Source organism: Floridaenema aerugineum BLCC-F46, assembly GCF_041929345.1.
Taxonomy (GTDB): Bacteria; Cyanobacteriota; Cyanobacteriia; order Cyanobacteriales; family Aerosakkonemataceae; genus Floridanema; species Floridanema aerugineum.
This window is the reverse complement of sequence record NZ_JBHFNQ010000194.1, coordinates 1-57395: the sequence shown is the minus strand read 5'-3', so window position 1 is coordinate 57395 and position 57395 is coordinate 1. Positions and strand designations below refer to the sequence as shown.

General features: G+C 40.9%; 53 protein-coding genes, 2 tRNA genes and 2 pseudogenes (1 of these 57 running past the window's edge). 29 read left to right on the top strand and 28 right to left on the bottom strand.

Features of this window, described 5'->3' with window-relative positions; translation table 11 throughout:
* From ACE1CC_RS24930 to ACE1CC_RS24920, 3 genes are all read left to right on the top strand, one after another.
* Nucleotides 1–102, top strand: partial view of an AAA-like domain-containing protein gene (locus tag ACE1CC_RS24930; RefSeq protein ID WP_413273133.1) — the 3' portion only. Its footprint begins 1503 nt before the window's first position; the window shows 102 of its 1605 coding nt (coding positions 1504–1605); the start codon falls outside the window, past its left edge; it ends in the stop codon at nt 100–102.
* A gap of 42 nt (nt 103–144) precedes the next feature.
* Nucleotides 145–3621 carry a WD40 domain-containing protein gene (locus ACE1CC_RS24925; RefSeq protein WP_413273132.1) on the top strand — a complete coding sequence of 1159 codons (3477 nt, stop codon included), beginning with the start codon at nt 145–147 and terminating at the stop codon, nt 3619–3621.
* Nucleotides 3622–3881: 260 nt separating this feature from the next.
* Entirely contained in the window at nt 3882–5207 is a 1326-nt protein-coding gene (locus ACE1CC_RS24920; protein ID WP_459563915.1) for a GTP-binding protein, read from the top strand.
* Here ACE1CC_RS24920 and ACE1CC_RS24915 read toward each other — a convergent pair.
* From ACE1CC_RS24915 to ACE1CC_RS24900, 4 genes are all read right to left on the bottom strand, one after another.
* Entirely contained in the window at nt 5197–5418 is a 222-nt protein-coding gene (locus tag ACE1CC_RS24915; RefSeq protein WP_413273130.1) for a hypothetical protein, read from the bottom strand. The genes ACE1CC_RS24920 and ACE1CC_RS24915 overlap by 11 nt on opposite strands.
* Before the next feature lie 91 nt (nt 5419–5509).
* Nucleotides 5510–6391, bottom strand: coding sequence for a polysaccharide deacetylase family protein (locus ACE1CC_RS24910; RefSeq protein WP_413273129.1), 882 nt, complete (start codon nt 6389–6391; stop codon nt 5510–5512).
* Nucleotides 6388–7239, bottom strand: a complete 852-nt coding sequence (locus tag ACE1CC_RS24905) for a hypothetical protein (protein WP_413273128.1) — start codon at nt 7237–7239, stop codon at nt 6388–6390. The genes ACE1CC_RS24910 and ACE1CC_RS24905 overlap by 4 nt, the downstream gene beginning before the upstream one ends.
* Nucleotides 7240–7271: 32 nt before the next feature.
* A complete protein-coding gene (locus tag ACE1CC_RS24900; RefSeq protein ID WP_413273127.1) occupies nt 7272–8096 on the bottom strand; it encodes a TlyA family RNA methyltransferase in 825 nt (274 codons plus the stop codon).
* Nucleotides 8097–8341: 245 nt separating this feature from the next.
* On the opposite strand from ACE1CC_RS24900, the gene ACE1CC_RS24895 reads away from it, so the two are divergent.
* Nucleotides 8342–8809 carry a hypothetical protein gene (locus ACE1CC_RS24895; protein WP_413273126.1) on the top strand — a complete coding sequence of 156 codons (468 nt, stop codon included), beginning with the start codon at nt 8342–8344 and terminating at the stop codon, nt 8807–8809.
* A 5-nt stretch (nt 8810–8814) separates the two neighbouring features.
* Here ACE1CC_RS24895 and ACE1CC_RS24890 read toward each other — a convergent pair whose 3' ends face one another.
* Nucleotides 8815–9123 carry a hypothetical protein gene (locus ACE1CC_RS24890; protein ID WP_413273125.1) on the bottom strand — a complete coding sequence of 103 codons (309 nt, stop codon included), beginning with the start codon at nt 9121–9123 and terminating at the stop codon, nt 8815–8817.
* A gap of 202 nt (nt 9124–9325) precedes the next feature.
* Nucleotides 9326–9398: transfer RNA gene (locus ACE1CC_RS24885), tRNA-Phe, on the bottom strand.
* A 164-nt stretch (nt 9399–9562) separates the two neighbouring features.
* Here ACE1CC_RS24885 and ACE1CC_RS24880 point away from each other — a divergent pair.
* Entirely contained in the window at nt 9563–9724 is a 162-nt protein-coding gene (locus ACE1CC_RS24880; RefSeq protein WP_413273124.1) for a metallothionein, read from the top strand.
* A 31-nt stretch (nt 9725–9755) separates the two neighbouring features.
* On the opposite strand, the gene ACE1CC_RS24875 is transcribed toward ACE1CC_RS24880, so the two are convergent.
* Nucleotides 9756–10541 carry a metal ABC transporter permease gene (locus ACE1CC_RS24875; protein WP_459563914.1) on the bottom strand — a complete coding sequence of 262 codons (786 nt, stop codon included), beginning with the start codon at nt 10539–10541 and terminating at the stop codon, nt 9756–9758.
* 157 nt (nt 10542–10698) lie between these two features.
* On the opposite strand from ACE1CC_RS24875, the gene ACE1CC_RS24870 reads away from it, so the two are divergent.
* Complete coding sequence (locus ACE1CC_RS24870; protein WP_413273122.1) at nt 10699–11115, top strand: ArsR/SmtB family transcription factor; 417 nt, start codon at nt 10699–10701, stop codon at nt 11113–11115.
* Nucleotides 11116–11170: 55 nt separating this feature from the next.
* Here the strand turns inward: ACE1CC_RS24870 and ACE1CC_RS24865 are convergent, their stop codons facing one another.
* Nucleotides 11171–11944 (bottom strand): metal ABC transporter ATP-binding protein, encoded by a 774-nt coding sequence (locus ACE1CC_RS24865; protein WP_413273121.1) that lies wholly within the window; start codon nt 11942–11944, stop codon nt 11171–11173.
* A gap of 71 nt (nt 11945–12015) precedes the next feature.
* On the bottom strand, nt 12016–12954 hold the full coding sequence (locus tag ACE1CC_RS24860; RefSeq protein ID WP_459563913.1) for a metal ABC transporter substrate-binding protein: 939 nt from the start codon (nt 12952–12954) through the stop codon (nt 12016–12018).
* Between the two features lie 260 nt (nt 12955–13214).
* On the opposite strand from ACE1CC_RS24860, the gene ACE1CC_RS24855 reads away from it, so the two are divergent.
* Nucleotides 13215–14936, top strand: coding sequence for an iron uptake porin (locus ACE1CC_RS24855; protein WP_459563912.1), 1722 nt, complete (start codon nt 13215–13217; stop codon nt 14934–14936).
* A 271-nt stretch (nt 14937–15207) separates the two neighbouring features.
* Here ACE1CC_RS24855 and ACE1CC_RS24850 read toward each other — a convergent pair whose 3' ends face one another.
* The gene (locus ACE1CC_RS24850; RefSeq protein WP_413273118.1) at nt 15208–16953 is read right to left on the bottom strand and encodes an Rqc2 family fibronectin-binding protein; all 1746 of its coding nucleotides are present in this window, start codon (nt 16951–16953) and stop codon (nt 15208–15210) included.
* A 237-nt stretch (nt 16954–17190) separates the two neighbouring features.
* On the bottom strand, nt 17191–17907 hold the full coding sequence (locus tag ACE1CC_RS24845; RefSeq protein ID WP_413273117.1) for a choice-of-anchor W domain-containing protein: 717 nt from the start codon (nt 17905–17907) through the stop codon (nt 17191–17193).
* Between the two features lie 438 nt (nt 17908–18345).
* Between ACE1CC_RS24845 and remA the strand changes: the two genes are divergently transcribed.
* Complete coding sequence (gene remA / locus ACE1CC_RS24840; RefSeq protein ID WP_073593291.1) at nt 18346–18612, top strand: extracellular matrix/biofilm regulator RemA; 267 nt, start codon at nt 18346–18348, stop codon at nt 18610–18612.
* 184 nt (nt 18613–18796) lie between these two features.
* Nucleotides 18797–19354, top strand: coding sequence for a guanylate kinase (gmk, locus tag ACE1CC_RS24835; RefSeq protein WP_413273116.1), 558 nt, complete (start codon nt 18797–18799; stop codon nt 19352–19354).
* Nucleotides 19355–19383: 29 nt separating this feature from the next.
* On the opposite strand, the gene ACE1CC_RS24830 is transcribed toward gmk, so the two are convergent.
* On the bottom strand, nt 19384–21057 hold the full coding sequence (locus tag ACE1CC_RS24830; protein WP_413273115.1) for an NB-ARC domain-containing protein: 1674 nt from the start codon (nt 21055–21057) through the stop codon (nt 19384–19386).
* Nucleotides 21058–21351: 294 nt separating this feature from the next.
* On the opposite strand from ACE1CC_RS24830, the gene ACE1CC_RS24825 reads away from it, so the two are divergent.
* The gene (locus ACE1CC_RS24825) at nt 21352–24720 is read left to right on the top strand and encodes a pre-peptidase C-terminal domain-containing protein (RefSeq protein WP_413273114.1); all 3369 of its coding nucleotides are present in this window, start codon (nt 21352–21354) and stop codon (nt 24718–24720) included.
* 211 nt (nt 24721–24931) lie between these two features.
* Here the strand turns inward: ACE1CC_RS24825 and ACE1CC_RS24820 are convergent, their stop codons facing one another.
* The 4 genes from ACE1CC_RS24820 to ACE1CC_RS24805 form a co-directional block, all read right to left on the bottom strand.
* On the bottom strand, nt 24932–25468 hold the full coding sequence (locus ACE1CC_RS24820; protein ID WP_413273113.1) for a photosystem I reaction center subunit XI: 537 nt from the start codon (nt 25466–25468) through the stop codon (nt 24932–24934).
* Nucleotides 25469–25690: 222 nt separating this feature from the next.
* Entirely contained in the window at nt 25691–25825 is a 135-nt protein-coding gene (locus tag ACE1CC_RS24815) for a photosystem I reaction center subunit IX (protein ID WP_413266305.1), read from the bottom strand.
* A gap of 299 nt (nt 25826–26124) precedes the next feature.
* Nucleotides 26125–26253, bottom strand: coding sequence for a photosystem I reaction center subunit IX (gene psaJ, locus ACE1CC_RS24810; protein ID WP_413266304.1), 129 nt, complete (start codon nt 26251–26253; stop codon nt 26125–26127).
* 38 nt (nt 26254–26291) lie between these two features.
* Entirely contained in the window at nt 26292–26789 is a 498-nt protein-coding gene (locus tag ACE1CC_RS24805) for a Photosystem I reaction center subunit III (protein WP_413273112.1), read from the bottom strand.
* A 183-nt stretch (nt 26790–26972) separates the two neighbouring features.
* Here ACE1CC_RS24805 and tsaD point away from each other — a divergent pair, with 183 nt between their 5' ends.
* Both tsaD and ACE1CC_RS24795 read left to right on the top strand, forming a co-directional pair.
* Nucleotides 26973–28016: a tRNA (adenosine(37)-N6)-threonylcarbamoyltransferase complex transferase subunit TsaD gene (gene tsaD, locus ACE1CC_RS24800; RefSeq protein WP_413273111.1), complete on the top strand. Its 1044-nt coding sequence runs from the start codon at nt 26973–26975 to the stop codon at nt 28014–28016.
* A gap of 55 nt (nt 28017–28071) precedes the next feature.
* On the top strand, nt 28072–28701 hold the full coding sequence (locus ACE1CC_RS24795; protein WP_413273110.1) for a Uma2 family endonuclease: 630 nt from the start codon (nt 28072–28074) through the stop codon (nt 28699–28701).
* A gap of 19 nt (nt 28702–28720) precedes the next feature.
* Here the strand turns inward: ACE1CC_RS24795 and ACE1CC_RS24790 are convergent, their stop codons facing one another.
* From ACE1CC_RS24790 to ACE1CC_RS24780, 3 genes are all read right to left on the bottom strand, one after another.
* A complete protein-coding gene (locus ACE1CC_RS24790) occupies nt 28721–29185 on the bottom strand; it encodes a DUF29 domain-containing protein (protein WP_413273109.1) in 465 nt (154 codons plus the stop codon).
* A 13-nt stretch (nt 29186–29198) separates the two neighbouring features.
* Nucleotides 29199–30101, bottom strand: coding sequence for an alpha/beta fold hydrolase (locus ACE1CC_RS24785; protein WP_413273108.1), 903 nt, complete (start codon nt 30099–30101; stop codon nt 29199–29201).
* Between the two features lie 178 nt (nt 30102–30279).
* A complete protein-coding gene (locus tag ACE1CC_RS24780; protein ID WP_413273143.1) occupies nt 30280–30999 on the bottom strand; it encodes a hypothetical protein in 720 nt (239 codons plus the stop codon).
* A gap of 400 nt (nt 31000–31399) precedes the next feature.
* Here ACE1CC_RS24780 and ACE1CC_RS24775 point away from each other — a divergent pair, with 400 nt between their 5' ends.
* Nucleotides 31400–31927 (top strand): GNAT family N-acetyltransferase, encoded by a 528-nt coding sequence (locus ACE1CC_RS24775; RefSeq protein WP_413273107.1) that lies wholly within the window; start codon nt 31400–31402, stop codon nt 31925–31927.
* Between the two features lie 161 nt (nt 31928–32088).
* Nucleotides 32089–32162: transfer RNA gene (locus ACE1CC_RS24770), tRNA-Pro, on the top strand.
* 18 nt (nt 32163–32180) lie between these two features.
* On the opposite strand, the gene ACE1CC_RS24765 is transcribed toward ACE1CC_RS24770, so the two are convergent.
* Nucleotides 32181–33479, bottom strand: a complete 1299-nt coding sequence (locus ACE1CC_RS24765) for an ABC transporter substrate-binding protein (RefSeq protein ID WP_413273106.1) — start codon at nt 33477–33479, stop codon at nt 32181–32183.
* 272 nt (nt 33480–33751) lie between these two features.
* Here ACE1CC_RS24765 and ACE1CC_RS24760 point away from each other — a divergent pair, with 272 nt between their 5' ends.
* The 4 genes and pseudogenes from ACE1CC_RS24760 (at nt 33752) to ACE1CC_RS24740 (ending at nt 37344) form a co-directional block, all read left to right on the top strand.
* Nucleotides 33752–34621: a Tic22 family protein gene (locus tag ACE1CC_RS24760; RefSeq protein ID WP_413273105.1), complete on the top strand. Its 870-nt coding sequence runs from the start codon at nt 33752–33754 to the stop codon at nt 34619–34621.
* 71 nt (nt 34622–34692) lie between these two features.
* Nucleotides 34693–35740 (top strand): annotated as a pseudogene (locus ACE1CC_RS36930) (N5-glutamine methyltransferase family protein).
* 38 nt (nt 35741–35778) lie between these two features.
* A complete protein-coding gene (locus tag ACE1CC_RS24745) occupies nt 35779–36360 on the top strand; it encodes an L-threonylcarbamoyladenylate synthase (protein WP_413273102.1) in 582 nt (193 codons plus the stop codon).
* 156 nt (nt 36361–36516) lie between these two features.
* Nucleotides 36517–37344, top strand: coding sequence for a sensor histidine kinase (locus ACE1CC_RS24740; RefSeq protein WP_413273101.1), 828 nt, complete (start codon nt 36517–36519; stop codon nt 37342–37344).
* Here ACE1CC_RS24740 and ACE1CC_RS24735 read toward each other — a convergent pair.
* The 4 genes from ACE1CC_RS24735 to rplU all read right to left on the bottom strand — a co-directional run bounded on the left by ACE1CC_RS24735 (nt 37341) and on the right by rplU (nt 40560).
* Nucleotides 37341–37814, bottom strand: a complete 474-nt coding sequence (locus ACE1CC_RS24735; RefSeq protein ID WP_413273100.1) for a GNAT family N-acetyltransferase — start codon at nt 37812–37814, stop codon at nt 37341–37343. The two genes, ACE1CC_RS24740 and ACE1CC_RS24735, sit on opposite strands and share 4 nt — an antisense overlap.
* A gap of 324 nt (nt 37815–38138) precedes the next feature.
* Nucleotides 38139–39122, bottom strand: coding sequence for a porphobilinogen synthase (gene hemB, locus ACE1CC_RS24730; RefSeq protein WP_413273099.1), 984 nt, complete (start codon nt 39120–39122; stop codon nt 38139–38141).
* Between the two features lie 377 nt (nt 39123–39499).
* Complete coding sequence (gene rpmA / locus ACE1CC_RS24725; protein ID WP_413273098.1) at nt 39500–39790, bottom strand: 50S ribosomal protein L27; 291 nt, start codon at nt 39788–39790, stop codon at nt 39500–39502.
* A 347-nt stretch (nt 39791–40137) separates the two neighbouring features.
* On the bottom strand, nt 40138–40560 hold the full coding sequence (gene rplU, locus ACE1CC_RS24720) for a 50S ribosomal protein L21 (RefSeq protein WP_413273097.1): 423 nt from the start codon (nt 40558–40560) through the stop codon (nt 40138–40140).
* A gap of 69 nt (nt 40561–40629) precedes the next feature.
* Between rplU and ACE1CC_RS24715 the strand changes: the two genes are divergently transcribed.
* Both ACE1CC_RS24715 and ACE1CC_RS24710 read left to right on the top strand, forming a co-directional pair.
* Nucleotides 40630–40857, top strand: coding sequence for a hypothetical protein (locus ACE1CC_RS24715; RefSeq protein WP_413273096.1), 228 nt, complete (start codon nt 40630–40632; stop codon nt 40855–40857).
* A 19-nt stretch (nt 40858–40876) separates the two neighbouring features.
* The gene (locus ACE1CC_RS24710) at nt 40877–43768 is read left to right on the top strand and encodes a pentapeptide repeat-containing protein (protein ID WP_413273095.1); all 2892 of its coding nucleotides are present in this window, start codon (nt 40877–40879) and stop codon (nt 43766–43768) included.
* A gap of 21 nt (nt 43769–43789) precedes the next feature.
* On the opposite strand, the gene ACE1CC_RS24705 is transcribed toward ACE1CC_RS24710, so the two are convergent.
* The 4 genes from ACE1CC_RS24705 to ACE1CC_RS24690 all read right to left on the bottom strand — a co-directional run bounded on the left by ACE1CC_RS24705 (nt 43790) and on the right by ACE1CC_RS24690 (nt 46709).
* The gene (locus ACE1CC_RS24705) at nt 43790–44122 is read right to left on the bottom strand and encodes a hypothetical protein (RefSeq protein WP_413273094.1); all 333 of its coding nucleotides are present in this window, start codon (nt 44120–44122) and stop codon (nt 43790–43792) included.
* Nucleotides 44123–44364: 242 nt separating this feature from the next.
* Nucleotides 44365–44805, bottom strand: a complete 441-nt coding sequence (psbU, locus tag ACE1CC_RS24700) for a photosystem II complex extrinsic protein PsbU (RefSeq protein WP_413273093.1) — start codon at nt 44803–44805, stop codon at nt 44365–44367.
* 96 nt (nt 44806–44901) lie between these two features.
* Nucleotides 44902–45894 carry an FHA domain-containing protein gene (locus ACE1CC_RS24695; protein ID WP_413273092.1) on the bottom strand — a complete coding sequence of 331 codons (993 nt, stop codon included), beginning with the start codon at nt 45892–45894 and terminating at the stop codon, nt 44902–44904.
* A 116-nt stretch (nt 45895–46010) separates the two neighbouring features.
* Entirely contained in the window at nt 46011–46709 is a 699-nt protein-coding gene (locus ACE1CC_RS24690; protein ID WP_413273091.1) for a DUF3120 domain-containing protein, read from the bottom strand.
* A gap of 438 nt (nt 46710–47147) precedes the next feature.
* On the opposite strand from ACE1CC_RS24690, the gene ACE1CC_RS24685 reads away from it, so the two are divergent.
* From ACE1CC_RS24685 to ACE1CC_RS24645, 9 genes and pseudogenes are all read left to right on the top strand, one after another.
* Nucleotides 47148–48110, top strand: a complete 963-nt coding sequence (locus tag ACE1CC_RS24685) for an undecaprenyl-diphosphate phosphatase (protein ID WP_413273090.1) — start codon at nt 47148–47150, stop codon at nt 48108–48110.
* Nucleotides 48111–48209: 99 nt separating this feature from the next.
* The gene (locus tag ACE1CC_RS24680) at nt 48210–49604 is read left to right on the top strand and encodes a TIGR03279 family radical SAM protein (RefSeq protein WP_413273089.1); all 1395 of its coding nucleotides are present in this window, start codon (nt 48210–48212) and stop codon (nt 49602–49604) included.
* A gap of 728 nt (nt 49605–50332) precedes the next feature.
* Nucleotides 50333–50803, top strand: coding sequence for an REP-associated tyrosine transposase (locus ACE1CC_RS24675; protein ID WP_413273088.1), 471 nt, complete (start codon nt 50333–50335; stop codon nt 50801–50803).
* 286 nt (nt 50804–51089) lie between these two features.
* A complete protein-coding gene (locus ACE1CC_RS24670; RefSeq protein WP_413273087.1) occupies nt 51090–52625 on the top strand; it encodes a COP23 domain-containing protein in 1536 nt (511 codons plus the stop codon).
* Between the two features lie 155 nt (nt 52626–52780).
* Nucleotides 52781–54058, top strand: a complete 1278-nt coding sequence (locus ACE1CC_RS24665; RefSeq protein WP_413273086.1) for an adenylate/guanylate cyclase domain-containing protein — start codon at nt 52781–52783, stop codon at nt 54056–54058.
* Nucleotides 54059–54164: 106 nt separating this feature from the next.
* Nucleotides 54165–54737 (top strand): COP23 domain-containing protein, encoded by a 573-nt coding sequence (locus tag ACE1CC_RS24660; RefSeq protein ID WP_413273085.1) that lies wholly within the window; start codon nt 54165–54167, stop codon nt 54735–54737.
* A 160-nt stretch (nt 54738–54897) separates the two neighbouring features.
* Nucleotides 54898–55812: a S1 family peptidase gene (locus ACE1CC_RS24655; protein WP_413273084.1), complete on the top strand. Its 915-nt coding sequence runs from the start codon at nt 54898–54900 to the stop codon at nt 55810–55812.
* Nucleotides 55813–55849: 37 nt separating this feature from the next.
* Nucleotides 55850–56998 (top strand): S1 family peptidase, encoded by a 1149-nt coding sequence (locus ACE1CC_RS24650; protein ID WP_413273083.1) that lies wholly within the window; start codon nt 55850–55852, stop codon nt 56996–56998.
* Between the two features lie 76 nt (nt 56999–57074).
* A pseudogene (locus ACE1CC_RS24645) lies at nt 57075–57284 on the top strand (transposase); the annotation flags it as partial.
* Nucleotides 57285–57395 lie beyond the last annotated feature (111 nt).

Sequence of the window (57395 nt, the reverse complement as noted above, 5' to 3'; positions counted from 1 at the left end):
AAAAGTGATGTGAGTCAAATAATTTATCAAGCTACTCAAGCTTTGCTTGCATCTAAGAGAAGGGAAGGGGATAGCGTTAGCAATTATTTGCTTGCAGAATGAAGTTTTAGATAAAATATTCTAATCACTAAAAAATTTATTCCAATGGACAATAGTCACTATCAAGTTGGCGGTAGTCTAGCCACAGAAGCACCTTGTTATGTAGTTAGAAAAGCAGACTCAGAATTATATGAAGCCTTAAAAAGTGGGGAATTTTGTTATGTTCTCAACTCCCGACAAATGGGGAAATCTTCGCTGTTAGTTCGGACTAGACATAAACTACAACAAGAAGATGTTTTATGTACTACTGTAGATATCACTCGGATTGGTAGCGAAACAATTACCCAAAGTCAGTGGTATAAAGGAATAATTACTGATTTGTGGCGCGGTTTCAATTTGTTGGGAAAAGTTAATTTAAAAACTTGGTGGAAAGAACAAGAAAATTTATCGTTAGTTCAGCAGTTAGGTAATTTTATTGAAGAGATTCTCTTAGAGCAATTTTCTCACTCTCAGCTAGTAATTTTTATTGATGAAATAGACAGTATTCTTAGCTTGGATTTTCCTATAGATGATTTTTTTGCTTTCATTCGTTTTTGTTATAACCAAAGGGCAATTAATCCTGCTTACAAAAACCTGACTTGGGCGATATTTGGTGTAGCGACTCCCAGCGATTTGATTAGCGATCGCAATCGGACTCCTTTTAATATTGGTAAAGCTATAGAACTTAGTGGATTTACATTAGAAGAAGCTCAACCTTTAGCTAAGGGATTAACCGAAAAATTTAGAAACTCAGGAAGTATCCTCAAAGAAATTTTAACTTGGACAAATGGACAGCCATTTTTAACTCATAAATTGTGTAATTTAGTCTGGAATTTAAGCAGAGATTCAGTAAGCGATTCTCTAGAAATTTTGCCGGGAACTGAGGGATTTTGGCTAGAGAGTTTGGTAAAAACTTGCATCATTCAAAATTGGCAGAGTCAAGATGAACCAGAACATTTAAAAACGGTACGCGATCGCCTACTTCGCAACGAACAACGCGCCGGAAGATTACTAGGAATTTACCAACAAATCCTCCAAGGTATTCAAATTCCTACTGATGACAGCCGGGAACAAGCGGAACTTGTACTATCAGGCTTAATCGTCAAAAAAAATGGATTCTTGCAAGTTAAAAACCCGATTTATCAGGGAGTTTTTAGTCAAGATTGGGTGAAAAAAGAATTAAGCAAAATGCGTCCTTATTCCCAAACATTTGATGCTTGGATAATTTCCCAAAAAACTGATACTTCGCGGTTATTAAGAGGACAAGCTTTAAAAGATGCTCAACTTTGGACACAGGGAAAAAGTTTAAGCGACTTAGATTATCAATTTCTCGCTGCATCTCTGGAAATCGATCGCCAAGAAACCCAGCAAAAAATAGAAGCAGAACGCACTAAAGCAATTAAAATTCAATTAATTGAAGAACAAAAAAATGCCAAATTACAAAGATTAGTTTTAATATTAGTAAGCGGAGCATTTTTTCTCGCTTCCAGTTTAGTATTAATCGCATTTTGGCAGTTTCGCCAAGCTAGAATTAGCGAAATCAAAGCCTTAGCTTCATCCTCGCAAGGTTTATTTGCCTCCAATAATCAATTAGATGCAATGATCGAAGCGATTAAAGCCAAACGCCGCCTCAAACAGTTAGGAAATGTTGCTCCTGAAACGGCTAAAAATGTAGAAATAGCCTTAAGAAAAACAGTTTATGGAAATAATGAATTTAACCGTTTAATCGGACATCAGGGTAGTGTTTTGAGTGTTGATATTAGTCCTAACAATCAGTTCATTGCTACAGCAAGTAATGATAAAACTGTTAAAGTTTGGCGGCGAGATGGCACACTTTTACATACTTTAAAACATAGCGCAACTGTTCATCGGGTGGCTTTCAGTCCTGACAGTCGCCTGATTGTTTCTGGTAGTTTAGATGGGAAGATTAAACTGTGGGGCATTGATGGTAGATTAATTTACACTATTCAAGGTCATCAAGTTCCTATTTGGGGAGTGGCGTTTAGTCCTAATGGTAAATTGATTGCTTCTGGTAGTAGCGATAAAACTATAAAATTATGGACAATTGATGGTAGATTGTGGAAAACCTTAAAAGGTCATGAAAAAAGTGTTTGGAATGTTGCCTTTAGCCCAAATAATCAGATTGTTGCTTCGGCAGGAGTCGATAACATAATTAATCTATGGACAATTGATGGTAAATTACTGAAAACCCTCAAAGGACATCAGAATTCTATTTGGGATTTGGCATTTTGTCAGCAAAATAACTTATTAGTTTCTGTTAGTTCCGATCGCACAGCTAAACTCTGGAAACTAGACGGCACTTTAGTAAGAACACTGAAAAGCAACGATACCATGATTGGGGTTGATTGTCAGGGTGAATTTATTGCTACTAGCGGTACAAATAACATCGTTACCATTTGGAAAACAGATGGAACTTTTAGAAGGAACTTACAAGGACATCGGGCTTTAGTTCGAGATTTAGCTTTGACTTCAGATAGTTTAATAGCTGCTTCTGCTAGTGATGATGGTACAGTAAAACTCTGGCGACAGAATCAATTTCTTTTAAGACCTCTCTATGGACATCAAGGTACAATTTGGGAGATTACGATCAGTTCAGATAGTACGTTAGTTGCTTCCGTAAGTACTGATGATACCCTTAAATTATGGCAGGTTGATGGCACAGTTTTGCAAACTATCCAATCAGAACAATTGAGTTTTCGCAGTGTGGTTTTTAGTCCAAATAATAAAATGTTAGTGACGGTAAACAATAATGGTAATGTTCAGATTTGGGATTTGAATAAGCAAAACAAATTGTCGATTAAACCGTTACAAACTTTTAGCGCACATCAGGCTAGTCTTTATGCAGTTGCTTTGACTGAAGACCAAAAAATTATTGCTTCTGCGGGAGACGATCGAACAATTAAACTGTGGAATATTGACGGGAAATTACTCCGCAGTTTTATTGCTCATTCTGAAAGGATTTGGAAGTTAGCATTTAATTTTGACGGGCAATTTCTCGCTTCCGCTAGTGAAGATGGAAAGGTGAAAATTTGGCGAATAAATGGTGATTTAGTATCAACTCTTTCTCATGAAGGTGCTGTTTGGGGAGTTGCTTGGAGTCCGCAAAAAAATATCATTGCCTCTGCTAGTCGGGATGACACTCTGAAAATTTGGACAGTGGATGGCAAGCTTTTAAAAACTATTCCGGCGCAAAGTCAAGGGTTAACCAGAGTTGCTTTTAGTCCTGATGGTCAAACTATTGCTACTGCGGGAGTTGATAATACAGTAAAATTATGGAATCTTCAGGGAGAATTGTTAAGAAGTTTGCCGGGACATCAAGGAATGGTAATTAGTTTAGCTTTTACTCCTGATGGTAAATTTTTAGTTTCTGGTGGAGATGATAGCACTGTGATTATTTGGGATTTAAAAAAGATTGAGAATCTCAATGAGTTGGAGTATGCTTGTAATTGGGTAGGGGATTATTTGCGAACGAATTTACAGGTGGAAGAGAGCGATCGCAATTTGTGCGACAATATCAAATAAACTTATTGCAAAAGTAATAAAACTAGGATTTTTTACCACAGATATCCACAGATGAACACAGATAAACACAGATAAAAGATAGAGATTTTCTATTTTTGCCAGAGATATAGTGTAAAATACCCAATTAATTAAATATTAGCCAAAATAGAACTGTAGACATTTTTCCCGATTTAACCTTGAGTAACACACCATTCCCCGAAACTGAACCTTCCCCTGCACGGAGTCGCCAAGAATCACACTTTAACCGTGCTCGATCGAGTATTCGTCGCGCCATTTCTGGACATTCGGCAAAAATGCGGGCAATTTTGCGCCCGGAAATTGAAGTTTTAAATAGCACTTTAGAAAAGTTAGATCAAGGCGTAATTTGTATTGCTGCTTTTGGTTTAGTTAGTCGGGGAAAATCAGCAGTTTTAAATGCTTTAATTGGGCAGAAAATATTACAAACTGGGCCACTTCACGGCGTTACTCAATACCCTCGTTCTGTACGTTGGACGATCCCCCCCCTACCCCCCCTTAATAAGGGGGGGAGTAGTCAGGTACAAGTGGAGTTAATTGATACTCCGGGATTAGATGAAATTGAAGGACAAGCTAGGGCGAAAATGGCGCAAGATGTGGCGCGTCAAGCTGATTTAATTTTATTTGTAGTTTCTGGAGATATTACTCGCACTGAGTATGAGGCACTTTGTCAATTAAGAAAGGCGCAAAAACCAATAATTTTAGTATTTAATAAAATCGACCTTTATCCCGAACAAGATCGACAAACAATTTACGCAAATTTGCAAAGATTAGGTGCTGCTACTGGTGATGATTCGATTTTACAAGAGTTACTTTCCCCTGATGAAATTGTGATGATAGCAGCGGAACCTGCACCTTTACAAGTTAGAGTAGAAATGCCTGATGGCAAGGTAAGTTATGAGTGGGAAAGTCCGCCAGCACAAATTAATGAGTTAAAGCAGAAAATTCTCAAGATTTTAAATCGGGAAGGTCGATCGCTACTTGCCCTAAATGCCTTAGTTCAAGCTAGAGATGTGGAAGAAAGAATTGCCCGCAAAAGTATAGAAATGCGAGAAAAGGAAGCGGAAGATTTAATTTGGCAGTTTACTAAGTATAAGGCGATCGCAATTGCCGTAAATCCCATTGCTTTCTTAGATATTGTCGGCGGAACTTTAACCGATTTAGCTTTAATTCGCGCTTTAGCTAAATTATATAATTTACCGATGACTAGTTATGAAGCAGGAAAGTTATTAAAAACAATTCTCTTAAGTTCTGGTGGGTTATTATTAGGAGAAATTGGTACTAGTTTTTTGTGGGGATTAGGGAAAAGTGCGGCGGCAATTTCTGCGGGAGAAAACCCTTCTAATATTACAGCTTTTGCGGGTGCTGCGATCGCCCAAGCGGGGATTGCAGGTTATGGGGCTTATGCGATCGGTCGCGCCGCTCAAGTATACTTAGAAAAAGGCTGTACTTGGGGACAATTAGGCTCAAATACAGTCATTCAAGAAATACTAAATCAGGTAGAATCCCACACAATTCTTTATCGTTTACGCACAGAATTGCAGCAACACTTTGACAAATCTACTCCGTAATTTCTGCTTCCGAACGAGTCAACATTGATTCATTAGTTTGTTCAGCTTCTAAACGTTCTTGTGTCATTTGTTGCCGTGCTAACTCTTCAGTTGCAGAATTATCTCCTTGCTGAACTTCTGCTTCTGCACGATTCAACATTGACTCTTGCAGATGTTCCATTTCCAGACGCTGTTGCGCCATTTGTTCCCGCGCTTGTTTTTCTGTAGTCATAGTTTAACTCTCTGGCGATCGAACTTTTAACTTATGTATTTCGATACACTGAAACTCTTACCAGCCAAATTCATCTTCTTGGCTTAAGCACTCATTCATTTTTTATTTTAAGAGCTTTTTCTGCTATATGTATCAGTCCTTTGGGAGGTTTTTGGCGATTAACAGTTAAACGAGGTATTTGGTACTTATTTTTTAACCACCCTTGCCAAAAAAATCGACTATTGTACAAATATCCCGATTTATAATATTTAGCAGTAAACTTCTCTACCTTCTGATTTGACGCACCGTAAGGGTAAGCTATATGAGAAGCAACTGTTTTGTTAGGATCTAAACCTGCGGTACATTTCCTCAGTTGCACTTGTGCTGTTTCTAACTCATAAATTAACTCTTTATTAGTTAATGAGGTAAGTTTTTTGTGTCTTTGTCCGTGAGATTGAATATCAAAAAAGCCCTTGGCAAATCCTTCTCGCAAATTATTACAATTTATATTGAATGAAGTTTTATTTTCATTCTTTGTCATTATTCCCGGATTGATAAACAATACTACTTTAACTTTTTGATTATATTTCTCTGCTATACTTTCCAAAACTGGCAATAAATTTGTATAAAACGTTTTGTAAGAATCATCAAATGTCAGCATTATTGGTTTTTTGCCTATATGTTCAGGCGGAACTTTCCGGGAGTTAGTTATAAAGTAATCGTAAAGGTCTTGACTAGAAATAAACCAAAAATTATGATTTACTAAATAATCTACAACTTTGACAAAATCTTCCTTGGTATAATCGATTCTTCGCCAATTTTGGTTACTATTTTTTCCCTCTAAGCTTTGAGTATCAACAATACTATGAAACCCCAAAATAGGTATTTTTGGTATGGTGATATCTATAATCAACCAAATACTAGTAATAACCAATAATGTGGTAAGAAAAACCAGAACTGGAAAAGACTTCAGTTTTAGTTTAATGGATTTCATTTATTTAATTTTCGTGGAGGAAGTTCTGATTTGACAGCTTGACTACGGTGCGGAATAGGAGGTGCTTTCGGTTTACCTCTTTGGGGTGCTGGCTGTCTGACAGCTTTGTTTTGGGGCATTTGATGACGATGGGGTATGGGGGGAAACATGGGAGTGCGAAGTTTTATTAGTTGTTTTTCAATTGTTTGACGACCTATGTGAAAATGAGCGATCGTTGTAAATACTGATAACGAAAAGTAGAAAAATCGAATTGCCCAGTTCCCAGCGGCTAATAAAATAGAAATGAACTGGGGACTTAAATTAGCCTTTTTAGTTAAGCTAGTGATTTCAGTTCTGACTTTTTTCTCCAACTTTACCGCCAGAACCATTTCTTTTTTAGTTCGGGGTAAAATGGGAAATTGAGCGCTATAAGAATAGAAACCTAAAAACCCTTCTAAGTTAACTCTAGATTTTAAAAATGAGTCACTTAATGTTTGCGCTTCTTGGTATGTGATATTCTCATTGTCAGCAATTTCTTTGAGCCAAGTATTGTATTTGAGGAAAGGAGTAATGCTAAAAATTAGGGGTACTAGAATAATTAACAAAACGGCGCTGGTTTTGAGTTGACAATTTTTTGGTAAGATGACGCTGGCTAAGCCAAAACCCATACCGAGTACTGCAAAGATAATGATATTAGCGAATTCAACTACCTGTAAGATAGCTATGAATTCCCCAATAATCAGAATGTTGTAGATTAGTTCTTCACCGATAAAGTTGGCTATCAGCTTGAGGCTAACAGTGAAGAAAACCAAGCTACAAATAACCAAGATGTAGATTAATAATCTAAATAATAGTGTTAAAAGCCGCATTGAATTAAATGTTAGTTAAGTGGTGAGAAAAATCAGTTATCGGCTGTCTTACTAAGTTCCTCTTTTGCAGTTTTGGTGATTTGTTTGAGTGTTGTCAGATCGGGTGCTAAGTTTTGACTGTCCATGCTCAACCACAAAAGATACTCTATATTACCAGCGGGGCCTGTGATTGGAGACCAGGTTAAGCCACAATATTGCCACCCGATCGCTCGTGCAGCTGCAATTACTTGCGCGATCGCATCTGCTTGGTCGTCAGTATCCCGCACCACGCCCTTTTTGCCAACCCTGAACTTTCCTACTTCAAACTGCGGTTTAACGAGCAAAACTGTGTCACGGGGAGATTGAAGTAGTTGCCATAAGCTAGGAAGAATTTTTGCTAAAGAAATGAACGAAACATCTACCACCCCTAAATTAGCCACTTCCCCATCTCCGTACAACTCGTTTGGAGTCAAATAGCGCAAGTTAGTGCGTTCTTTTAAGATTACTCTGGAATCGTTGCGAATTCGCCAGTCAACTTGTCCGTACCCAACATCTACGCCGTAAACTAGCTTGGCACCAGCTTGCAGCAAACAGTCAGTAAAACCGCCTGTGGAAATGCCGCCATCTAAGCAAACTCGTCCTGCGATCGGAATAGTAAAGCATTTTAAAGCTTTAGCCAGTTTTTCTCCGCCTCTGGAAACGTAGGGCGATCGCTGTTTCACCTGAATTTGAGCAGTAGTATCCACCAACGTCCCCACTTTGTCAACTACCTGTTGATTTACCAACACTTCCCCCGCCTGAATTAACCTTTGCGCCAACTGCCGAGATGAAGTTAAATTAAGTTCAACCAACAATACATCCAGTCGTTGTTTTGTCATGAGTTCATCAAATTGTAGAGATTTATGCAGTTAATACACAGAAGCATATTGTAAACTGTTATTTATGTAACAATTAACTTAGGAAGTGTAAAAAATCATTGACTAGGGTGACTAAAACCAGTGGAAATAGAGAACAATAATTAAGTAAGGACTAAGTGTTTTGAGAATAGCAATTAATCAAGTTAGCTGTTCCTACCCAGTCTCCTTCATTAGCCCCTAGTAATAGTAATCTTAAGGAGATAGTCATGTTAGAAACTAAGTTAACCAACTGTGCAATTTTACTTTACCAATGGCTGTTGCCTAGAGTTTCAGCTAACCCCAAATTAACAGTTGATTTACAAGACTTTCAAGCATGGTCAGCAGAATTTCGGGAAAAACCATACAATTACACAGAAATTCTTGAAGCTATTCAAAAGTTAAAAGAACTGCAACTTATTCAAGTTAGCAAAACCGAAGTTACTTTGGAAGTGAAGAATCTGGAAGATTTGAGTGTACAGATGCAACTTCCTACTCAAATGTTATCGGTAGAAAGCGATCGCCAACAACGCCAAGAAAAAATAGTTAAATTAGTCAAAATTATTTCTGGTTCATTAGCCTTAGCTATAGCATCATTTATGATAGGCTTAACTATATTACAAAGGCAACCAGAAATTTTAAATACCCCTCATCCTTGGAGTGTTTTAGGAGAAAAAAATATTGGTTCGGGTAAGTAAATGACTTAGGAAAGATCAGGAGGTCTGAGATTGGTAAAGTTAGTAGCCCCATAATGGTTATCAATCATTTTGGCAGAAGTTCCCGTCCATCTGCCGATCGCCGTGCTATTAATATTCGCCTCTACACACAAGCTGATAAAAGTATGTCGAGTCTGATAGCTTTTGCGATATGGAATGTCACACTTAGCTAAAATTGACTTCCAAGCACGACCCGAAAAGTTGTGCTGATCGATAAATTTCCCTTTAGGGCTAATAAATATAAATGACTCAGGATCGACTATTTCAGGACCAATCTCATCTAAGATTGCCTGCACTTCTGAATTAATCGGAAAATCTCGTTTTCTCTGGGTTTAGTTCTACTGAACCCTGAGAAGCTTTACCCGATGAGGCTTGTGAGTACATATCAACTGAACGAAGAGTAATTGATCCTAATTCTAATTATCTACCCCACTGAGGCAGAGATTTCTAGAAACCGAAAAACCCTTACACTATCTAAGATGTAAGGGTTTATTTGGATGCCAGGAACCAGACTTGAACTGGTGACACGAGGATTTTCAGTCCTCTGCTCTACCGACTGAGCTATCCCGGCTGGCTGTTTTTTCAGCGCTTTATCAATATAACAGACATATTTCGACTTTAGCAAGGGTGTTTGGCAAAAAATTTGGCAGCACTTTTGTAAAGAGTTATGAAGGAAAATACCTGAATAACTGTTCATATATTAAAGTTAAATTTAGACCCGATGAGGAAACAACCATGACCACTGTCACCACCATGAAATGCGCTTGTGAATCTTGCCTTTGTGTAGTTTCCCTTAGTGAGGCTATTCAAAAAGAGGGCAAGTACTATTGCAGCGATGCCTGTGCCAATGGACACCCGGAAGGCAAAGGGTGTGGTCATCAAGGCTGTGGCTGTTAATTTAAAGCCAGTATTTAGAATCTCAGCAGTATTATTCGATCGCCATTCTCAACCCAGTTAGTCCAGCAACCGCTAAAAATAGGGAAAACTGAACTAAAACAATGCTAGGGCCTGAAGGCCAGTTAAACAGACCAGAGAAAAGTATGCCAATGATACTGCTGAGAGCACCTAAAGTTATTGACAATGTGAGAAAAGTACTGAACTTTTGGCCCAGTAATTTGGCGCAAGCAGATGGAATCACCAAAAAAGCATTTACTAACAAAATCCCGATCGCCTTCGTAGCCAAAGCCACAGTTAAAGAAAGCAACACCACAAACAAATAACGGTGTAACTGAACAGGGACACCCTGAACTTTCGCCACAGATAAATTCAAAGTTAATAAAACCTGTTCTTTTAAAGTAGATAACAGATAAATCGCACTAACAAAAAGCAATATTAAGGTGAGGATCAAATCCATCTGATTAACAGCGAGAATATCTCCAAATAACACATTCATCAACCCGCCTCGGTAGCCACGAATTAAGCTACTGAGGATAATTCCAATTGCTAAAGTCCCTGATAACACTACATTGAGAATAGTATCACTAGCTAAATCGGTTTGGTCAATTAAATAAAGTACAACTACACCAAAAATTAGCGTAAAAGGCAACAACATCAAAGTCGGATTTAATTGGAGGAGTACACCTAAAACAATTCCCACCAAAGCTGAATGTCCAACAGCGTGACTAAAAAACGATAATTGTCGCAAAGTGACAAAGCTACCGAGTAAGCCTCCTAATAATCCCATCAGGATACCACCCGCGATCGCCCTCTGCATAAAAGGAAATTGCAACAATTCCAAAAAATTGCTGACATTAGTCACAGCTAATAAGTTAAAATTGTAATGGGAAAGTAAATTTAGCCAAAGCACTACTTTCAGACCTCTTTAATTTAAACAAAGCATCAAAAAACCAATTAGCACTTACAATTTTAAAATGTCAGTCGAACCTGCCGTTAATCAAATAGAACGCAATTTGACACCTAATTCTGAAAAACTAACTTGCGATCGCCCACATCCCATTAATATAGATGAAGTTCATTATCTTCAAGGGCAAATTCTCCTCACCGAAAAAGCCCAAAGAATGGCAGAATTTTTCAGCCTTTTGGGAGATGCCAACCGCTTGCGAATTCTTTCCATGTTAGCAGTGAAAGAACTTTGTGTCTGCGATATGGCAGCAGCTTTAGAAATGTCTGAATCTGCTGTTTCTCATCAAATGCGAGTTTTGCGATCGATGAGATTAGTCAGCTACCGGAAGCGGGGACGTAATGTATTTTATCGCCTCCAAGACCATCATGTTTTAGAACTTTACCAAGCCGTTGCAGAACACTTAGACGAACAGGAACCCTTGTAGATATGTTGTATCTGTAGAGACGTTGTATACAACGTCTCTACAGATACAACATATACTAATGCCGATGTTGATAGCGGCTAAAAGTTGGCCCATAAGTAGCTAACAGATTTTGTGGTGAAAGAATAGCCTCCGGTTGTCCCGAACAAACTACCGTTTGATTCAAACAAATCACTTGATCGCAATTACTATTTACCATATCTAAATCGTGAGAAATTTGTAAAACCGTCCAACCTTGCTCATTTTTTAATTCATTTAGCAAATAGTAAAAATCAGCTTCTCCAGAAATATCTACTCCGGCAAAAGCTTCATCTAAAACTAAAAGTTTGCGCGGACTAACCAAACAATAAGCAAGTAAAACTCGTTTTAATTCTCCACCGCTTAAAGTGCCGATCGCCTGTTGTCGCAGATGATAAGCATTAACTCTTTGTAAAGCATTAGCGATCGCCCTTTCCTTCTCCCAGTTTCGTTGCCAAAATCTAGGAAACTTGAAACTTCTTTTTTCTCCTGACCATCCCAATCCTACCAACTCATTTACAGAAATGGGGAAACTGCGATCGAAAATAAAATGCTGCGGAATATAACCAATCAAATGTCGCCAACTCCCCAATCTTTTAGGCGGACGACCAAAAATTTCTACATTTCCTGAACTCTTGGGAAACAAATCTAAAATTGCTTGTACTAAAGTACTTTTACCCGAACCATTAGGGCCAATTATTGCAGTATCAGTTCCCGATTTTAACTCAAACGAAACATCCCTGACCGCTAAATAATTACCCCGGTAAACTGTCAAATTCTCCACCTTTAAAACCGGGACTTCTGTTAAATTCATTGCTGGCTATTCAACTCTCTAAAATTTTCCTGGGTATCCGACTAAAGTCGCTACAACAAACAACACTGGGATTAGCGACAAGCAGCTTCAATTCCTTGGAGATTTGATTTCATTCCTGTAATGTAGTACTGCGGATCTTTATCTCCCCTTTCTAAAGGATCTAAAGTTCGCAAAGTTAAATTCAGATCTTGAGAAAGACTGGTTAACAATTTATTGTCCGTTCCTGGTTCACCAAATAAAGCCTTAACATTATACTTCTTCACTGTAGCAATTGTCTTCTGTATATCATCTGGAGAAAGTTGATCTTCAGGAATCTCTACTACTGCTACTTGTTTCAGTTGATATCGCTGGGCTAAATAAGGAAAAGCATCATGAAAAGTAATAAAAGTACATTGGTTATTAAATGATTTTAACCTTTGTTGAAACTGTTCGTCCAAAGCTTGCAACTGTTTAATATAAGCAGCAGCATTGGCTTGATAAACATCCTTATTTTCTGGATCTGCTGCAATTAAACCATCCCGAATATTTTCCACTTGTTTAATCGCTAAAACTGGATCTAACCACACATGAGGATTACCCTCACCATGATCGTGATCGTGCCCTTCTCCTTTTTTTTCCACTGGTTTTACCACAGGTGAAAGTTCCTGTAAAGGTTGAATACCTTGACTAGCTTCAATCTGTTTTAACTTGGGATTTTGGGCATTTTTTACCGTACTTTCGAGAAATTCTTCTAAGCCTAAACCATTTTTTACCAGCACATCGGCTTGGGCGATCGCCTGCACATCATTTGGTGTAGCTTGATAATCATGGATTTCATTACCCGGAGGTACTAAAATATCCACCTGCGCTAAATCTCCAGCCACCGCCCTGGTAAACCAATACATCGGCAAAAACGTCGTTACCACTTTCAGCTTTGGCGTTTGTGGCGAAGTTTGCGCTACCGGAGACACAGGCGTAGACACAGGCGTAGACACCGAATTAGGCTGGTTACAGCCAGTAGCAGGTAGCATTAGCAGCAGCAAACCTAAAAATAATCTTTGCAATTTAGGGTAATGCACAATTTCTCTCCTTTGATTGAGGTAGAGTTTTTTTGAGAATCGATCCAATTATAATTCGATTTGAATGAGAATGAAACTCATTCTTAATAAGAAACTAGCAAGATTTATTGCTAAACTTTTTCAATAAACAAACACAAAAGACTTGTCTTTTCCAGAAAAAGCTTTATAATGCTTGGATCTTGATTAAATTTGGTGTGAGGATAAGAAGGATTATGTTGAAAAAATTCTGCAATAAACTGCTAAAGGGATCGGCTGTGCTTAGTGCAAGTGCAAGTCTGGCTTTATCCACAGGTGGAGGTGCGATCGCCACCACGCCCCCAACCACCCCAGAAAACAGCAATTCCGAACCCAATCTTTCCCAAACAACATTAGAACAAATCAACCAATATACAAATACAAATCCACTAGAACAAAACAGCCTAGAACAAGTAACATCAGTTTCCCAACTGCGCGACGTACAACCTACAGATTGGGCATTTCAAGCATTACAATCCTTAGTAGAAAGATACGGTTGTATTGAAGGATATCCAGACAGAACATATCGTGGCAATCGGGCAATGACTCGTTATGAATTTGCCGCTGGATTAAACAGTTGTTTAGATCGAATTCAAGAATTAATTGCTGCATTACCCCAAGGAGTAAGCAAAGAAGATTTAGATCGATTGCGAAGATTGCAAGAAGAATTTGCTGTCGAAATTGCCAACTTACGAGGTAGAGTGGATAACTTAGAAGCCAGACTCACCACAGTGGAAGCCCAGCAATTTTCCACCACTACAAAACTAGAAGGAGAAGTCATTTTTGCCCCTGCTTCTATTTTTGCCGGAGACGATGCTTTTGGCAACAGATTAGACAGAAACCCCATCTTTGGCTATCGTGCGCGACTGAATTTTGTCACTAGTTTCACGGGAAAAGACACACTTTTAACTCGACTTCAAGCAGGTAATTTACCAGCTTTTTCTAGTATCACTAATACACCAGAAGGGGATTTATTCTTTGGTGTTGGCCCTTATGAAACCGGAGATAATAGCGTAGTCTTAGATGAATTGTCTTACACTTTTCCCATTGGCGAAAGAACGGAAGTAATCATTTCCGCTAATGCCAGCGGTACAGATGGCTTTACTGATACATTAAATCCTTACTTCGACGGTGATGGCGCTACAGGTGCATTGTCTCGCTTTGGTACTCGTCCACCAATTTATTACCTAACAGAAGGTACAGGGATTGGAATTAGACACAAATTCACTGATGGTATTGAACTTAGTTTAGGGTATCGCGCCGACTCAGGTTCAGCATCTTCTCCATTTTCAGGAGAAGGTTTATTCAATGGCGCTTATGGTGCTTTAGCACAGATAACGTTTCAACCAAGTGAACGTTTCAAATTTGGTTTAACTTACGCCAATTCCTACAATACTAGCCTACTTACTGGTAGTCGAGTAGCCAATTTGCGATCGACTTTAGAAGCCTTCCAACCCTTTGCAGGTGATAACAACTTACCAGTTTCTAGTAATGCTTACGGTGCCGGATTTTCCTGGCAACTTAGTCCCGGATTTGTCATTGGTGGTTGGGGTGGCTACATTAATACTCGCACCCTTTCCACATTAGATGGACAACTTAATCGCGGCAGTTTAGACATTTATTATGGAGCAATTACCCTAGCTTTTCCTGACTTGTTAAAACCAGGAAGTTTAGGCGGAATTTTAGTTGGTGTAGAACCAATAGCTGATGCTAGTTCTCGCCTTTCCAGGGATTTATTCCGTGCTGGTTTAGGTGGCGATGACGATGATGTTTCTTTTCACGTAGAAGCCTTTTACCAATTTCAGTTAACCGATAACATCTCCATTACCCCCGGAGTAATTTGGTTAACTGCTCCCGATCATAATAGCAACAACAGGGACATTGTTATTGGCACAATTCGCACCACTTTTACTTTTTAGGAGTAGGGGCAATAATCAATTGTAGGGGCAATTCATGAATTGCCCCTACAATTGATTATTGCCTATTTCTGCGGCGTTATTGTAGCGGTAAAAGACCAGCACTTTAAAAGCCTGGTCTAATATTTAAAATTATGTTGTTGTTGATTAGAAGAAATCCCAACTGCGCGTTCCCATTCGTGCAGAAGGTAAACTTTCTTTTCTTAATAACCATAATATTACAAAAGGTAGATGTTTGATCTCGGTAGTTATCCCGAATTTTGTCGTATTTCCACTACTTTAATTGGGGACGGCCCCAAATAATCCTTTCTTGCTTATAGATCGCTACGCCTGGTTTTGCTCCTTTTGGCTTATAAATGTGTTTAGGTTCGGTATATACGACAGGAACCCGATCGCTTTGTCGAGAACGACTATAGTAAGCAGCCAGATCCGCAGCATACTGTAAATCTGCTTCCTCAGCCACCGTTCCCGGTTCCAAACGCATCAAAACATGACTACCAGCAATTTCTTGAGTATGGAACCAAAGATCGTAATCTCCTGCTAACCGAAATGTGAGATAATCATTTTGGCGGTTGTTCCGTCCAACTAACAGTTCAAAACCACTAGGAGTCTCAAATCGGTAAGGATGCGACTCCGACTCAGCTTTAGTAGCAGCACGATATTCAGGGTCTTCCAGATACTTTTGTTGAATCAATTCTTCCCGAATTTCCGTTAAAGTTTGCAGATCTTCTGTACTACTATAAAACTCAGTTTGAGCTAAAGCCGCCTCTACCTGTTCCAAGTAATAAATCTCTGCCTTTACTTCAGCTAATAGTGGTTCAACTGCATTCCGAGCCCGTTTGAGCTTTTGGTGAATTTTATAGAGAGCTTGGGCATTTTGTACAGCATTTTTTTCGGGATCTAACTTAATTTTTACAGGTTCAGCAGTGTCAAAATCTGCTAAGATAATCGACTTCATTCCAGGTTCCCACTCATGCAGATGCGCCATCAATAAATCAGCCTGTTGGCGATGTTGATCTGCTGTGTCAGACTGCTGCAACCTTTGCTCAAAACCTTGCGCCTTTTGCCGTAGTTTTCCCAGAATACTATTTAGTTTCTGAGTTAGTTGATGGCGAAGTTGAGTAAATTCTTGCTGGTTTAGTTGATTAGTATAATAGCGATCGAGCAAACTATGAACATCCGTAGCAGGCTCAACCACACCCCAACCCAAAACAGTATACCCCTGTTCCGTCCACCCAGGAAGAAAAACCAAGTTTTGCCTAGCAGAAATATCTTCTTTGCTTTTTTCCAAAACTAACAACCATTCCTGCCACTTTTGAAACAAACTCTGCCAATCCGATTGGGTTAAAGTATCACTAGATTGATTCGGATCGAGTCCAGCAGCTTGGATCATCGACTGCACCAACGCCGAACTCAAACCGCGATAACTTTTCAGCAAACAACGCCCCAACTTTCCCGGAATTAAACTTACTCGTTCTTGCCAACGTTGTTGAGACTCGCTCAAACTAGGAATCGGATCGGAAAGTAAAGGTGGTACTTCGTAACGCTGTCCAGTCAAAATCGGACGAACACTTGACTGTTTTTCGTTGACTTGGTGCGCCGCAGTAATAATAATGTTGTCAGCATCAGTCAAAATCACATTGCTGTACTTACTCATAATTTCTGCATAAAGATGCCAAAGTGCAGGTTCTCCCGGACGTTTGCCAAACTGAAAATCTAAAACCCTTTCCCAAGGTGCTATTTCGGCAACTGCTGTTAAAGCTAAACCGCCAAGTTGATGACGTAACTGCTGACTAAAAGTAAATGTATCGGGTGTTTTCGGTGGAGGTGTGGCAATACAAAGTCTAGCAGCTTGGGGATGCCAAGAAATATCTAGCCAACCTCGACCTTTTAAAGTGCGGAGGGCTAGAGATATAGTGAAGCGATCGCGCTGATATACTTGTTCCAAGCGCGATGGTAGCCAGCCAGCCCTTAATTCCTCACAAGCAGCTGTCAGTGTAGTAAAATCAACGGGTTGCAAAACAGTCGAGTCTTCTTTAAGAGCTACTTTTATCTTCTCAGATTCCAGACATTATTACAAAAAATTAAGGTGAGAATTACCTCACCTTATCAATTAAAAACTCTTAAACCGCTAAGTTATTACTCAGATCTTGCAGCAAAGGAGGTAGAACCTCCATTAACCTCGTTCCCAGGTTGAACCTGGGAACGAGAAATTCCCGGCTCCGCCTCTTGGTACCAGATGTACCAGATGTCAGTATTAAGCAGCTGTTTGTTTTTTCTTCAAACCAACAGACAGAACACCAGCAGCGAACAAAGCTCCCACCATACCCGGTTCAGGTACACTTTCCACTGGTGGAGTAGTACCAACCTTAATTTGATACGCCAAATTAGAACGCGATGGTGCAGTACCTGTCCAACTCATCAATGATTTACCAGTAAGAGTAAAAGGCGTAGTGATATTACTAATTTGCAGATAATCTACATCAGTGCTATCTAAACCTGAAGAAAGCAAATTGCTAATTGCCTGTCCATTAAAAAGTAAATCGCTCAGTGCCATTGTGCTATTATTTACGGCACGGGTGCGAAGGAAAATATCTGTTATCGGGCCACTAAAAGCACTACTACTGAGCAGTCGATCGCCAACAATATAATTAACTAAACTTCCGGTGTATTGCAGAGTAAAATCGACCAGTCCGCCATTCTCCCAAATGCGATCGCCAAAAGCAACATTAGCGCCTGTATCTGTATTAATACCAAACTCGCGCTCATTATTACCGCCAAAACCGTTGTTACCAATGCGACTTTCAGCAACGAACAATTCTGTAAATAACCCATCAGTACGCAGTTGGTTAAATTCTGTATCAGTAAAACCAGTGCGATCGACCACTGTAAAAGCATTAGCCTCTTTAGGTACACAAACTGCCCCTAAACTAACTACCGCTAAGGTAAAAAATGCGCTACGTAAGTTAATCATTTTTATTAATCCCTAATTTCTACATTTAATTGCTAGAATCGCTGAAAGACGATTAATAAGCTACTTCTAGTATTTTTAGGTACTTCCTTTACCTTTTCTCTAAATTAAACTATCGCTTCTATTACTGACTAGAGCAAGTTACTATTTTTACTAAATCTTTAATCTATCCACTAATTTGTTAAACTTTAATGCCAGCATTGTGAACGTAAGTATAATTGAGCAGCTAATTATGCCAGCTTTTTACAATCAGAGGTTAATGCTGCTTTTTCAGTTCTATACCCTTAGAGAGAAGTCAAATTCCGAAAAAGGTGAAAAAACCGGAAGAAAAACTAAAAACAATTGATTTCTTGGTTTTTAGGCTTGTAACTCCCTATTTTTAGATTTATCATGGAAATTGAATCGTAAAAGCTCCTCATACTGCTAGGCCGTCAATCTGTCATGGATATTCAGCTGATCAACATTGGTTTTGGGAACATCGTCTCTGCAAGTCGAGTAGTCGCCATTGTCAGTCCAGAATCCGCCCCTATTAAACGCATCATTACAGATGCCAGAGATAGAGGGCAACTGATTGATGCAACCTACGGACGACGCACCAGAGCAGTAATAATTACTGACTCCAGCCATGTAATTCTCTCGGCAATTCAACCGGAAACAGTCGCTAATCGCTTTGTCATCAGCAAAGAGGCTACGGCTAACGAACACTAAGCTGGTCAGTTTCAGATTTGAAATTTTGGATTTTTATTGCTCATCAGTCAAAGACTGTTACTCAAAGCTCATCTTTAAAGAATCATTGGTAATTGCCAAACAATTCTTAACGAATGACTTATGACAAATGACAAATGACAAATGACAATTTAAAATCTAAAATCTCAAATCTCAAATCAATCTTATGAAAACAGGCAAACTGATTGTTTTTACAGGGCCAAGTGGGGTTGGCAAAGGTACCTTACTGCGAAAACTCCTAGCGCAGCATCCAGAATTGGTACTTTCTATCTCTGTAACTACCCGTTCACCTCGTCCCGGAGAAATTAACGGTATAGACTATTATTTCGTTAATGTGGAAAAGTTCCAGCAAATGGTAGCAGATGAAGAATTGCTGGAATGGGCAGAATTTGCGGGTAATTATTATGGTACACCTCGCTTACAAGTGGAAGAACTGATTTCCCAAGGGAAGTGGGTAATTTTAGAAATTGAACTAGAAGGTGCAAGACAAATTCGCCAGACTTTTCCTAAAGCTTTGCGGTTGTTTATTTTGCCTCCTTCACTATGGGAATTAGAGCAAAGAATTCGTGGTCGGGGAACAGAAACAGAAGAAGCGATTACCAAACGTTTACGCCGCGCCCAAGAGGAGATTAACGCCGCCAGTGAGTTTGATATTCAAATTGTCAATGACGACTTGGACAAAGCTGTGAAGAATCTGGAAGCAGCGCTTTTTGTACCGTGCTAAAGTAATTTCTGAGTGCGACCTATAGTGGATTAATGTGAGTAATAACTAATATCATCTGCTATAGGTTTTCTGTATGGCGTATTGGCAACTAACTGAATCTTAGAATTGCTGAGAACCGCCACTTTTTTTAAATAAATAATATTGATTACTCCATATCCTAATAACTTAGAAATGTGCGATCGCATTTCTGAGCGAAGATTTTCTAAATGAAGTTTTAATTGTTTAAAAGAATGAAATTCTCTAAGTAAATTTGCCACTATTGGCTCTAATATTAAGCTAATTTGCTCCGCTTTAATTTCTGCACTTGCTTGTGGCTGAAAAAGCCGGATTAAATAGATTAACTTTTTCTGATTATCTTTAATTTCTTGAGTGATAACTTTAACTATTAAATTGACAATATAATCCCTTATAAAGGGGATTAACGTAAAACCGAAAGGAGTTTTGAAAATTAGCGATCGCCTCTCCAAAGACATCAGTATAACAGGCAGTTTTTGCTGAGTTTCCCAACTAAAAATATCTTCTTGTAGTTCCAGCAGAGTAACTGAACGACGATTAACAGCTAACCAGTATAGTACCTCTCTTTCCCAATCTGAACAACGATTAACCTGTCCCTCTAAAAGTTCATAAATATTCTCAAACGTCACTTTACCTCGTTCCAATAAAAATATAAAATCAGAAACATTACCATCAAACAACTCTTCAATTTGGGTGGCTAGCATTTTTAAAATTAAAGGATTACCTGCATAATATTTTTCCATGATCTCCCAATCAGATGCCAACGCCGAAAAAGTACCTTTAGCTTTAAATAAATGCGAGATCTCTCCTAACTGCAAACCAGATAATTGTAAGCAACGAACTGGTAGAATTTTTCCTTCTAGTAGAGAAACTTCTCTTGGTTTTTCTCGACTAGTTAGCACCAAACAGCTTTTTGATAAAGCTTCTCCCATCCGGTTAAATAACTCACCATAAGCTTCATAACCTTGACCATATTTTCCAACTAATTCTCCACCTTGAAAAATCGATTCTATATGATCGAGAATTAACAAACAGCGATGTTCCTGAAAAAAGCTAATTAAATCAGTTATTTCTTCATTCACATCTCTGGCAATATATTGATTATTAAAGAGAAATTGCCAGATTTTTCTTAACTTTTCCTCAACAGGTAGTGCGTAACGGAGACTGTGCCAAATTATATACTCAAATTCCCCTTGCAGTTGTTGTGCTAGCTTCACCGACAAAGCTGTTTTACCAATTCCTCCCATCCCTAATAATGTTATCAGTCGGCAGTTTTCTTTAGTAATCCATTGTTCTAAAGTTGCCAGTTCTGTTGTCCGACCATAAAAATAGGAAACATCAATTAATTCTTCCCAGTCTTGGTTCGGGCAAAAGTTAGGTTTGATTAAAGTTTTGTCGCTTTCCTGTTGGACAGTCAGTTGTTGCTGCAAATATTGCATTTCTCCATATCGATACAAAACGCAGCGGAAATTAGCTTTAGTAACTCTCTTTCCTAATGCACAACTGAGCTTTTTCCACAACTGAGAGCCAACATTCTTTACATGACCAACATCGTAACTAAAACAGTTAGCGATTTCTTCATAACTCTTTCCCTCCCAAGCTTGGCGAAATAGTATTTCATGAAGTTTGTGTAATGAATCTGGCTTTAAGGCTGCACCAACAATTGCTAAAGCTTCTTCAACATCCATTTGGTTTAAATATATAACTGAAATCGGTCAATCCTCAAAATTTGAAGCATATTTGGAATTCTTATCAAAGTATAATATGTCTTTTTTCTGACTTTCTGACTTAGTAATTATTTTTTAAGAAAGTTTCTGACTTTATTGTGACTTTTCCCAGTAGGCAATAGCACGGAAAAAAGTTTTGATGTAATTATTGTCTCTCAATCAATTTTTTCTCACTAAATCAGTCTTTTCTGCTGGACGTTGCTGATTGCAACGAACAGTTTAGTGCGTCTATTTACTTCCAACCAACTGAAAATTATGCTAGAATTCAACAACTTGTTTGATGAACAATATTATTTGCTGCAAAACCGGGATGTAGCGATCGCTATTGGCCAAGGTATTTTTACCAGCGGACTTGACCACTACCAAAGATTTGGTCAGTTTGAACGGCGCAGTCCCAGTGGATTTTTTGCCGAAGACTATTATCTGTCCCAAAATCCAGACGTAGCCCAAGCAGTTCAGGCTGGTGTTTTTAGGAATGGATTACAACACTTCATTAATAATGGTCAGGCTGAAGGTCGTCAACCAAGTGTTTTCTTCAATCCAAGCTTCTATTTAGGATTTTACTCAGATGTCGATACTGCCGTTGCTAATGGTGCTTTAACACCAATAGAACATTTCGTCAAGTACGGTCAATTTGAAAAGCGCGATCCATTCAGTGAATTTTATACCCAAGATTATCTAGCGGAAAATCAAGATGTAGCCCAAGCAGTACAAGCAACTGCGAATACAGCAGATCCACTCACTGCCATAGAACACTTCGTCGATTATGGGCAATATGAAGGACGTAACTTTGGCCCTGATTTCAATACTCCATATTATTTACAGCAAAACCCAGATATAGCAGCAGCTGTTAGACCTTTTGGCTTAAGTCCGATTAAACATTACCTGCAATTTGGCACAAATGAAGGACGACTTAGTACTGCTCAACCTCCCGGCTTCGACTTTGGCTCGGCTCGTGACTTGGGTCTTTTAAGTGGCACCAAAAACATATCCGAGTCGGTAAACAATACTAATCCCATAGATATTTACAGCTTTAGCCTTGACACAAACAACGACTTTAGCTTAACACTCGATGGCTTGAGTGCAGATGCAGATGTGTATCTGGCTCAAGATACCAATGGAAATGGTCAGATTGAATATGATGAAATTATTGCTAGCTCGGAATTAAGTGGTACTAATTCAGAAGCAATTAGCTCCTTCTTATCGCCTGGTCAATATTCTGTTGTAGTTCAACAGTTTGAGGGCAATACAAACTACAACTTAAGACTATCGGCAACACCTTTTAGCACCGCATCAGACCGCGCCGGGAACACCTTAAGCGAGGCCCGTGACCTAGACGCGATCGGCTCTGTTGCCAGTGATTTCGTAGGCACTGCTGACACCGATGATTTTTACCGCTTTAACCTTGACACAACTAGCAGCATCAGTTTGTCACTTAACCGTCTCAGCGCAGATGCCAAACTGGAACTGATTCAAGATAAGAACGGCAATGGAGTAGTGGATGACGGTGAAGTATTGCAGACATCCACTGCTGGTGGAGCTACTTCAGCAAATCTTAATGCCTCAAGTTTGGCAGCTGGTAACTACTACGTGCGAGTTTCTCCGGTCAGTGGGGATACCAATTACAATCTGAACTTAACCAAGAACTTTGCTAGCTCGGTGGGTGAAGAAGTATTTGCTCCGATTATTCCCAATCAAACGCTTCAGGGTAGTTTATCCACCTCCGATCAGAGAAATCCCCTGCGCTTCGGCAGCTTCGCGGACGATTATAAATTAGTAGGGGCATCTGCTAATCAACAAGTGACAGTCAACCTTGACTCGACTAATTTCGATACTTATCTGCAAGTAGTAGATGCTGTTACAGGTCAGTTGATTGCCGAAAACGATGATATTCAGGATGGCAACACCAACTCTGGACTGACTTTCAACGTGCAGTCGGGAGTCAATTACATCATTCGGGTGACTAGTTATGACCAACAAAACTTGGGAATTGGCAATTACACTCTGACTACTTCCACTACTAGTCCGATTGTCGGGTCTATTGCAGTTGGTCAAACAGTAAACGGTGATTTAAGCAGCACTGACTTGATTCAGTCCACCAATTTGGGTAGCTTCAGCGATGATTATCAATTGACTGGTGTGACTGCGGGACAGCAGGTACAAGTCAACCTCAACTCATCCGAGTTGGATAGCTACTTACAATTGGTGAATGCTGTCACCGGAGAAGTAATTGTTGAAAACGATGATGTAGATATCAATGCTGGTAATACTAACTCGGCGCTCTCCTTCACCGCCCAGTCAGGTATTGAATATATAATTCGGGCTAGCAGTTATGCTGCGGGTGCTACTGGCAGCTATACTCTGAGTACTAGTGGCGATATTACTCCGCCTCCGCTTCCTTCCTCGATCAGTGAATTTTTAAATGCTAACCTCCAGGATGCCCAACTGAAAGCTCTCGCCCTTACCTTAGCGGGTGATAACAATATCGATCGCAGCGATATGTTGGCTATCTTCGACCAATCCCAAAACGGTGATACCGTTATTACTTCTACAGAGTTGGCTGACTTCAAAACTTTGGCTCAGAACAGCACATTGTTGAATATGTCAGACCCAGTACGATATCTGACCAACCAAGTGGCGAAGGATACAACTGTTAACTTGAATGCCAGTCAGTTTTCCACTATTGTTGGTCGTTGGTTCTTAGGTACAGATCCACCGCCTGCTGTATTTAATGAAGAAAGTAGAGAAGACACTGGTCAAACGAAAAGAACTACTTACGAACTAGAGTACACAGCACTACAAGGGCCACTATTTGGTAGTACCGGACAAGGAAGAATAGGCGATATTTACCAAGGAAGTTTTGGTAATTGTGCATTTTTGGCTGCTGTAGGGTCAGCCTTTGGGACAGTATCCGGTAAGGATGATAACAAAGCTAGCTCCGTTCTCCAAAATGTAATTATTGACAATGGAGATAACACCTACACCATGCGTTTCTACGCCGACACCAATACTCAATATCTGGGCAATAGTGTTTCACGCTACAATTCAAATCCCATTCCCCAGTATGTCACTGTGAATCGTAATGTGGTAACGAGAAATGGAAATTTGTTTGGTGCTAGATTGGGTGGAAATACCGATCCGAGCAATCCTAATAATACTCCGATTTGGGTAGTTCTTCTCGAACGTGCTTACGCACAGTGGGCGCAAGGATATCGCCAGGTGGCAAATGGCTATGATGAGATTGGTAATGGAGCAGCACCTGCTTTGACCCTAACACGCCTCACCGGACGTGCTGTAGATCAATACTACAATGGGAATCCTCTGGCGAATACTCCTAATTTGGTTACTTTCGAGCAAATACAATCTGCCCTCAACAGCGGTCGATTTGTAGAAGCGGGCACTTTTTCAGGTGTGAACAAGATATCGGATAATCTGATTGTGCCAACTCATGCTTATTCCGTTACCAATGCTTATGTTTCTTCGACGGGTGAGCAGCGGATTGTGGTGCGTAATCCCTGGGGTGTCGATGGCTATCAGTCTAGGGATGCTGTTGATGATGGATTTATTGACTTATCTTTCAATGAATTCCTCAGTTACTACGACAATGTCAACATCACTGCTTAAAGCTGATAAGTCAAATAGGTGAAGCATTTGCGTCTGGACATTTCTTCACCTTGTAGCCAATGGCTATAAATTTGATTGAGCGATCGCACTTTCTTAACCAAAAAATAAACTGTGAGTGCGATCGCTTTAATTAAGTTAGTAGTAGCGACTTCAGTCGTTTACCCGACTAAAGTCGCTACTACTAACGAGAATAAATTAGCTATTCGCTAATTTATTGGAATAGATAAGTGCTAATAAAATGGGGAATGTCCAAAGCTAGCAGTGCATAAGCAAGCAACGCGCCGCCAATTCCACCAATCAGAAAACCACTACCATATTCGTTCCAACCTTCTGAGGTATTGAATACTTCTGGTGGTCTGGGCGTGGTGACGGTTACAGTGGGATTAGGGGGATTACTACCAGCGTAGAGGGAAATGGCGATCGTCGAAATTGCCAACAACCCAATAGTTGAAATTAATCCTGCTAAATTAGGAATGTCTGAATCACGTAATGGCCCTAATTTTGCAAAAGGGCCGATTAGCCAATAACCGTGCGCCATTCCTACTTCTAAACCCCGGCGAATTGGCGACAAACCTTGACGGTAAGCTGGCAAATTGTTAATGAATGCTTTAGTAAAACCAGAAGCATTAATTGGGGTTTCTAAATTACCGATTTGGGGATTATCAAAAGCAGGATGAACAACTTCGCGATTTCTGGGATCTCTGGGATTGTTGTTTGATTGATTGATCGATCGAATTACCGTTTGCATATTTCTATTCTCAGCCGATAAACTACAAAGATCATGCTTTCAGCAAAACCAAAATCTCTTTACTTAACTTTATAAAACTCTGCTAATGAAAACTCCCTCAAAAGTCATAAACATTAGTAATTGAAAAATACAAAATACGCTTAACCAACAGATCTCTAAATCCCCGACTTGTTCGACAAGTCGGGGATTTGGGCATTGCCAAACTGAATTGAACAAGCTCTTTTATGGCATTGGATGAAACAATAAGTCTGGGAAATAGTAGTTAAACACAATCAAAATTACTGCCTGTACTGATAGCAAAACAAACAACAGAACAGGTGCCAGAGAAAGATATTTGACGAAATAGTTTAACTGCATTTAAAACTCCTCTTTAATTGACAAGGAAAGCTCTACACGGAAGACCAATCAGTGCAGCTTCTCATTACCAAGTTACAAAATTTAAATATTTAAAAATCATTCCCAGGTTAGAAACAATAAACTCGCGATTGTTTACTTAACGCTACACCAACGCTTGTAAACGATCGCGAGTTTTAAACATCAGATAAAATTGTCGGAGCGTGTTGCCAGTTCTACTTAATGCTACTGTCAAAAGCTGGAACTAGCATACTCCTTGAGGTATAACCAAACCATCCATAAACTATGCCGAAAGATATATTCTATGGCATGGGATGGAATAGTAAGTCAGGGAAAAAGCGGTTAAATTCAATCAAAATTCCCGCAGTGATAAACAACCAAATTGTCGTGATCACAGGAGCGGTGGAAAGATACTTCAGGAAATATTGCATGGAAAAATCCTCCAAGATTTTCAGAACCAAAAACTAAACTAGCGAGGTGAAACAGGAATTTTGCTGTCGTCAGCTACTAATTCACCAGTAGTCAATTCTTTTAATGCCAACAAAGGCCATAATGGGCCTGTAAGCATTTTGGAAACAGCCAGAGGTACATCGATGATGATCTCTTTTTCTTCGGGAGATTTTTCTTTCTTAATAGCCTGGAGATAGGCACGACCTACCCAGCCAATCCAACCAGTAATGTAGAGAAACAGAACGCTGGGGATTAAGAAATCACCAGCATGGCCTAAACTGCCATCTACAATCAAGTGGGGTAATCCTTCTGGGCCGCAGAGTGCTTCAGAATAGCGATCGAGACGCTTTTTCCCTGATTCGGGATCAGCAGTTGTGGGACGAACATCTTGATAGCGTTGTTGGAATGCTGGAGAATCCTTGCAGGGTACGAGAACAGAGGATTCCGCAGCCGAAGCAGCGGGAGCAAAGCTGAACCAAAGGCTGATTAGGAGAATTAAAGCGAACAAGCGTCGCATCGGATTGTTTCCTTTTGTTACAAAACAATAAGTTTGTTGTACAAAAAGCTGAGATAATTTGTACAGTCGAAAACGCTGAACTAGGAAGAAATAATACTCTTGCTTGGTAATTTTAGTAAAGTTGAAGTGAACAAAAGTTAAAGTTTCTCAAACTAGTTCTCAACATTTTCCCCAGAGTGAGCAATGGCGACAATTTTAGCAATAGAAACCAGTTGTGATGAAACAGCGGTGGCGATCGTCAGCGATCGTCAAGTTTACAGCAGTATCATTGCCTCTCAAATCCCCATCCACCAACAATACGGCGGCGTTGTCCCAGAAGTCGCTTCCCGTCAGCACGTAGAAACGATTAATGAAGGCATTGTCCAAGCATTTCAACAAGCAGGTGTAAACTGGTCAGAGATTGACGGCATTGCTGCCACCTGCGCCCCAGGATTAGTCGGCGCTTTGTTAGTGGGGTTAAGTGCAGCTAAAACACTCGCTATTCTGCATCAGAAGCCATTTTTAGGCGTACATCACCTCGAAGGGCATATTTACGCCTCTTACCTGAGTTCCCCGGATTTACAACCACCTTTTCTTTGTTTGCTGGTTTCCGGGGGTCACACAAGTTTAATTTATGTTAAGGATTGTGGAGTTTACGAAACTTTAGGCGAAACTCGCGACGATGCAGCGGGGGAAGCGTTTGATAAAGTGGCGCGATTGTTGGCATTAGGTTATCCTGGTGGGCCAGTAATTGACAAATTGGCAAAAGAAGGTAATCCCAACGCTTTCCCTTTGCCAGAGGGCAAGATTTCTTTACCCAATGGCGGTTTTCACCCTTACGATTCTAGTTTTAGTGGTTTAAAGACTGCTGTATTGCGATTAACCCAAAGATTAGAGCAAGAAGGGCAAAATCCGCTGCCAGTAAATGACATTGCAGCTAGTTTTCAGGATACAGTCGCTAAAGCTTTGACCAAAAGAGCGATCGCCTGTGCCCAAGACTACGGACTAAACACCATTGCTGTAGGCGGAGGAGTAGCGGCGAATAGTGGACTGAGGAAACATTTACAGGAAGCAGCAGCTTTGCATAATTTACAGGTAATGTTTCCCCCAATGAAATTTTGTACTGACAATGCAGCGATGATCGGTTGTGCGGCGGCGGATCATTTGAATCGGGGTCATGGTTCGAGTTTGAGTTTGGGAGTGCGATCGCGCCTTCCCCTCTCTCAAGTAATGCAGCTTTACAGCTAGATACCCGACTTCTTCAAGAAGTCGGGTATCTGGGCAACATCATCAACAATCAACAATGACTTACACCACGCAAAAGCTTTTAAGCTTTGAAACATTTCTTGCTCAATATGGTAATAACCCTCGCTACGAACTTGCTGACGGAGAGTTAGTTGATATGGAACCAACAGGATTTCACGAAACCGTTAGTGGTAAACTAGCAACTCAAATTGGGATTGCTATTACAGCAGAAAAACTTCCTTGGTTTATTCCTCGAACTTGTTTAATTCGTCCTTTTGCAGATGTCGCTACTGCCCGTCGTCCTGATATTGTTGTATTAGATGAAACTGTCCTTAGTAATGAACCTTTATGGCAGAGAGAACCTGTGATTACTTTGGGGCGATCGATCAAAATGGTAGTAGAAGTCGTTAGCACCAACTGGGAAACAGATTACGCTCGAAAAGTTGAAGAATATGCGCTTTTTGGAATTCCTGAGTATTGGATTGTTGATTATTTAGGTTTAGGAGGTGTAGCTTTTATTGGTAAACCAAAACAACCAACTGTTACTGTTTGCCAATTAATTGAAGAAGATTACATTCAACAACAATTTCGCCTTGGTGAAGCGTTCGCGCAGCGTGGCGTTAGCCGTATCGTTTCTCCTTTGTTGAAGAACTTAAAACTTAGGCTTGATGATATTTTGCCTCGTTAATCTGCTAACATCACCGCTCTTAATCACTATCCTCCGATCGATCGGGGAACCAATTTAAGTCGAGTAACTGTTCAAAAGAATAGGGACACTCAAGAGGGAATTTAACAGTATTCCCGGTTTTTTGTTGCACGCGACCAAGCGATCGTTTGTAAATAGAATCTAGATTTTCTTCTAGATAGTTTCGCAAAGTTGTTGTGAGAATTTCGTCTAACCGATCCCGGAAGCCGTAAATTTCACTTCTCCAGTGATTAGCATTAAGTTCTCTTTCATTTGTCCAATATTCAAGTAATAATAAATGTATAATAATCTGTTTTAAAAAGCTCGATACTTCGCTCTTATCTCTTCTACTCAATTCTTCTAATTCCTCAATTAAATGTTCTAAATCAAGAAAGTTTAATTGGCGATTTTTTAGTAATTGAATAGTTAGCTGTAACCAGGCAAATTCGTCAGTTTCATAAAGAGCTTTTAAATCAATGACACTCATTCTGCTTTCCTTATTAGCTTTCATACCGAGTCAGAATACTACTAATTTCTTTCGCCACCACATTCGGCTGTTCTAACATTGCCAAATGTCCGCAATTAGGAATTTCAATTACATTATTGCCACAGCATTCAAATAGGGGATGAAAACTAGCTAAATGGCGCACATATTTTGGTTCCATTACCTTGTCATTGGCACCAGCGATAAAATAAACAGGTTGCTTAAGTTGGGAAACTATTTTGGGCAGAGTATTAACTTCTGCTTCCGTTGTGGAATCAAGTAAAGTTCCTAAAGCTGCTTCTGGGTGCGCCATGACAAAATCGATTACTCTTTGACGACCCCAAGAACGATCGACTCGATGCGCTACACTATCACGAGCAAATATAATATCAATCCCTGGTAAATAACGGAGAATTCGCGGACGATACTTGACTAACTGTTGACCTACGGCGCGAAATCGTTCAAAAGCTTCCTTAAGATAAATACCACCGCCAGCGTTAATACAAATTACTCCCTTGACGGACTCAGGAAATTGTTCTGCTGCCCAGAGAGCGATCGTACCACCCAAAGAATGCCCAACCAACCAAGCACTAGAAATATTTAACTCATGAAGTAAAAGACCCAACTCATTAGCATAGACAGCTGGAGTATAAAGAGCAGCCTTAGCAGTTACCGTTTCAACCAAAGACTTATCCAGACAATCTACCCGATTCTGATTTTGCTCACCAATTAGGGAATCACCAAACCCCCGCAAATCATAACAGAGGCACTGATAACTTGGTGCCAACTGCTCAATTAGAGGTTGCCAATAGCGACGACTCAACAGCCAACCGTGAACGAAAACCAAAACATCACTCCTAGCAGTAGGAGCCGTCAACTCATAAGCGTGTGCTGTACCCAGGATGTCGATGCTTGCCATACATAGATCCTATCTCAATGGGAGCTCTCTTGACTCCCCTTACACAACTCATAGCAAGCATTTGGATAACTTCCACCACATCAGCTTAGCCGCTGGGGGAATGTGACGGACAAGATAACAGAAATATTTGTTCCCTGTTCCCTGTTCCCTGTTCCCTGTTCCCTGTTCCCTTAGACAATCATCGACCCATCAATCTTAGCTTGACGCTTTCAGCGATTTTTTGTCCCAGATATTCTGGAATCAAGCTTTCATTAGGGCCTAAAAGGTAAAGTATTAAGCGAGTACGTCCCCGCCATACCAGCAAATTAGCGCTAATCACTAACAGATCTTCTTGCCAAATAGCATACATTACCTTGTAAAACAATCCCGGCTGGTTATCTGCTTCAATTAACAGCGCTGGTAAATGAAAAACTTGGTCAACGTGGAAATCAGTTTCCACCTGTTCTAAGCCAGCATCGAGATTGAATTCTACCGCCAGCATTTCCTCCACCTCAAAGCGTCCGGCTAGGGCTTCCCGAATCGCACGACAGACATTTTCAGAGGTTTTGTCTGTCAAAGCCTTGCTACCACGAGAAACGACTAACTTAATAAACACCAGCATCGGGGGGCGAATTTGACCGTACAGGCTCAGACTATGGATAGTTAAGCCATAAGCAGCTAGTACGCCAAAAATGTCGCTTAACAGAAATGACTGATTTCGGTAGGCAAAGTAAAGGGCGCTTTTATTGCCTTCCGGTTTCATTTCAATCACCGCCCGCTTGGTTTTGAAGAGTCGATAAGCTAACCTTAAGTTTTGCAATTGACTCTCGCTACTGACAAACTGTTCGTAAAATTGCGGGAACGATCGATTGAACCGTTTTAGAAGTTCTAGAGTGGACGATTTTAAACCCTGGGCCATCATGGGCAATTAAAATAACAAACCAGATTCAAAGTCTGGCTAATTTTCAAAAGTTCTTATGCTTCAAGGTGATGGGATTTCCCGGCAATGGTTTAATCCACTACCTCTGGCAAAGAGGATAGACTATTTACCACCTAAGTTGGTCAAAATTGCAGATAAATTGAGAAGTGGGAAATTTCCCTACTCACCGACTAAATACCGCAATTAGGTCAAGCATTAGGGGGATACGTAAAGATATACTAACTAGTGCAGGGTGGCAGGGAGCAGGGGGGACAAGGAGACAAGGAGACAAGGGAACAAGGGAACAAGGGAACAAGGAGCCTTGGAGCCTTGGAGCCTTGGAGCCTTCTTGCACTAGTACACCTACCCAACTTCCTTTTACTACGATAACCACGGCTGCATGGGTTTTTGGAAAAGCTGGTTTAGCGATTTTGACAATGCCTCTTCAACTGGGGGCAAGCAAGTAGAAGAATATCCGATCGCAGGTTCAGGAGATTCGCCTAACCGTAATGGTCGCATATTTTTTTCTACCGATCGGGACATTGATTTGTACGAACTAGAAGAACTCTGCGACGCAGTGGGATGGTCACGCCGTCCCCTGCGAAAGGTCAAAAAGGCTCTTCAACACAGTTTCCTTGTGGGTTCCATGTGGGAAGTCAAAGGCAACCGCAAGCGCCTGATTGGTTTTGCTAGAGCTACATCTGACCATGCCTTTAATGCCACTATCTGGGATGTAGTGGTTCACCCTGATTTCCAAGGCAAAGGTCTCGGCAAGGCACTGATGAAGTACATGATTAAAAAACTCCGCAGTGAGGATATTAGCAACATTACTTTATTTGCCGATCCTCATGTGCTCGATTTCTATCATGGCTTAGGTTTTATTTCTGACCCGGAAGGCATTAAAGGGATGTTTTGGTATCCCAATTAATTTACCGACCGAACCGAAAGGCGATAATAAGTCAGCGCTTAATACTATTCTCGCTTGAATCTGCTCCACCTGGCAGAAGAGCGATCGTCATGCCCAAAACTTTTGCCAAAATAAGCTGTAGCAAATTTCCAAGAAAATGGTATACTAAGAAAGTTGCCAACCGGGATGTAGCGCAGCTTGGTAGCGCGCCTGCTTTGGGAGCAGGATGCCGGAGGTTCAAATCCTCTCATCCCGATTCTTTAAGTAACTCCACTTAGGAACCTCGGACACTGATTGTACTAACAACTTTCAGCTGTCCGTTTTTGTCGATCGTCCAAACATCATAATTCCCTGTCACATCCCCTTGGGAATCAAAGTCTAAATTTCCACTAGCGCCTTGATAGTTAATCTGTTGACCTTGGCGAATCAGGGAAAGTGCTTGGCAAACATCAGAAACATTTTGTCCGGGAGGATTAGCTATTTCCCGGATTTTGTCTTTAATGGCAGCACCGGAAGAGGATTTGGCGGCTTCTGCGGCTAAGACTATCACTGCGGCTGCATCCCAAGTGTTCGGCGCATAGACGGTGGGTTGACGATTGTGGTGCGCGGTTTTGTAGCGATCGCTAAACTGTTTTAAAGCCGCACCTCCAGCACTAGCTGAAGTCCCAATCATCCCCGTAGTAATATATCCTCCTTGAGCATTTCTCCCCACCAACTCGGCAATCTTTAAATCTTTCATCCCATCTGTCAGCATGACTTGGGTTTTCTTCCCTAATAAACCCTGCTGATAGGCTGCTTTCAGGATTAAACTCCCAGTTTCCGGGTAAGCAACTAATAAAACCGCGTCGGGATTTCCCCGAAAAGCCGCTGCCACCTCTGATTCAAAACTAGAAGCGTCAGGGGGATAGTAAGTAGGTTTTGCCTGATTTAAAACCTTGCCACCCAAAGGCGTAAAAGCGGAAGTAAAGGAATTTACTAATCCTCTGCCATAGTCATTATTAATCGCTAACACCGAGACTGTTTTAAAACCCCTGGCGCGTGCTAATTTGGCTAAAGCTTCACCTTGGAAATTATCCGGTGGCGCAGTACGGAACCAAAAACCCTGAAAATCACCTTTTTTGGCTCTTTGGGTAAAAATTGGACTAGTGCTCGAAGGGGAAATTTGTACTACTCCATTCCGCACCGCAATATCCACAGCAGCACTAGAAACAGAACTTCCGGTAGCGCCAACTACTCCCCCAACTCGATTCACTTCTGCTAACTTAGTCATGGCAGCGGCACCAGCAGGGGGGCTAGTTTGGTCATTTTCCGCAATTAATTGTACTGGTTGACCTAAAACGCCACCACATTCATTCACTGTTTTGACCAGTAGGCTAGCACTGTCCTGCATGGAAGCGCCAAATTGAGATAAATCCCCAGTAACGGAGAGGAGAGTGCCAATTTTGAGTCCAGAACCCGAAGATGTGTTATTTTGACAAGCAGCGGCGAGTGAGAGTAGTGCGATCGCTCCGACACAAAAGAGCAACTTTGCCACTTTGGTAAACTGTAGTTGAGTTCTATTTGGGTGATTCATATAATTTTTCTCTATTCCTGCAATACTAACAATGTAGTCAACTTGATTCTCTCAATGGAACTCTTTTCTTCACCCCCTAGTCATAATCAGTACAATTCAAACAATGAAATGCTGTAATATCTTCAAATCTTCTCTTAAGATAGGGCTAATTAATTAATATTGTGCGCTCAATAAACTGGTCGCAGATTGCGCCAAGAAAACTATGAGATAGGATACCTAGTTAAGTGTCTGAATGTGTAATTTTTCCGGCTGAGATTCTTTTAGGAGAGTATATGAAATCAATTTTTCGCAAAGGCGCATCTCTGGCTATTGTTGGCGGTACCCTGTTAAGTTCTCTGCTTATTGGTACTTTAGAGGTATTGGCTCTGACTCAAGAACAAATTTTGCAAAAGTTAGCACCTGTATTAGTTTTTACCATTAATAACGAAAGTGGTCAGACTCTAATTCGAGAAGTTCGCAATCAGCAGCAAAATAGAACAGCAAAAGTTGCCGGAATTTTCCTTAGTCAGAAGGATGCTCAGGCTTTTTTAGAAAAAATGAAAACGGAAAATCCCCAACTGGCAAATAATATGCAGGTTGTACCCAGGTCTTTAGCAGAAGTTTATCAGCTAGAGGAAGCTAATAAAAATAAGCCAGAGGCGCTGAATTTTGCTTATGTACCTACTCAACAACAGGTGGATTCGGCGTTGACAGTGTTGCGCCAAAGTGGGCAAAATGTGAATGAATTTAATGGTGTACCTTTGTTTGTCCTGAGCGCAGGGCCTAATAAAAATTATTTGGCTGCTCAACGCGGAGAACAACAAATTATTCCTTTCTTTTTCAGTAAAGAAGAAGTACAAGCGGAAGCAGAGCGAATTAAAAAACAACAACCAGATTTGGCATCTTCTTTGCAAATAGATGTTGTACCTTTGGAAGGTGTGTTAGATGCTTGGAAGAATCGTAAAGATGAATGGTTGAGCAAAATTGAGCTAATTCCATCTAAGGAGTCACGGGATTTATTGCGAAGTTTGTTAACCCAAATGCAGCAAAATAACCAAAATTCTCCGGGGTCGGGAAATCAAGCTGCACCAACAAGAACTCCTCAACAAAATAATCAATCACGCCCAACAAATACTCCGGCTAATAATCAGCAACGTAAGTGATTACGGCTGTCCAGATCCCCGAGGAAAGCAGAAGTTATCGGGGGTCTCGATCTTAATTTAGTAATCAAAAAATGTCTGAAGAAAAAGTTGTTTCTGGTTTAGAACTTTGGCAGTGGCGAAATGCTGCTATTAATGGTGCAAAATTGGCTGATGTTTCGCCAATGGAAGTGGATTGGATTTTACAGGAAGTGGCAGGGTTAAATACTTTATCTCTGCGGTTGGAGTTGTTTAAAGATCGATCGCAAATCCCCCTAACTATGCCCCTATCAAAATTAAACCAATTGTGGCAAAAGCGACTACAAGAAAGATTGCCAGTACAATATATTACCGGAATTACTCCTTGGCGAAATTTCTCTTTAATTGTTTCTCCCGCAGTTCTTATTCCTCGCCCAGAAACGGAATTGTTAATTGATTTGGCAGTAGAGGCAGTACAGGGGTACAGGGGTGCAGGGGTGCAGGGGTGCAGGGGAGAAAACTCAAAACTTTCTTCCTAACTCAAAACTCAAAACTCAAAACTCAAAACTTTCCCAGTCCCCAGTACCCAGTCCCCATTCCCAACTCAAAACTCAAAAAACGAAGCTAAGAACTTCCCCAACTCATTGGGCAGATTTAGGGACGGGGAGTGGTGCGATCGCAATTGGTTTGGCAGATGCTTTTCCTCATGCCATAATTCATGCAGTGGATCAAAGTATTGAGGCTTTAAATATTGCTCAAGAAAATGCTCAACGTTTGGGATTTTTGCCCAGAATTAACTTTTATCAAGGTTCTTGGTTTGCACCTTTACAAGAATTAAAAGGTAAACTTACTGGCATGGTATCAAATCCGCCTTATATTCCTAGTAATATCGTGCCAACTTTACAACCAGAAGTGGCAAATCATGAACCACATTTAGCCCTTGATGGCGGTAATGATGGATTAGATTGTATCCGGTTGTTGGTAGCAGAAGCGCCAGAATACTTACTTCCGGGCGGGATTTGGTTGAGCGAAACTATGGCTGGACAAACTGAGGCAGTAGTAGAATTGTTAAAACATCAAGGAAGCTACTGTAATATCCAAGTTTTCGCTGATTTGTCAGGGATCGATCGCTTTGTATTAGCTTTTCGTTCAGAATATGAATAATTGAAATATTAGTCAAGTAGTTAATAAGTAAGTTAGTAATGAAGGTTTCAATAGATGCTTTGGTAGCGGGAGCAAAATCTGGTTCTGTAGTCAGCTTTCCTACAGATACAGTACCAGCATTAGCAGCTAAACCAAAAAATTCTCGTTTAATCTTTGAAGCTAAAGGGAGGAGTCAAGATAAACCACTAATTTTGATGGCAGCAACTGCTGAGGAACTTTGGCCTTTTTGTAGCGGAAATATCCCAGAATTTCAAGTTTGGCGGGAAGTTAGCGATCGATATTGGCCGGGTGCGTTAACCTTAGTATTACCTGCATCTGATAAAGTACCGATCGAGGTAAATCCTCTCGATCCGACTACTATTGGTATAAGGGTGCCCAATAGTACTATCGCTCGCCAAATTTTAGCGCAAACTGGCCCTTTAGCCACTACTAGCGCTAATTTATCTGGTCAGCCACCACTAGAAACTATGGCAGAAATTGACGCGCAATTTCCTGATGTTCTGACTCTATTATGGGAGGAAGAATTCAAGAATCATGCTGGTGGCGTTCCTTCCACAGTTGCTAAATGGACAAATAATGGTTGGCAAATTCTCCGACAAGGAGCAATTAAGCTACTGTAAGAAGGCTCCAAGGCTGAAGGTAAAAAAAAGCTGATCCAGAGTTCTTTAACCTTTGGCAAGTGGTAAATTATTATTGCCTTGCTGAGCTAGAAATTTGATAGATTTAATTTGGCGAAAGTAAACAGTTTAATATCTAATTTTTAGATTCTCATTTTGATGAACAAACCTCAAGATTCTCAACCTAGTGTTTCTGCTCTTTCTGAACAACTTAAGCTGACTAATGCAGCTTATCATCTGGCTGCGGAAATGAGCCAATTTAAAGCAGGTTTTTTGGCAAGAATTTCCCATGAATTGCGCTCGCCTTTAAATAGTCTAATCGGTCTGCACCAATTAATTATTTCTGATTTGTGTGAAAGTCCCGAAGAAGAACGAGAATTTGTCCAACAAGCTCATGCTTCAGCTTTAAAACTAGTAGGGTTAATCGATGAAATTCTCAATGTTTCTCGCACAGAATATGGTACTAATCGATTAGATATTCAACCTTTACAATTAGCAGAAATTCTCTCTCAAGTCTACGATTTAACTCATTTACAAGCAGCAAATCGCAATCATCGGTTAACCATTGAAGCACCCGCACCAGAAATTTTTGTATTAGCAGATCCGCGCTGGTTAAGACAGGTATTATTAAACTTAGTAGATACTCCACTAAAATATCCAGAACCGATAAATGTACGAGTTTGTGTACATTTAGAGCCAGCAACCGAATATGTTAATATTTGGGTGGAAGATGAACGCCCAGCAGAAGCTTTAAGTGAACCTATAGATTTATTAAAAGGCATTTCAGCAGAAGACAAAGAACCCTTACCTTTGAATGAAGATTTTACCCTTTCACCCGGATTATCTTTGATGATGAGTCAAACTATCCTGGAATTAATGAAAGGGCATTTAGAAGTTATCGCAGTTCCTTCGGCTGATGCAAAATTTACCAAAATTCAGTGTTCCATTCCTTGGTGTAAAAAGGAAATACTTGATGCTGAAAGTTAGATAGTTTTTTCAAACATTTGCTCGATCGCTTTTGCGGAAGCAGCATTAATTCGGCGTTGATTGTAGAGTACCATAGCAGTGCTAGGGTTAGGAAATTCAAACCCCAACTTGAGATAAAATCCCTGTTGATAAGTAGTCATTAAATAAACTCTTTCCACGCGCCGAACGCGGGGATGATCGAGCAAAGTTTCGATTAATTTTCGTCCTAAACCTTGACCTCGATAATCAGGGTGAATTACCACATCCCAAATTGTAGCGCGAAAAACGCAATCAGAAGTAGCTCTAGTAAATCCAATTAAGCGATCGTCATCCCAAATACTAATTACGGGATCGCTGTTGGCGATCGCAATTTCCCAATCCTCAAGCGATCGATTTTGCGCCCAAAAAGCAGCGAGTTTAAATAATGCTTGTAGCTGGACAATATCTACATCTGATTGGCGATCGCAAACCCGAATTTGACCACACTTCATTCCTTAATAACCCCCAGTATCTTACCGAGTTATTTTACTAATTAAACCGGGGTTTGTGTGGTGTCTAAAAACACTGAAATTCTTTTAGTCATTGGTCATTGGTCATCTGTCATTTGTCATTGGTTATTTATTTTTAGTAGTGATGATAATTTCCTACCACAAACTACCAACTAGTTATACTCCACACGGTCACAAACTGTTGTTTTTGATTTGTAGTAGGGGCGAAGCATTCCGGTACATATCTTTAGCGCCAACCAACAAATTATTGCCGGAATGCTTCGCCCCTACTCTATGACTAATGACAAATGACCAATGACTAATAAATTAATCATTCAACCAACGAGCCGCATCTTTGGCATGGTAAGTCAATATTAAATCAGAACCAGCACGTTTAAAGCTAGTTAAAGTTTCCATTACCACCCGTTCTTCATCAATCCAACCGTTAAGGGCGGCAGCTTTCACCATAGAATATTCGCCAGAAACATTGTAAGCCGCAACAGGCAAATTACTAGCTTCCTTAACACGCCAGATGACATCCATGTAAGCTAAAGCAGGCTTAACCATGAGCATATCAGCACCTTCAGCGATATCTAAAGCGATTTCCTTGAGGGCTTCGCGGGCGTTACCGGGGTCCATTTGGTAGGTTCTGCGATCGCCAAATTGTGGTGTAGACTCAGCAGCATCCCGGAAAGGCCCATAATAAGCCGAAGCATACTTAGCCGCATAAGACAAAATCGGTGTATCCAGATACCCAGCCTCATCCAAAGCCACGCGAATCGCCTGCACAAAACCATCCATCATACCCGAAGGCGCAATAATATCCGCCCCCGCCTTAGCCTGAGAAACCGCAGTCTTCTTCAACAATTCCAAAGTCGGGTCATTCAACACCCGCCCCGACAAATCGCCAACCTGCAAATAACCGCAGTGACCGTGACTCGTATACTCACAAAGACAGGTATCAGCAATCACCACCAAATCAGGAACCGCTTCCTTAACAGCAGTCGCCGCCTTCTGCACAATCCCGCAATCATGCCAAGCGCCAGTAGCATCAGCATCCTTATCTTCAGGAATCCCAAACAGAATAATACCCGGAATCCCCAAATCGTAAACTTCCTTCGCTTCCTCCACAATCTTATCCACCGAAAGTTGATAAACTCCTGGCATTGACTTCACTTCCTTAGCAATAGCTTGACCAGGAACAGCAAACAGAGGATATATTAAATCATTCGTCGTCAGAACAGTTTCCCGCACCATACGGCGTAACTGAGAAGAAGTGCGGAGACGGCGGGGGCGATGAATTGGAAACATAACTTTTTTTTAAACCTGATTTTCTTGAGGAGTTACTCATTTAGAAAGGCAGAGGGCAGAAGATTCCAAGGTAAAGTAGAACCTCCAGTAATCTCTAATCTCGTTACCAGGTTCAACCTGGTAACGAACCACAGAGGCTCTGCCTCTGGGTAATAATTATTTCTACAACTCTGCACTAGCTTACATACACTAATAAGAAATCATAATCTCTTTAGTACCCATATAGATCCCCAACTTCTTCAAGAAGCCGGATATCAAAAAAAAGCAAAGTAGGGTGCGTTAGCCATAGCGTAACGCACCATCCCCCCAGGAAAAAACTTCAAAAAAGCCCCCTCCTCGCAAGCGGGGAGGGGGTTGGGGGTGGGGTTCAATTAGCATTAAGCTGTAACAGCTGCGGTTTCTGCTTCAGCAGCAGGAACAGCATAAACGCTAATTTTCTTGCGAGTTCTACCCTTTCTTTCAAAAGTAACAATGCCATCGATGAGGGCAAATAAAGTATCATCGCCACCGATACCGACATTATTACCAGGATGGAACTTAGTTCCCCGTTGGCGAACTAAAATATTTCCAGCGCGAACAACTTGACCACCGTAGCGCTTAACACCTAAACGCTGGGCGTTAGAGTCGCGCCCGTTGCGCGTACTACCAGTACCTTTCTTATGAGCCATTTTTCCTTCCTAATCTATCTACTTCTACTTTCTACTAACTCAAGTTGCTAGTTACCAAGATTATCGCTTTGATCCCCCCTAACCCCCCTTAACAAGGGGGGAACCAGATTTAAAGTCGCCCTTGGTAAGGAGGGAACCAGATTTAAAGTCCCCCTTGGTAAGGGGGGAACTCCTTTCAAAGTCCCCCTTGGTAAGGGGGGAACTCCTTTCAAAGTCCCCCTTGGTAAGGGGGGAACTCCTTTCAAAGTCCCCCTTGGTAAGGGGGGAACTCCTTTCAAAGTCCCCCTTGGTAAGGGGGATTTAGGGGGATCAACCAGGGCTCATAACTAAAGCAACTTGTATTACTATTATTCAGCTGCTTCTGTAGTTGCGGGTGCTTCTTCTGCTGCGGGTGTAGTTACCACTTCTGCGGTTACAGGAGTGCTTTCTTCTTTCTTCCCACCCAGTACTGTACCGTTCAGACTGATGGAATCAATCATTAAACGAGTGATTTCCTGGCGATGTCCGCGTTTTTTGCGGGTTTTCTTTTTCGGTTTCATCTTGTAAACCAGGACTTTGCGCCCCCGAAAATGGCGCATCACCGTACCTGTAACGGTAGCACCTGCAACCAAGGGCTGACCGATACTTACATCGCCGTCATTGTTAACAAATAAAACTTTGTCAATGGTTACTTCGGCATCTGCTTCGACGTGCAGTAGTTCAATGTCGTAAAAGCGACCGGGTTCTACCCGTAATTGTTTGCCGCCTGTTTCAATAATTGCGTAAGTCATGAGTTTTTGCTGATTTGGGCCGTACAGGTAGCTCAATTGGTAGTGGGTGATGGGTAGTTGGTAGTTGGTATGGAAAACCAATTACCAACTACCCATGACCGATCGCCAATCAAGCTTTTGGAATGTCTTGACCTGATCCGAGCAGGGGTAGACAGACAATCTACTATTATCTGTTTTTTTATAGGTGAATGTCAACTCAAAAATTTTCTAGGTACGTTGTTGCGCTTCAGCGCTAGAACTGGCGCTGAAGCGCAACAACGTACTTTAATATCAGCTAAATTTGAGACATCAGTATAAGAAAGGCGAATAAGTAGCAATGGCGACGCAGTTAAAGAAAATTTGGCAGTTTTTAAACACTGATTTAAAAGAATTATGCCGTCCAACTGGAGCAGTAGAAGCTAGTGCAGAGGTTTCTAAAACTGCATTAGAATTTGCTATTGCATTAGGTTTTTTAGGTTCTTCATTATCCCCTGCTAGTATAGCTGTAGCGGGTCTATCTTTTGCGGGAATTGCCGCTAAGGGAATTAGGTTTTACCGGGATAAAAACAACAAAGAACTAACGTTAGAAGAATGCGTAAGTGTTGCTGTTCCTTTAGCTTATTTAGAAAGTTTCGATGAGTTGGCAAAGACTAATGATTTGTTACGGAAACTGGGTGCAACTCCTATAAGCGATATCATTAAACAACAGATTGAACAGTTAGGAGAATTACAAATTGATGAATATCTGGCTAGAAAAGCTCTTTCCTACTTCACTGAATCTGAATTAGCCCAAGCATTTAATCAACTATTATTAACTCAGTTACAACAAGCAGGAATTAATCAGCAAGAAGCTAGTATTTTGACAGGCTGGGTAGCTTGGGGAACTCAGCGACATTTAATTAAAGCTTTGCAGGATTCAGAAGATTCTGTAAGACAACTAACCAAAGCATACATTAGTGGAAATAGTTCCTCTAGTAAATATAGCAGCATCACTACTTACTTAGAAAATCAAATTGCTACAAAACCATTAGAAAAAGTATTTGCTGAAAATTTTACATTTCAGGAAATTTATGTACCTTTAAAAGTAAAACCTGTAAATGCTAATGGTGAAATAGATGAAAAAGCTGATTCTGGAGAAATAGAAACCTGGGCTAAGACAATTCTTGCAGATGAACAAAAACTTGATAAAGTAATGTTTATCCAAGGAAGCCCAGGAAGAGGAAAAAGCGTTTTTTGTCGGATGTTTGCTGATTGGGTGAGACAGCATTTACATCCAGTTTGGACACCAATTTTAATTCGATTGCGCGATATCAGGACATTTGAGAAAAGTTTTGAAAAGACATTACAAGCAGCAGTTGGTTGGGATTTTTCTACTAGTGATGATGGTTGGTTGACGGATAGAAACACCAGATTTTTGTTTTTGCTGGATGGGTTTGATGAATTGTTGCTGGAGAGGGGAAACAGCCAAGGATTAAAAGATTTTCTTTGGCAAGTTGATGATTTTCAAAGTAGCTGCAAGCGCAACCCAGAAAGAGGACATCGGGTTTTAATTACTGGTAGACCTTTGGCTTTACAAGGAATTGAAGGCAGAATGCCACCTAACTTAGAACGGGTGGAATTACTACCAATGGATGACCAACTTCAGCAGCGATGGTTTATTAAATGGTCGCAGATATTTGGCACAGATAAAACTTCTGCATTTCAGCAATTTTTACAAGATAAAAGCTGTCCAGAAAAAGTTCCGAATGAATTAGCGAAAGAGCCTTTATTGCTGTATCTTTTGGCAGCGATGCACCGAGATGGTAAGTTAACAGTGGAAATGTTTGCAGGTGCTAGCAGTGCAGCAGCAAAAATTAAAGTTTATGAGCAATCTTTGGAATGGGTGCTAACAAAACAACGAGAGGAATGGCTTAACCGAGAATTAACAGGACAGGAAACAGAAGGTTTACGGCGCGTTCTTTCTGAGGCGGGTTTATGCGTGGTGCAATCAGGTGGGGAATGTGCAGCAATGCAGATGATTGAATCACGTTTAAAGGGTGATGATACAGCGATTGGGTTAATTCAGAAAGCTAGAGAGCAACATGGAAATGATGCTTTAAAAAATGCTTTGGCGGCTTTTTACTTGCAACCTGCGGCGGGTGATAAGGAAGGTTCAGTTGAGTTTTGTCACAAAAGTTTTGGGGAATTTTTATGTGCTGAACGCTTGAAAGAAAGCTTGATTGATTGGACGCAACCGGGAACTAAACGCTATCAGGAATTTAATGTTTCTACTGAGCGAATGGACTGGGAAATTTATGATTTATTGGGTTATGGTGGGCTGACTCCAGAAATTGTAGATTATTTGATGGCGTTGTTAACTGCTAGTGATGAATTTCGCCCCGAACAGTTGTTTAAACGGTTGGAAAATTTCTATTTCCGTTGGTGTGATGGTGAGTTTATCGACACATTTCCAGAGAACTTGCCTCAAAAAAAGATGTTAGCACTGCGGGAGCAACTGAAAACACTAAGTTTAGGACTGCGACAAGTGGATATTTATGCTGGACTGAATGTGATGATTTTACTTTTGGAGTTAAATCGTTATGCTCAGTCAAAAGAAGATTTAAAAGATAAAATTGCTTTTTATCCTTGTGGTGAGAAAGATACTGATAGTTTTGATGCAGTGCGATTGCTTAAGATTATTGGTTACAGCCATTGTATTAGCGTTACTGCCTTTTTAAAAATGGTTGGTTCTTCTCTCAGTGGCGCAGACCTCAGTGGCGCAGACCTCAGTGGCGCAGACCTCAGTGGCGCAGACCTCAGTCGCGCAAACCTCAGTCGCGCATACCTCAGTCGCGCATACCTCAGTGGCGCATACCTCAGTGGCGCATACCTCAGTGGCGCAAACCTCAGTGGCGCAAACCTCAGTCGCGCATACCTCAGTGGCGCATACCTCAGTGGCGCAGACCTCAGTCGCGCAAACCTCAGTGGCGCAGACCTCAGTGGCGCAAACCTCAGTCGCGCAGACCTCAGTGGCGCAGACCTCAGTCGCGCAAACCTCAGTGGCGCAAACCTCAGTCGCGCAAACCTCAGTAGTTCTAGCCTTACGGATATTTTCGGTAATACCCAAATTTACAAAACAAATCTACAAAATATTGCCTGGAATGAATATACAAATTGGGAAAATGTTCAGGGTTTGGAAACATCTGAAAATGTGCCGCAAGCTTTAAAGCAACAACTAGGAATAAATTAAAATAAAATCAATACCAAACAATTATTCCTTTGGCAATTCTTCTAATGTGGGCATCCGATAACCACGCCAACGTAAAATTGCCCAAGCATAAGCTTTTTTCAGCATCAACTTATCAGCAGCTAAACTTAATTCTCGAAGTTCTTGCCGTTCTGGAGAACTAATTTCACCAATTTGGTTTTTCTCGAACAATTCCTCATGACGTTCTTGTTGATTCAAGGCAACTTTGCTATGGGCAATTTTTAGTAATTCATCTATTGGTAAAGTCTGCAATGATAACAATTCAGTTTGGATTTCTGGAGGTGCATTGTCTACAGAAGGTGGTAAATTTGTGGTAATTCTCTGTTTTTTGCTCAACAGCTTTTTTCTAGAGATTTGGGTAAGGTGCGTTACGCTAGCGCTAACGCACCCTACGAAGGGTGGATAAAGAAATCACCCCTGTAACAATTCAAGGTGTTAAGTTCAAAAAACAAAATGGAAGTGTTTTGATTTTTGAATTATCACTTTTGAATTTGTTAAGGGGTGAGTTTTAGGGGAATTGTAGGTAATTAATTGTTTGCCGACTAGCGACTACCAACTACCAACTACCCACTACCAACTTAACGATAGATACCGTTGTTAATGCGATCGTCTCCTTCGTTAAAAGCAGATTCTACTGATGTAACAGTAAACTCATCCAAGTTAGCTTGGAGAATTTCCTTCTGCCGAGTACTAAGTCCCGGAATATCCAATACATCCTCTACTTTGTCATAAGGCGCATTTTTGATGATCTTCGCACCTAAGTTGGGGTACATTCCCTGAAAACGCTTAAATGCCCGTAAGTTGGTGTTGTTTAAATCAATTTTGTTTGCTATTTGTCCTAGCTTCGCGTCTACTTTATTTCGTAACGCAGCTTCAGCTGATGTTTCTGCCAAAACTGGTACAGAGTTAAACGCCACGCTAGTCAAAGGAACTGCATTAGCGCGTTGAACTAATCCCAGTCCTGCCCAGCAACCAATGACTAGGGCGCATATTGTAAAGAAGCGTAACAATTTTTTCATTTATCTATACCTCCCTCAAAAACTGGACTGATGTCCACACAGCTTCCATCAAAAGATTATTATCGGTCTAATAGTGCCGTCTTTATGAACTTGTATTTATTGAGTTTTACTTTGCATTGCCAAAAACCTATCCAGGTTGGCAAAAGTGCCTGCGTAGGTAAGGGTTGGTTTGTCGTAGCCTTTGAGTTGCACTACCTGTTGTTTAAAACCAGCGTCCTCAACACCTAGAGGTAACAAATATTGATAAGTAGTTTCACCTAAAGCTATATCCATTCCCAGCTGCTTGGTGGAAGATTCCAAGCGGAATGTTGCATTAACAGTATCTCCTAAAGCGGTGTAGTCTGGGCGATCGCCACTCCCCGTATTACCCACCATTGCATAACCAGTATTAATCCCCGCCCCAATTCGCAAGGGAAATGGTAAAACATATTCCCGATCCAATTCCTGTGTCATTTTGTACAGGTCGCTAAGCGCCTGACAAATTTTCCCCACCTCCTCATTAGTAATCGTGCGTCCACTGTGAAACCAAACAGCCATCACTGCATCACCGATGTACTTATCCACCCAACTACCGTAGTCGCGAATAATACTTCCACAATGACGAAACCAAGTTCCAATCAATTCGGAAAGCAGTTTCTCATCTAATTGTCGAGTTAAAACGGTAAAGTCGCGAATATCGACTACCATTACCGAGATTAAGCGGCGAACGTGCAGGGCCGAAGTAGCTGTTAACTCGTCAGAGCTACTGTTAGCGTGTTCTGAAGAATTATCGTTACTGGGAGTAAAGAAATCTAATTCGGTTTGACCGAAGGTAAGATGATCGCCATTTCGCAGGGTTACGGGAATGCTAACCCTGCGACCATTGACAAAAGATCCATTACGGCTTCCTAAATCGATTAAATAAAATTCCCCTGTTTCCATGCACTGTAACATTGCATGGTTACGGGAAATCCAGCGATCGGGGATGACAAAATTATTGTCATCGCTTCTACCAATAGTCCAGCAATGACTGCCCACTAATGGTAGATACCGATTTCCAGAGTCGGTTTTTAGTAACAGATAGGGAACGGATGTAGGTTGCAACGTCACCGGATGTTAGAGAAGCGACGTGGAGTTAGTCAGAGTCTCTAATATTTATACTAATTTAACTGTCTGAAGTCGCATGACAGCTGTAAGTAACAGTTTTGTCAAGCTAATGGTTTAATTCAGGCAGCTGAGGCAGCTAACCAAAATAGGCCATCTACCAAAATCGTACTCAAAACTGCTCCACTAAACGCCCACCAGTGTAACTGCACTGAGCGCCAGGGTAAAGTACCCACGCCTAAGAGTACGCCTAAAAGTGCGATCGCCCAAGCAATTCCCCCAGGGCTATTAACATGAGTTGTGGCATCTTGCAAGATCTGTATTGCTAATTCTGGCTCTACCTGCATTAGCTGCCGCCAGGAAGGAATTAAATCTACTAAGTAAAAATACGTATCTGTAACTGCGGTACCAAATAAGGAACCTAAATAAAACCAGTTGCCTACTTTGCCCCAACCTTGTCTGAGACACCATAACGCAAAGGGTAGTCCGATCGCTTCCACTGGCAGGTGAATCAACGGTTCCCAACGCAGCCAACCCCAATAAATTGACCCCGCTAACCAACTCCAGCTAAACCCTAAAAGCAAGTCTCCCCAAATTTGGGTTTTTGGCCTTTTCAGCAGCACAAAACTTAAACCCACCCAACCCAAGGTCAATAACAAGCTCAGCAAGGGCAACAGGCGCACTAGGGGCGCTTGGATGAATACGGGTACCGAAACTAGGAATGATGCCGCCAGGAAGACTAACCAGGCTTTCTTAGAACCGATTCGCCACCAATCAGTGGCCCGACAAGAGGTGTAAGCAGACAAGGTGTTGTTTAGCAAGATTTTTAATTTTTGTTACTTAAGTTTACCTTATTTAATGTATCACAACAAATATCCCCCTGGGGGGTATTTTTATATTAGCTTAGTTTTTGGAAATAGAGATGGAGATGGCGAGATGGGCAGCGTTACTTCATTGTCTGGTGAGAAAATTTTGCAGGGGACTATTTGACAGAGGCAGAACATCTAATGTAGGGGTAATTCATGAATTACCCCTACATTAGATGTTCTGTGTCAGTCCTGTTCCACTTAAATGATTTTCTACTGCGAACATGAATTAGCCCTCCCCGCCTCCCTACCTCTTCTTCCTAGTGCCCAGTCCCCAGTCCCTAGTCCCCGTTCCCTGTTACCTTAATTCACATTGAAACTTTAAATTTGAAGCTTATTTTTTTGGGTAGGCTATGCTTGGTGGTTATATTGGGAGTTAAAAGTAAAGTAGACATGGGTTTATCACAACGCCAATGGCACAGGTTTTTGGGTATAGGAATTGTTAGCACTCTTCTTGCCTTACCTTTAAAAGCACTTTCTCAGTCGGCGGTGGCGACACCAACAGCAACGACTAGTCAGGTAAATGTGTTTCAGGCAATTGTTTTAGGTTTTGTGCAAGGGGCGACGGAATTTTTACCGATCAGTAGTACGGCGCATTTAAAAGTGGTGCCTGTTGTCTTGGGGTGGGGCGATCCGGGTGTAGCTTTTACGGCGGTAATTCAATTGGGTAGTATTGCGGCGGTGTTGTGGTATTTTTGGCGGGATTTGAAAAATATTGCGATGGGCTCGATCGCAGCGATCGCACACAAAGACTATGAGGCTCAAGAATTTAAATTAGCATTGGGAATTATTTTTGGTACGATCCCGATCGTATTCTTTGGGTTATTGATTAAAATCTTTATTCCTGATTTTGATAATTCTCCGTTGCGAAGTCTAGGGGCGATCGCTACTGCCTCAATAGTCATGTCAATATTGTTAGGAATAGCGGAAAAAATCGGCACTCGCCACCGAAAATTTGACAAATTGGGCGTGAAAGATGGAGTTTTAATGGGTTTAGGGCAAGCATTAGCCTTAATGCCCGGAGTTTCGCGTTCTGGTTCTACCTTAACTGCTGGGTTATTCATGGGTTTGGAAAGGGCGACAGCAGCAAGGTTTTCCTTTCTTTTAGGAATTCCCGCAATTACTTTAGCTGGTTTGGTAGAATTAAAAGGCATTTTGTCTGAAGGTTTGGGAGATGCGGGATTACTGCCATTAATAGTTGGAGTGATCTCATCGGGGATTTTTTCTTATTTAGCGATCGCTTGGTTGCTAAAATTCCTGCAAACTCAAAGTACTTGGGTGTTTATTTGGTATAGATTAGTGTTTGGTGTAGTGATTTTAGGGGCAATTTTTACTGGAGTGTTGCAAAATAGCTAATAGTTATTAGTCATTTGTCATCTGTCATTTGTCATTTGGACAAAAATCGCTTGACCATTGACTAATGACCAATGACTAGTGACCAATGACTAATGACCAATGAGTGAAATTTCTATTCGTCCGGCTTTAATTACCAGAGTTTTACCTGATTCGATCGCTGCTGAGATTGGGTTTGAGGTTGGCGATCGTTTAGTCGCAATTAACAGCACAAAACCCCGGGATCTCATCGACTACAAATTCTTATGCGCCGATGAACTTCTAGAATTAGAAGTGTTAGACGCTAAAGGCAAAACTCATAAAGTAGAAATAGAAAAAGATTACGACGAAGACTTGGGTTTAGAATTTGAAACCGCCTTATTTGATGGTTTAATTCAATGTAATAACCGTTGTCCCTTCTGTTTCATTGACCAACAACCCCCAGGAAAAAGAGAATCTTTATATTTAAAAGATGACGATTATCGTTTAAGTTTCCTCTATGGTTCATACTTAACTTTAACTAATCTCACCCAAAAAGAATGGAACCGAATCGAGCAAATGCGACTTTCCCCGCTTTATGTTTCCGTTCACGCCACCGAACCAGAAATCAGAATACGCTTATTAAAAAATCAACGTGCTGAACAAATTTTAGACCAAATTAAATGGTTTCAAAAACGCCGCTTACAAATTCACGCCCAAGTAGTAGTTTGTCCGGGAATTAATGACGGAATTCACTTAGAAACCACATTGCGAAATTTAGCCAAATTCCATAAAGGTGAAGTTCCCGCAGTTGCATCAGTCGCGGTTGTTCCAGTTGGTTTAACTCGCTTTCGTCCACAAGAAGATGAATTAATCCCAGTTACTCCAGAAAAAGCCAAAGAAGTAATTTCCCAAGTGCAAAAACTGCAAGGCGAATTAGGAAAAAAGAAGGGTAAAAATTGTGTTTGGTTAGCCGATGAATGGTTTTTGATTGCGGGTGAAGATTTACCCCCAGAATCACATTATGAAGATTACCCGCAAATTGATAATGGTGTCGGTTCAATTCGTTTGTTTTTAAGGAAATTTGAGGAAGCAGCGAAAATTTTACCCGCCAGTGTTGCGCCAGAAAGAAAGTTTACTTGGGTAGTGGGAAATGCAGTAGAAAAAGCCTTTCAACCGATTTTAGAAAGATTGAATCAAGTGAAAGGTTTGACAGTAGAAATGGCGGCTTTTCCTAGTAAATATTGGGGACAAAAGATTAGTGTTACTGGGTTGTTGACTGGGGAAGATTTGCTGTTTAATTTACAAGATAAAGATTTAGGAGATGGGATTTTATTGCCATCTTTAATGTTGAAACATGGGGATACTAGGTTTTTGGACGATCGGACTGTTGAGGAAGTTGCTGATAAGTTGGGGGTGAGGATTTTTCCGGTTAATGGGATTGAGGGATTGATTGAGGGATGTGTCAGGTATGGGGCAGGCAGGATGCCTATTTCAGAGGCAGGCAGGATGCCTACCCCACAAGAGGAAAAAAAATGATTGTTTCTTCTTTGTTGTAGCGCAGGCATCTTGCCTGCTATAAAGATCTCAAAGTAATCTCTGGGAAGAGGCAGGCAGGATGCCTACCCCACAAGAGGAAAAAAATGATTGTTTCTTCTTTCTTGTAGAGCAGGCATCTTGCCTGCTATAAAGATCTCAAAGTAATCTCTGGGAAGAGGCAGGCAGGATGCCTACCCCACAAGAGGAAAAAAAATGATTGTTCTTTTCTTGTAGAGCAGGCATCTTGCCTGCTATAAAGATCTCAAAGTAATCTCTAGGAAGAGGCAGGCAGGATGCCTACCCCACAAGAGGAAAAAAAATGATTGTTTCTTCTTTGTTGTAGAGCAGGCATCTTGCCTGCTATAAAGATCTCAAAGTAATCTCTAGGAAGAGGCAGGCAGGATGCCTACCTCACAAGAGGAAAAAATGATTGTTTCTTCTTTGTTGTAGAGCAGGCATCTTGCCTGCTATAAAAATCTCAAAGTGATGTTTGGGAAGAGGCAGGCAGGATGCCTACCTCACAAGAGGAAAAAAATGATTGTTTCTTCTTTGTTGTAGAGCAGGCATCTTGCCTGCTATAAAGATCTCAAAGTAATCTCTGGGAAGAGGCAGGCAGGATGCCTACCCCACAAGAGTAAAAAAATGATTGTTCTTTCTTGTGGAGCAGGCATCTTGCCTGCTTATACCAGCAATAAATTATCTCAAATTAAGTAGAAGCTAAGCTTAAAATGAAAGAACCAAAATTCAAAATCAGCCAAAGAAGGCTACCTCATTGGGAATTAGATGGAGCAGTCTATTTTATTACTTTTAATACTTGGGAAAAACTGGAAATAACTCCAGAAGCTAGACAAGTCGTTCTGAATGCTTGGAAGTTTTTTGATAACAAAAGATATAAGATATACTGCCTGGTTGTGATGCCAGATCATGTACATATACTAATTCAGCCATTACCTAAGTCTGCTGATGAATTTTGGTCGCTTAGTAGTATCATGCACAGTATTAAAAGCTATAGTTCAAAAGAGATTGCTAAAGTTATGAAACATATTGGGACAGTTTGGCAAGATGAGCGATATGACCATATTATTAGAAACGATCGAGAGTTGGCAGAAAAGTGGGAATATATCAGGCAAAATCCTGTTAAAGCAAAATTGTCATCTACACCAGAAGAATATCCGTTTTTCTGGCAAATATCTAATTGAGCATGGAAATATTAAAAGAAAGCAGATTCATTTTTCTGAGAATAATATCCGCAACTCTTGTGGTATAGGCATCTTGCCTGTCACAGGGGGATTTAGACTTTCAGATTATCAATAGTCAATTCTTCAGAGGAGCGATCGCATATTGTTTCAGGTTGTGCGTTCAAATTTCCAGCAAATAAACTAGTAAACGAATAACTATAGCAAACTATACGCTGGCTCCCCTGATTCCGATCGCAGAAGGAAAGGTTTATGCTAGAAACAACCATCTTGAGATAGAAGAGTTTCCATGTCTGAGAATATGGTAGTGATGGTGTTCACGGATTTAGTCAACTCCACCGCCATTATAAAACAGTTGTATCATGGCGACACAATAGCACGCGATCGCACCTACCATGAAACAATTCTAAAGCCGCACCGCCAGCGTGTGGAAAATACTATTGGAAAATATGGTGGGCGCAAAGTTGATACTCAGGGCGACTCATATTTCCTCGTTTTCACTAACCCGATAGAAGCTGTACGGTGGGCAGTTGAGATTCAAACGAGCCACTCTAGCGATCCTATCATTACACCATTGGGGTCGCTCTTAGTCAGAATAGGGATGCACGTAGGTAGCCCACTTTCCCAAGACGATAACTTAGTTGGGTACGACATACACTACGCTTCCCGTGTCGGCGCATTAGCCACTGGAGGACAAATCCTGCTTTCCGAAGCGATGGCAGCATTAGTGCGTGCCGCTAGCATCAATAACTGTAGGCTGCATTATCATGGTGAGCGCGACTTGAAAGACATCGGTAAGGAATCGATTTTTGAGTTCCTTTACGCTGAAAAACAGCCACAACCACTTAAAGAAGGGATCAAAGTTACACTCGATACCAATAGGGAGATTAGCGAGGAAGATACCAAATCAGTTACTTTGCTCCGTGAACAGCACGACGGTACATTGATTGATTCGAGTGGTGAACTGGGAAACATACCCAAGCCAATAAAGGAAAACCGTCCCCAAAAATTTATTATTGTAAAAGTTGTACCTTTATTGCTGGTGCTATTACCTACGCTTGTAGGAATAACTAAGATTGACTCATCTTTCATTCCTGGCTTATGCAATTTACTCGGAAAGTGTGTTCAAGCTAATGAGAACTCTAACCGCACTTTCTCTTGCGGACGTTATCAAAAATCATACGCAACAAACGTTTATAATAGGCAATCTGGTGAATACATCCCATTTATTAACTGGGGTTCTGGTTATTTAAGTCAAAGCCGTTGTCAGACTGTTTCTGACAGATTGGAAAGTGAATACAAAAATGACCGATTGAATTATATTACATCTGGAAGGATGAACGGACAGAAAGTAATTTGCACGGCTACTACCAAAGGTGGCTCTTGCAGAGGATTGTTGTTCACGCTCAGACCGCAAGATGATGCAGACGAAGTTTTAGGCCAAATATTTGAAATTCGTATGTTAGGTTCAAACAGACCTATTGAACAATCAAGTGGCTTAGTAGATAATGCAAAGGAAATCGCAGTTAAAATTATTTTAGAACTACCTGTTTCAACAAAATCTGAAGTAAGAGAAATAAAAATTGCAATCGTAGGCTCTGGAATCATTGTGAATAAAGAGAAGAGTACAAAAACCTACACCGTCCTCTTATCCAAACAGATAGCAGTTGATGCCAATACTAATAAAGTTATCACTTTTGATGGGAAAGAACACACAATTACATTTGTTTCTGAGCTAGGCAAAGGTATAGATATACAACTATTGCAGTTCCATAGTGACAGAGATTACCCTATTGCTAAATTTGGCAATTCTGACCCGAACTAATTGTGTTACAAAGCTTAGTAGGAGGAGCGATCGCATTTCCAGCAAATAAACTAGTAAACGAATAACTATAGCAAACTATACGCTGGCTCCCTGATTCCGATCGCAGAAGGAAAGGTTTATGCTAGAAACAACCATCTTGAGATAGAAGAGTTTCCATGTCTGAGAATATGGTAGTGATGGTGTTCACGGATTTGGTCAACTCCACCGCCATCATAAAACAATTGTGTGAAGAAGACACAATTGCACGCGATCGCACCTACAATGAGACGATATTAGCGCCGCACTCCCTGCGAGTGGAAACCACTCTTGAGAAATACGGCGGGCGCAAAATCGACACTCAAGGCGACTCATACTTCCTTGTTTTTGCTAACCCGATCCAAGCTGTACGGTGGGCTGTTGAGGTGCAAATTAGCCACGCTACCGACCCTATTGTGACACCACTTGGCCCACTCTTGGTGAGAATTGGTATCCATATCGGCAACCCACTTCCCAAAGGTGATAATTTGGTTGGGTATGACGTACATTATGCCTCTCGTGTTGCTGCTTTTGGCAATGGGGGACAAATCCTGCTTTCCGAAGTGATGGCGGCATTAGTACGTGCTGCAAGCATCAGGGGCTGGAGGGTGCATCGTCACGGTGAACGGGACTTCAAAGGCATTGGCAACGAACCGATTTTTGAACTCCTTTACGCTGACAAACAGCCACAGCCACTCAAAGACGAACCCGCAATCATCAAAGTTGCGCCTGATACCAAACAAAAGAATCAAAAAAAGGAAACTCAAAGAGTTACTTCGGGAATCGAGAAGCGCCAGCGTACCCGAATTAGAATGGGTTTTTTAATGCCTTTGTTGCTAGTACCATTACTCGGAGTAGTGGCAATTTTTATGATTAATCCCGCTGAAATTTCTAACTTATGCGATGTATTGCCAATCTGCGCCGAAGATAAGTGGAAAGTCAAATATGATCAAGCAGATAAACAGGCTAAAATAGCTCGCGACTTAGCCCAGACCAGAGATTACGATGATTTGAAAAAAGCCTCCGAGCAATTGGAGAAAGCCATCAAACAATTGGAGGAAATTCCACCAAATGCCACTATCTACGCGGAAGTGGAGCAAGTATTACCAAGGTATAAACAAGAAATAGCTAACCTGAAACAGAAACAGAATAAAATGCAATACGAGTGGAAAGTCAAACATGATGAAGCAGATAATCAGGCTAAAATAGCTCGCGACTTAGCTCAGAAAGCCAAAGATTACAATGATTTAAAAAAAGCCTCCGAGCAATTGGAGGAAGCCATCAAACAATTTGAGGCAATTCCATCAAATGCCACTATTTATCCACAAGTGCAGAAAGTATTACTGGGGTATAAACAAGAACTAGCGAAACTGAAACTGAAACAGAAGATAGACCTTTTTAAACCTCAGAAGCCGTAAGATCAGAAAAAGCTAATTTTTACTAATCTCGATCTTGCCACTGCAAATTTAAGTTAGTAAATTGGAGTTATATTTTCATGTCCACATTTGTCTGTGGAAAAGTCTTATGAACTTGAAATCAACATCAGTTCAAAAGGTGGCGCTATTGGCGCTTACTTTTGGTGCTACTATCGCTTTTGTACAGCCCAACTTCGCTCAAGGTAATGAAAATTCCAACCGCACCTTCTTGTGCGGAGCTTATAAAAACTCATACGCAACATTTGTTAATAATAGGCAAGTTGGTCAATACATCCCATTTATTTACTGGAATTCCGACTATTTCAGGCGTGGTGGTCATGACCCTGTGAGCCGTTGTCGGACTGTTTCTGACAAATTTGAAAGTGAGTACAAGAAAGACCGATTAAATTATATTACCAGCGGCAGCAGGGGCAGACAGACGGTTATTTGCACTGCTGCCAGGAAAGGGGGCGAATGCGTGGAAGTGTTGTTTACACTTAAACCAGGTGATGATGCAGACCGAGTTTTGCGCGAAATATTTGAAATTCGTACTTTAGGCTCAAACAAACCAGTTGAACAATCAAGTTACATAACACGGGAATCGGCAAACGGGGAAACGCGATTTTACGTTGATGTTTCCAGTTTCATCAGAGCTTTGGACAGAAACAGAATCAGACGGTAGACTCAGATTTTAGCCAGTTAATTACTCAAAGCAAAGACAACTCTTCAGAAGCTAAAATCTATGGGTACATAAAATCTGCCTACCTGGAAGCATAAAATTATTGAGCTTGTAGGCGGTTTTTGTTTTGTATAGACCTGCTATTTAGCAGGAAGGATACGAAATGAATTGGCGATCGCTGATATTCTTAATCGGTCTGGGAATCTGGTTAATTGACACAGCAGCACAAACACCAAATTCAGGTTTGGTAGTTAAAGCTCAAGTTTCCGTAGTTTCAGAACCATCACCCCTATCCCAAAAAGAACTTTGTCAAAATGCACGTTTAATCACTGTTAAAGTCCTGTCAGGAGGTGGTTCGGGTTCGGGGGTTTTGATTTACAAAAATGGAACGGTTTATCAAGTCGTCACAAATGCTCATGTGGTCAGGGAAAAGAACAATAATAAAATTCAGACTCCTGATGGTAAATTGCATACAGTTCAATCTATCCACAGTTTAGATAAAGATGATCTAACAGGAGATGACTTGGCAATTATCCAATTTAGAAGCTCTAATAATTACCCAGTAGCTACAAAACTAAGAGAGGCTTTAACCAGCCTGAAACCAGAAGATGAAGTTTTTGCCACAGGTTTTCCATCTGATGCCACTTCTGCTCAGTCTGGTAAATTTGAATGCACAAATCCGGGAAAAGTATCTCATCTGCTGGAAAGACCTATGAAGTTAGGCTACCAGGTAGGATACCGTATTAACATCAAAAAAGGGATGAGTGGTGGCCCGTTATTGAATATGCAAGGCGAAGTTGTGGGCATAAACGGTCAGCATAGCTATCCCCTCTGGGGTGGAAATGATAGAAATAATTATCTGTTCAAAAATGGCGATCGAGTTCCCTTTCCACCAAATGAATTGATCAGTTCTAGCTGGGCAATTCCAATTGAAACTTTTGCCCGACAAACTCAAGTTTCTAAATTTACTATTCCGGTTACATCAGGCAGAGTTTCCCAACCCCAATCAACCAGACGAAACACCAAAACTCCAGCCGAATTATCTCCAGAATCTACACCAAAACCAGATATATTCTAGAAATAACTCCATAATAAATATATTGCACAAGCGCCAAATGGGAAAATTTTTCTATCAGCTACCAGTAGTGTTTATCGGAGTTGCCGTAGCAACTTTTCTCTTTCCAGCAGCAGTGGCACAGTCCGACTTGGAAGGTAAAGCAAAGAAGATAACAATTAAACTTCTTTCTCCATCCCCTATTTCCAAACCAGGAAGTAATAACTTTGACATGGCAGGATCGGGAGTAATTATTGCAAGAGAAAAGAATACAAAAACCTATTATGTCCTCACAGCCGAGCACGTAATAGTTGCTGCCAATCAAGATCAAGTGGTTACTCCTGATAACAGAAAATACCCGATTAAATCTATTTTTAAGCTGCGCCAAGACATAGATCTAAAAGTATTACAGTTCAACAGCGACAGAGATTACACTGTTGCTGAAATAGGCAATTCCGCTCCCAGTCAACTGAGTCAGGGAGCAACAATCTATATCGGTGGATGGTCAAAAGAAAAGCCTGATTCCTTCAGATTTGTTAATGGGAGAGTTACAAATAACAGTTTGGGAACAGAAGACAATGGTTATACTTTGTTCTATAGAGATGCGGCAACAGTAAACGGCATGAGTGGCGGGCCAATTATTAATGATAGAGGTCAGTTAGTTGGCATTCACGGAAGGAGTGACCTATTGTTTGGAAGCGGCATTCCGATTAAAACTTTTTTGCCAATAGCACCCCCAGAAGTTGCCCGTCTAATTCAACCGTCAACTACTGCCTTTGGAGTAACTAATCGCCCTACACAAACACCATCACCAACCTCTCGCCAACCTATTACTGGTAACGTTCAAAGTCCTAGTTCCAATATCAATAGAGAAACCATCAGTCTCAATCAAACGATTAGCGGTAGTCTCTATGGAAACGATCCGATAAATTCATATACTTATGGTAGATTTCGGGATTATCAGCTAGTAGGAGTTAGCCCTGGTCAATCAATACAAATAAACGTCGATTCTTCCAAATTTGACCCTTCATTGCAGATTATAAATGCTGCTAATAATCAAGTGATTGCTCAGAATGATGATAGGCGTGGAGGAGGTCGAAACTCGCAACTCATTTTTACTGTTAAGGAAGGGATACAATACTTGATTCGAGTTACTACTTATTATCCTAATGGGATTGGCAACTACACTTTAAGAACGAGAATTAAATAGCTACAAATAATTATTATTTTCCGCGCAACTACCACCAACAAAATTATGGCAAAATCTAAAAAACTCCCCCATTCTTATGTCTAAAAAAGCAGACATCGGCAGCAAACGCCTAATCAGCCTAGCCCCAGAACAATGGGTAAAATGGGTAACACAAATTCCCAATGTTCAAGTACGAGATATCATCACCTCCGAATTTCAATGGGTAAGTCGTGAAAGTGATGTTTTAGTCCGCGCCTACACTCCCGAAGATGGCGAATTTCTCGTACTCAATGAACTACAATTGCGTGAAAACCAAGGCGGGGAGGGTGCCCCCCCCACCAGAGTTACAGCTTTCTTGTGGGGTGGGCATCCTGCCCGCCCCATCCTCATATAACTATTATCACTTTATTTATTTGCA

What these genes read in the sequence shown, in the direction of transcription:
- ACE1CC_RS24925 (WP_413273132.1), top strand. Translation starts at nt 145, where the DNA reads ATGGACAATAGTCACTATCAAGTTGGCGGTAGTCTAGCCACAGAAGCA.
- ACE1CC_RS24915 (WP_413273130.1), bottom strand. Translation starts at nt 5,418, where the DNA reads ATGACTACAGAAAAACAAGCGCGGGAACAAATGGCGCAACAGCGTCTG.
- ACE1CC_RS24910 (WP_413273129.1), bottom strand. Translation starts at nt 6,391, where the DNA reads ATGAAATCCATTAAACTAAAACTGAAGTCTTTTCCAGTTCTGGTTTTT.
- ACE1CC_RS24905 (WP_413273128.1), bottom strand. Translation starts at nt 7,239, where the DNA reads ATGCGGCTTTTAACACTATTATTTAGATTATTAATCTACATCTTGGTT.
- ACE1CC_RS24900 (WP_413273127.1), bottom strand. Translation starts at nt 8,096, where the DNA reads ATGACAAAACAACGACTGGATGTATTGTTGGTTGAACTTAATTTAACT.
- ACE1CC_RS24895 (WP_413273126.1), top strand. Translation starts at nt 8,342, where the DNA reads ATGTTAGAAACTAAGTTAACCAACTGTGCAATTTTACTTTACCAATGG.
- ACE1CC_RS24880 (WP_413273124.1), top strand. Translation starts at nt 9,563, where the DNA reads ATGACCACTGTCACCACCATGAAATGCGCTTGTGAATCTTGCCTTTGT.
- ACE1CC_RS24875 (WP_459563914.1), bottom strand. Translation starts at nt 10,541, where the DNA reads ATGCAGAGGGCGATCGCGGGTGGTATCCTGATGGGATTATTAGGAGGC.
- ACE1CC_RS24870 (WP_413273122.1), top strand. Translation starts at nt 10,699, where the DNA reads ATGTCAGTCGAACCTGCCGTTAATCAAATAGAACGCAATTTGACACCT.
- ACE1CC_RS24865 (WP_413273121.1), bottom strand. Translation starts at nt 11,944, where the DNA reads ATGAATTTAACAGAAGTCCCGGTTTTAAAGGTGGAGAATTTGACAGTT.
- ACE1CC_RS24860 (WP_459563913.1), bottom strand. Translation starts at nt 12,954, where the DNA reads ATGCTACCTGCTACTGGCTGTAACCAGCCTAATTCGGTGTCTACGCCT.
- ACE1CC_RS24855 (WP_459563912.1), top strand. Translation starts at nt 13,215, where the DNA reads ATGTTGAAAAAATTCTGCAATAAACTGCTAAAGGGATCGGCTGTGCTT.
- ACE1CC_RS24845 (WP_413273117.1), bottom strand. Translation starts at nt 17,907, where the DNA reads ATGATTAACTTACGTAGCGCATTTTTTACCTTAGCGGTAGTTAGTTTA.
- remA (WP_073593291.1), top strand. Translation starts at nt 18,346, where the DNA reads ATGGATATTCAGCTGATCAACATTGGTTTTGGGAACATCGTCTCTGCA.
- gmk (WP_413273116.1), top strand. Translation starts at nt 18,797, where the DNA reads ATGAAAACAGGCAAACTGATTGTTTTTACAGGGCCAAGTGGGGTTGGC.
- ACE1CC_RS24830 (WP_413273115.1), bottom strand. Translation starts at nt 21,057, where the DNA reads ATGGATGTTGAAGAAGCTTTAGCAATTGTTGGTGCAGCCTTAAAGCCA.
- ACE1CC_RS24825 (WP_413273114.1), top strand. Translation starts at nt 21,352, where the DNA reads ATGCTAGAATTCAACAACTTGTTTGATGAACAATATTATTTGCTGCAA.
- ACE1CC_RS24820 (WP_413273113.1), bottom strand. Translation starts at nt 25,468, where the DNA reads ATGCAAACGGTAATTCGATCGATCAATCAATCAAACAACAATCCCAGA.
- ACE1CC_RS24815 (WP_413266305.1), bottom strand. Translation starts at nt 25,825, where the DNA reads ATGCAGTTAAACTATTTCGTCAAATATCTTTCTCTGGCACCTGTTCTG.
- psaJ (WP_413266304.1), bottom strand. Translation starts at nt 26,253, where the DNA reads ATGCAATATTTCCTGAAGTATCTTTCCACCGCTCCTGTGATCACGACA.
- ACE1CC_RS24805 (WP_413273112.1), bottom strand. Translation starts at nt 26,789, where the DNA reads ATGCGACGCTTGTTCGCTTTAATTCTCCTAATCAGCCTTTGGTTCAGC.
- tsaD (WP_413273111.1), top strand. Translation starts at nt 26,973, where the DNA reads ATGGCGACAATTTTAGCAATAGAAACCAGTTGTGATGAAACAGCGGTG.
- ACE1CC_RS24795 (WP_413273110.1), top strand. Translation starts at nt 28,072, where the DNA reads ATGACTTACACCACGCAAAAGCTTTTAAGCTTTGAAACATTTCTTGCT.
- ACE1CC_RS24790 (WP_413273109.1), bottom strand. Translation starts at nt 29,185, where the DNA reads ATGAGTGTCATTGATTTAAAAGCTCTTTATGAAACTGACGAATTTGCC.
- ACE1CC_RS24785 (WP_413273108.1), bottom strand. Translation starts at nt 30,101, where the DNA reads ATGGCAAGCATCGACATCCTGGGTACAGCACACGCTTATGAGTTGACG.
- ACE1CC_RS24780 (WP_413273143.1), bottom strand. Translation starts at nt 30,999, where the DNA reads ATGGCCCAGGGTTTAAAATCGTCCACTCTAGAACTTCTAAAACGGTTC.
- ACE1CC_RS24775 (WP_413273107.1), top strand. Translation starts at nt 31,400, where the DNA reads ATGGGTTTTTGGAAAAGCTGGTTTAGCGATTTTGACAATGCCTCTTCA.
- ACE1CC_RS24765 (WP_413273106.1), bottom strand. Translation starts at nt 33,479, where the DNA reads ATGAATCACCCAAATAGAACTCAACTACAGTTTACCAAAGTGGCAAAG.
- ACE1CC_RS24760 (WP_413273105.1), top strand. Translation starts at nt 33,752, where the DNA reads ATGAAATCAATTTTTCGCAAAGGCGCATCTCTGGCTATTGTTGGCGGT.
- ACE1CC_RS24745 (WP_413273102.1), top strand. Translation starts at nt 35,779, where the DNA reads ATGAAGGTTTCAATAGATGCTTTGGTAGCGGGAGCAAAATCTGGTTCT.
- ACE1CC_RS24740 (WP_413273101.1), top strand. Translation starts at nt 36,517, where the DNA reads ATGAACAAACCTCAAGATTCTCAACCTAGTGTTTCTGCTCTTTCTGAA.
- ACE1CC_RS24735 (WP_413273100.1), bottom strand. Translation starts at nt 37,814, where the DNA reads ATGAAGTGTGGTCAAATTCGGGTTTGCGATCGCCAATCAGATGTAGAT.
- hemB (WP_413273099.1), bottom strand. Translation starts at nt 39,122, where the DNA reads ATGTTTCCAATTCATCGCCCCCGCCGTCTCCGCACTTCTTCTCAGTTA.
- rpmA (WP_413273098.1), bottom strand. Translation starts at nt 39,790, where the DNA reads ATGGCTCATAAGAAAGGTACTGGTAGTACGCGCAACGGGCGCGACTCT.
- rplU (WP_413273097.1), bottom strand. Translation starts at nt 40,560, where the DNA reads ATGACTTACGCAATTATTGAAACAGGCGGCAAACAATTACGGGTAGAA.
- ACE1CC_RS24715 (WP_413273096.1), top strand. Translation starts at nt 40,630, where the DNA reads ATGGAAAACCAATTACCAACTACCCATGACCGATCGCCAATCAAGCTT.
- ACE1CC_RS24710 (WP_413273095.1), top strand. Translation starts at nt 40,877, where the DNA reads ATGGCGACGCAGTTAAAGAAAATTTGGCAGTTTTTAAACACTGATTTA.
- psbU (WP_413273093.1), bottom strand. Translation starts at nt 44,805, where the DNA reads ATGAAAAAATTGTTACGCTTCTTTACAATATGCGCCCTAGTCATTGGT.
- ACE1CC_RS24685 (WP_413273090.1), top strand. Translation starts at nt 47,148, where the DNA reads ATGGGTTTATCACAACGCCAATGGCACAGGTTTTTGGGTATAGGAATT.
- ACE1CC_RS24680 (WP_413273089.1), top strand. Translation starts at nt 48,210, where the DNA reads ATGAGTGAAATTTCTATTCGTCCGGCTTTAATTACCAGAGTTTTACCT.
- ACE1CC_RS24675 (WP_413273088.1), top strand. Translation starts at nt 50,333, where the DNA reads ATGAAAGAACCAAAATTCAAAATCAGCCAAAGAAGGCTACCTCATTGG.
- ACE1CC_RS24670 (WP_413273087.1), top strand. Translation starts at nt 51,090, where the DNA reads ATGTCTGAGAATATGGTAGTGATGGTGTTCACGGATTTAGTCAACTCC.
- ACE1CC_RS24665 (WP_413273086.1), top strand. Translation starts at nt 52,781, where the DNA reads ATGTCTGAGAATATGGTAGTGATGGTGTTCACGGATTTGGTCAACTCC.
- ACE1CC_RS24660 (WP_413273085.1), top strand. Translation starts at nt 54,165, where the DNA reads ATGAACTTGAAATCAACATCAGTTCAAAAGGTGGCGCTATTGGCGCTT.
- ACE1CC_RS24655 (WP_413273084.1), top strand. Translation starts at nt 54,898, where the DNA reads ATGAATTGGCGATCGCTGATATTCTTAATCGGTCTGGGAATCTGGTTA.
- ACE1CC_RS24650 (WP_413273083.1), top strand. Translation starts at nt 55,850, where the DNA reads ATGGGAAAATTTTTCTATCAGCTACCAGTAGTGTTTATCGGAGTTGCC.